We start from the raw sequence: 56,849 nt of genomic DNA, 5'->3' as shown, positions 1-56,849 counted from the left end.
TCGGCCAGGGCCTCCGTGATGGCGTCGCGGTCCGGCAGGTACTGGTACAGCGCGCCCACGGAAACGCCGGCCGCGGCGGCGACCCGGGTCGTCGTCAGGGCCTCGACGCCCTCCTCGGCGAGCAACCGGTCGGCCGCCTCCAGGACCCGGGCCAGCTTCTCCCGGGCCCGGGCCTGACGCGGGACTCGCCGCGGCATCCGCCACTCCAAACCTGAACGTGACTTTGTTTCGCATTTATCCTAGCCTCGGGGCCATGGCAGTGGGAAGTTCCGTACTCGACGACGCGCGCCGGGCGGTCGCCCGCGCGAGCAACGGCCTCGCCGGCGAGGGCCTGCTGATCGGCACCGCGGGCAACGTGAGCGTCCGGACCGGCGACCACGTGGCGGTGACCGCGACCGGGATCGTGCTGGGCGCGGCCACGCCGGACGACGTGACCGTCGTCGACCTCGACGGGACGGTCGTCGCCGGGGAGCTGGCGCCGACCTCGGAACTGGAGCTGCACCTGGGGATCTACCGGCGCTACGACGCCGGCGCGGTGGTGCACACGCACTCGCCGCAGGCCACCGCGGTATCGCTGGTGCTCGACGAGCTCCCCTGCGTCCACTACCAGCAGCTCGCGCTCGGCGGCTCGGTCCGGGTCGCGCCGTTCGCCGTGTTCGGCTCCGCGGAGCTGGCCGCCGGCACCCTCGCGGCGCTCGACGGCAAGGCGGCGGCGCTGCTGGCCAACCACGGCGCGATCGCCCACGGCCCGACGCTGGAGGCGGCGATGGACAACGCGCTGCTGCTGGAGTGGGCGTGCGGGCTGTACGTCCGGGCGGCCGCGCTCGGCGCGCCCCGGGCGCTGGACGACTTGCAGCAGGAAGCGGTCGTGACCGCGGCCGTGCGGAGTGGGTACGGCCGGCCCCGGCGGATCGAGGACTGATGACGCAGACCGTCGTGACGTTGGGCGCGCACGTGTTCGACGTGCAGGTCCGGCCGGTCGAGGCCATCCCCGAGGGCCAGGGCGCGGCGCTGGTCGAGCAGATCCGGTTCGGCCCGGCGGGCACGGCCGCGGGCACGGCGGTGACGCTCGCGAAGCTCGGCGCCTGGGTCCGGTCGGCCGGCGCGGTCGGCGACGACCCCATCGGCGACCTGCTCCTGTCGATGCTCGCCCAGTACGGCATCGACACGTCGCTGGTGCTGCGACGCGCGGGCGTGCAGACGTCGGCGTCGGTGCTCCCGATCCGCGCCGACGGCAGCCGGCCCGCGTTCCACGTGCCGGGGGCGAACCTGGGTTACGAGCCGTCGGAGGCTCCCCTGGCGGCGCTGACCCGCGCGACTCACCTGCACCTGGGCGGGCCGGAACTGATGGGCGGCGCCGCGGCCGCGTCGATTCTGGCGCCGGTGCGGGCCGCGGGCGTGGTGACGTCGGCCGATCTGCTGGCGCCGGGCGATCCCGGGGTGCTGGCCTGGATCGAGCCGGCGTTGTCCTCTTTGGACTACCTGCTGCCGAACGAGGAGCAGGTGCTGGGCTTGACCGGCGCGGCGTCACTGGAGGACGGCGCCCGGGCGTTGCTCGGGCAGGGCGTCAGGTGCGTGGCGGTCACGCGGGGTGCGCGCGGGGCGCTCGTGGTGACGGCGGAGGAGACCATCGCGGTACCGGCGTTCGCGGTCCCGGTGGTCGACACGACGGGCTGTGGCGACGCGTTCTCGGCGGGCTTCCTGCGAGGCTTGGGTCTCGACCGCTCGTTGCGGGACGCGGCCGTGCTCGGGTGCTCGGCCGCCGGGTTGGTGGCCCAGGGGCTGGGCAGCGACCACGGCGAGTTCGACCTGGCGGCGGCCGACGCCTTCGCCGCAGCCACGCCGGTGCTCCCGACGGAGTGACCCTCCGAACCTGGCCGCGGATGCATCTTTCCAGCGCGGTCACCCCTTGACTTGACGTTTTCCTGCACGCAGGATGCCCCTTGTGCAGAACGAAGGCAAAGGGACCGAGCTGGACCGCCGCATCGTCGCGGCCCTCCAGCTCAACGGCCGGGCGTCCTGGGGCGCCATCGCCCGGCACGTCGGCGCCAGTGAGTCGACCGTCCTCCGGCGGGCCGAAAAGCTCACCGAGAGCCGCCGCCTGCGGGTCATCGGTGTCGTCGACGTGCTCCGGTGCGGGCTCGGCGTCCCGGTCATCGCCCGGCTGAAGTGCCGGCCCGGCGCCGCCGCCACCGTGGCCGAAGCGCTCGCCGCCCGGCCCGATGTCCGGTACGCCACCGTGCTCGCCGGGAGCGCCGACTGCTCCGCCGAGTTCGTCCTGCCCTCCTACGCCGACATCGCGAGCCTGCAGGAAAACGGCTTCCCCGCCGCCGAGGCCATCCGGGACGCCGAGACCTTCGCCGTCATGCGGACCTTCACCTCCAACCACGACTGGGACTCCGGCGAACTCACCCCCGAGGCCGCAAAAGCGCTGCGCGGCGGCGACGTGCGGCCGTTCGAGGAGCAGCACTGGGAACGCCCGCCCGAGCAGCTTGACGAGCTCGACCTCGCGATCTGCGCCGCGCTCGGCGAAGACGGGCGGCTGCCGTTCAAGGAAGTGTCCAAACAGGTCGGCACCAGCGAGTCCACTGTGGCCCGCCGCGTCGACTCGCTCGTGCGCCGGGGCTGCTTGCGGTTCCGGACGCTCGCCGAGCCCGCCATGTTCGGCTACGCGCTCGAGTTCATGCTCTGGCTCTCGGTCGTCCCCGGCGAGCTCGACCGCGCCGGGCAGCAGCTCGCCGCCCACCCCGGCACGAAATACCTGAGCGCCACCACCGGCCGCTTCAACCTCGTCGGCCAGATCGTGCTGCGCCATTACGGGGAGCTCTACCGCCACACCACCGACGTCGTCGGCGCGCTGCCCGGGCTCCGGGAGGCCGACGTGACCCTGCAGGTTTCGACGCTCAAGCGCGCGTGGGCCCCGACGCCCGCGGCCAGCTTGGAGGACGCATGACCGAACAACCGTGGCAGTGGGACGAACAGACGTGGCGCGGGCACGTCGAGCACGTCCGCGCCGGACGCGCGCTGCGCCCGGCATCGTGGCCCGGCGGCGCGAAAGTCGCCGTCGCGCTGTCGTTCGACTCCGACCACGAGACGCCCGCCCTGCGCGACGGCGACGTCCTGCCCGGCAAGATGGCCCAAGGCGAGTACGGCGCCCGCGTCGGCGTGCCGCGCATCCTGAAACTCCTGCGACAGCACAACGCGCCCGCGTCGTTCTTCATGCCCGCCGTGTCGGCGCTGCTGCACGACGGCGAAGTCAAGTCCTATGTGGACGCCGGGCACGAAGTGGCACTGCACGGCTGGATCCACGAACGCAACACCGCGCTCACCGAGACCGAAGAGCGCGATCTCGCCTTCCGCGCCGCCGACGTCCTCGAACGCCTCGCCGGCACCCGGCCGGTCGGCATCCGGACGCCGTCCTGGGACTTCTCCGCGCACACCCTCGCCATCACGCGCGAGCTGGGCCTGAAGTACGACTCGTCGCTGATGGCCGACGACGACTGCTACGAGCTGGTCGAGCACGGCGAACCCACCGGCGTCGTCGAACTGCCGGTGGAGTGGATCCGCGACGACGCGCCGTACTTCATGATGGACCGCTTCGCCTCGCTGCGGCCCTACACCCCGCCGCGCGGGGTGCTTTCCATCTGGCGCGACGAGTTCGACGCCGCCTACGCCGACGGCGGCATCTTCCAGCTCACCATGCACCCGCACATCATCGGCCACCGCTCGCGGATCGCGATCCTGGCCGAGCTCCTCGACCACATCACCGGTCACGACGGCGTCTGGTTCGCCACGCACGCGCAGATCGTCGACCACGTCCTGGAGGACCGGCCGTGACCCCTGTGGACACCAGCGTCGTCTCGCACCGGCTGACGGCGCAGCAGCGCAAGGCGATCGTCGCCGGCGCCGTCGGCAACACCGTCGAATGGGTCGACTGGGCCGTCTACGCCACGTTCGCCCCGGTCTTCGCCGGCCATTTCTTCGCCGGCGGCAACGACACCACGGCCCTGCTGTCCACTTTGGCCGTGTTCGCCGTCGGGTTCGTCATGCGGCCGGTCGGCGGCGCCGTGCTCGGCGCGTACGCCGACCGGAAGGGCCGCAAGAAAGGCCTCACGCTCACCATCTCGCTGATGGCCGGGGCGTCGATCGTCATCGCGCTGTGCCCGACGTACGCGAGCATCGGCGTGCTGGCCCCGATCGTGCTCCTGCTCGCCCGGCTCGTGCAGGGCTTCTCCGCGGGCGGGGAGTTCGGCTCGTCGTCGGCGTTCCTCATCGAATCGGCCGCGCCCGGGCGCCGGGCGTTCGCCGGTTCGTGGCAGCAGGTCTCGGTCGGCCTCGGCTCGCTGCTGGCCGCGCTGATGGGCACGATCCTCAACTCGACGCTGTCGGACGCCGATCTGCACGGCTGGGGCTGGCGGCTCGCGTTCGGCCTCGCCGGACTGCTCGGCCTGGTCGGCCTCTGGCTGCGGGTCTCGGTGCACGAAACCGAGGCGTTCAGCAAGATCTCCGCGAAGCCCCGGCGCAACCCGGTGGTCGCGATGCTGCGCGACCACCCGAAAGCGGCGCTGCGCGTGGCCGGCGTGACCATCGCCGGGACGCTGATCTACTACGTGTGGGTCTCCTACATGCCGGCCTACGCCCACCTGGCCACCGGCATCCCGCTCAAGACGGCGCTGCTGGCGAACACCCTCGCCATGGTCGTGTTCATCGTGCTGCTGCCCTTCGGCGGCCTGCTGTCCGACCGGCTCGGGCGCAAGGCGACGATGACGATGTTCGCCGCCGGGTTCGTGGTGTTCGCCTGGCCCGCGTTCCACTTCCTGGGCAACAGCTTCTGGAGCGTGTTCGTCATCGAGCTGATCGGGCTGGTCCTGATCGTCGGCTACTCGGCGAACTGCGCGGTGATCATGGCCGAGCAGTTCCCGCCGGAGGTCCGCACCACCGGCATCGGCCTGCCGTACGCGCTCGCCGTGGCGATCTTCGGCGGGACCGCGCCGTACGTCACGACCTGGCTCAACGCGAACCACCTCGGCAACCTCGTGTGGGTCTACGTCGCGGCGGCCGCGCTCATCGGCGTCGCGGTCTACCTCACCATGCCCGAGACGAAGGGGAAGGAGCTGTAGTGCGGACCGTGCTCGTCACCGGGGCCGGCGGCGGTATCGGCGCCGCGATCGCGGCCCGGTTCGCCGCCGCGGGTGACCGCCTCGTCCTGTCCGACCTGCGCGCGGCGGAACTGTCCACAGTGGCGGCCGGACTGTCCACTGAGGTCGTCGAACTTCCCGGGAACCTCGCCGACGCGGAGTACGCCGAAGGGCTCGTCGAGCGCGCCGGGCCGGCCGACGTCCTCGTCAACGCCGCCGGGATCTACCCCGCCACTCCCCTGCTGGACATGACCGCGGCGATCTGGGACCGCGTGCAGGACGTCAACGTCCGGGCCGCGCTGCTCACCACTGTCGCTTTCGGACGCGCACACACCCAAGCCGGGACGAGGGGTGCGGTCGTCAACATCTCCTCCGGCGCGGCCACCCGGGCGCGTCCCGGCGCCGCGCACTACGCGACGTCGAAGGCCGCGCTCGAGATGGTGACCAAGGCCTGCGCGGTCGAGCTGGGCCCGCACGGCATCCGCGTGAACGCGGTGAGCCCGGGCTTCGTCACCGTCGACAGCGACGCGAACCCGGTCACCGAGGCGTACGCGGCGGCGGTGTCGGTGAACCCGCTCGGCCGGCGCGGCGAGCCGCGTGAGATCGCCGACGCGGTGTTCTGGCTCGCCGGACCGGAGGCCGGCTGGATCACGGGCGCCGTCCTGCGCGTCGACGGCGGTTCGACCGCGGGCGCGGCCGGGCTGCCGCTGCACTGGGCCGGGGAGACACCCGTGCAACAAGGAGAGGAAGCGCATGTCTGATCGGCGCTCGTACACGGTGGTCGGCGGCGGCGCGATCGGCGGGACGCTCGCGTTCCACCTCGCGCGGGCCGGGCACCCGGTGTCCATCGTGGACACCGACGCGAGCCACGTGGCCGCGATCGCCGACCGCGGCCTCACCCTGCGCCGCCCGGACGGCGACGAGACCGTCGAGCTGCCCGCGTTCCTCCCGGACGCGGCCCCGCCGACGTTCGGCCGGGTGCTGCTGGCCGTCAAGGCCCAAGCCACCGAAGCCGTGCTGCCGTGGCTGAGCCCGCGACTGGCGGAAGACGGTTTCGTCGTCTCGCTGCAGAACGGGCTCAACGAAGACCTGATCGCGTCGCACGTCGGTCCGGAAAGGACGGTCGGGGCGTTCGTGAACCTCTTCGCCGACGTCGTCGAACCCGGCGTCGTCCGGGACGGCGGGCTCGGCGCGCTGGTCGTCGGCGAGCCCGACGGCCGGATCACCGACCGGGTCGAGGAGGTCGTCGCGGACCTGCAGGCGTGGGGCCCGGCGAAGGCGACCGCCAACGTCGAGGGCTACCTGTGGGCGAAGCTCGGCTTCGGCGCGATGCTCACCACGACGGCGCTGGCCGACGCCCCGATGGCCGACCTGATCGACCGGCACCGGCCGCTGATGTACGCGCTCACCGCGGAGGTGTTCGCGGCGGCCGGTGACCGCGCCCTGGAGCCGTTCGACCAGTTCGACCCGGCGGCCTACCTGCCGGGCGCGACCGGCCGCGAGGCCGCCACCGACCGGCTGGTCGCGTGGCTGCGGACCCAGCCCAAGGACCGCAGCGGCATCTGGCGCGACATCGCCGTCCGGCACCGCCCGGTCGAGGTGCACCACCACTACGCGCCCGTGCTCGCGACGGCGGACGTCCCACTGCTGCGGGCGATGCTGACCCGGCTACGCGACGTCGAGACCGGCGCCGCCGAGATGTCCGAAGACCACCTGACCGAACTGGAGCGAGCGCTGTGATCCGCGAACTGCACGAGTGGGTGCGCACGCACCGCGACGACCTCCTGGCCGACGTCGCGACCTACGTCGGCATCGAGACACCCAGCGACGACAAGTCCGCTTTGGACCGCGGTCTGTCCTGGGTGGACGGCTGGCTGCGCGAACGCCTGGGGTCTCCCACGAACGTCCGGGACGTCGACGGCGGGAAGTACGGCGACATCAAGGTCTACGACTTCCCCGGCGCCGGTGAGCCGGTCCTTCTGCTCTGCCACTACGACACGGTCTGGCCGCTCGGGACGCTCGAAGCCTGGCCGTTCACCGTGGACGGTGACCGCGCCACCGGACCCGGGATCTTCGACATGAAGTCCGGCCTGGTGCACGCGGTGTGGGCGCTGCGCGCGCTCGACGCGGCCGGGCTGCCGCGCCCGGCCGTGCGGCTGGTCCTCAACGGCGACGAGGAGATCGGCAGCCCGGCGTCCCGCCCGGTGATCGAGGAGGCCGCCGCGGGAACGCGCGCGACCCTGGTGTTCGAGGCGAGCGCCGACGGCGCGGTGAAGACCGCACGCAAGGGTGTCGGGCTGTTCCGGGTGCACACGACGGGTGTCGAGGCACACGCCGGGCTCGACCCCACCAAGGGCGCGAGCGCGATCGACGAGCTGGCGCGGGCGATCCTGGCGCTGCACGGACTGTCCGCCCCGGACGCCGGGACGACCGTCAACGTCGGCGTGATCACCGGCGGCACCCGGCAGAACGTGATCGCGGGCGCGGCGTCCGGCGAGATCGACGTCCGCGTGTCCAGCGCGGCCGAGGCTGCGCGCATCGACGCGGGTCTCGCGGCGCTGAAGGCGCACGACCCGCGCGCGAAGGTCGACGTGACCGGCGGCTGGAACCGGCCGGTGATGGAACGCTCGGACGCGATCGCGCGGCTGTACGAGCTGGCCCGCGAGGAGGCGGCGGAACTGGGCGTCATGCTGCGGGAATGTTCGGTGGGCGGCGCCAGCGACGGCAACTTCGTGGCGGCGCTGGGTCACCCGGTCTTGGACGGCTTCGGCGCGGTCGGCGACGGCGCGCACGCCCGGCACGAGCACATCAGCGTCGAGGGGATGCTCGAACGGACGGCGCTGGCCGCCGCCGTCCTGCACCGCCTCGCCGGCTGACCGCTCTCGGTTTACCACCGGTCGCCGCGGGGTACTACTGCTCTCGTAACGCAACCAGTTGTGAGGTGGGAGCAGTGCGGGAAGCGCGGTCGAGGTGTCCGATCAACCTGTCTCTCGAGATCTTCGGCGACCGGTGGACGCTGCTCGTCCTGCGTGACGTCGTCTTCGGCGGGGCCCGGCACTTCCGGGAGCTGCTCGGCGGCGAAGAGCGGATTTCGTCGAACGTGCTGGCCGACCGGCTGGCCGTGCTCGTCGAGCACGGGCTGCTGACCCGGGCCGGCGATCCGTCGCACAAGCAGAAGGTCACCTACAGCCTGACCGAGCGGGCGATCGACCTGGTGCCGGTGCTCGTGCAGCTCAGCGCGTGGGGCGTGCGGCATCTGCCCGTCGCCGACGAGTACGCGGCCCGCGCCGAGGTGCTCACCGCCGGCGGTCCGCCGCTGTGGGAAGCCTTCATGGACGAACTCCGCGAGACCCACCTCGGAACCCGCCGCGGAAGGGCGCCGGACGGCCCGACGGTCGCCGCGCGCCTCGAGGCCGCGGCGTCCTTCCGCGACCGACGAACGGAGTGACCATGGAAACCCGGCTCGACGAACGGTTCAGCGACCCCGGTACCGAGGCCACCGGCTGGGCCGAAACCGTGAAAGCCCTGGAAGCGGCGCAGATCAGCTGGCTCACGACGGTCCGCGCCGACGGCCGGCCGCACGTGACCCCGCTGGTCGCGATCTGGCTCGACGGCGCCCTGCACTTCGGCACCGGCGAGACCGAGCAGAAGTACCTCAACCTGACCGCGAACCCGAACGTCGTGCTGACCACGGGCCGCAACGCGTGGGACGACGCCCTGGACGTGGTGGTCGAAGGCGTCGCCCGGCGCGTCACCGGCCGGGCCGAGCTGGAACGGCTCGCCGAAGCGTGGCTGGCCAAGTGGGACGGCAGCTGGGTCTACGAGGCGACCGAGGAAGGGTTCCGCCAAGGCGGGCACGACGCGGTGGTGTTCGCGGTCGAGCCGGCGAAGGTGCTGGCCTTCGGCCGCAAGCGCTCGCGGACGGACGAGTCGATGCTGTCCACTGTGGAGTTCACCCACACCAGCCACCGGCCCTGATCTCAGGCGCGGCGGAGCAGCCCACGTCGGCGGGTGCGCAGCCGGCCGGCGACCGCGTCCTCCAGCAGCGCTCCCACCGTCTCGCGGGCGCACGCCTTGTTCGCGCCGATCCCACCCGACGGCCCGCGCTTGATCCACCCGGCCACGTAGGTACCCGGCTCGACGCGGCCGGCCGTGTTCGGGACGGTCCCGATGGCTTCGTCAAACGGCAGGCCCGGCACCGGGACACCGCGGAACCCGGCCGCCCGCACGACGCGGCCGGCGGTGATCTCGACGTCGCCGGTCACGCGGACGCCCCGGACCTCGGTGTCGCCGGTGAACGCGAGCGGGGCCGAGTGGAAGCGCAGGACGACCCGGCGCCCGCCGTCCGGGGGTGGTGCCGACCAGTCGACCTCCTCGCGCGGAATCCCCCGCAGCAACGCCGCCTTGCCGGCCCCGTCGTCGATGGCCGCCGCGATCCGCGGATCGTGCGCGTCCACGACGAGATCGCCGCGGGCCGCCAGCGCCAGCAGTTCCGATCGGGTGTACGCGGCGTCCTCGGGCCCGCGACGGGCCAGCACGACGACCTCGCGCACCTTGCTCGACCGCAGCCGGGCCAAGGCCGCGGGAGCGAGGGAAGTGCCGGCCAGGGACTCCGGGTCGGCCGTCAGGATCCGGGAGATGTCGAGGGCGACGTTGCCGCTGCCCACCACGACCACTCGCTCGGCCGAGAGGTCCACGGCGGCCGGTGCGATGTCCGGGTGGCCGTTGTACCAGCCGACCACCGCAGCGGCCGGAAGGCTGCCGGGCAGGTCTTCACCGGGGACACCCAGCCGGCGAGCCTCCGTGGCCCCGACCGCGTAGATGACCGCGTCGTGCCGTTCAGCCAGCTCGGGACCGGCCTCGACGCCGAGCCTCAGTCGCAGGCGGGGGTGGTCGTGGAAGCGCGCGAACGTCTCGCTGATCTTCTTCGTCGACGGGTGGTCGGGCGCGACGCCGTAGCGGATCAGGCCGCCGGCCGTCGCCAGCCGGTCGATCAGCGTGACGCGGGAATCGGTGTGCAGCAACAGGTCCTCGACCGCGTACATGCCGGCCGGGCCCGTGCCGACGACCGCGACGTCCAAGGCCGCGAAGTCGCTGGGCAGGATGCGGCCGAACGCCGGCGGCGACCAGCGGTGGAAGTTCGGGGCGACCGTGGCTTCGGCGAGGACGTCGCGCCCCGCGTAGAACTCGGCGTTGATCTCCTCGTAGACCTTCAGCGGCCCGGTCAGCTCGCCGGCCGGGAAGATCGCGTCGACCGGGCAGGCGTCGGCGCAGGCGCCGCAGTCGATGCAGGTCGCCGGGTCGACGTAGAGCATGTCGGTCGTCCCGAAGTCCGGCTCGTCCGGCGTCGGGTGGATGCAGTTGACCGGGCACACCGACACGCAGGACGCGTCGGCGCAGCAGGTCTGGGTGATCGCGAACGCCATGTCAGATCAGGTTCGCCCGCTTGTAGAACCACAGCGACGGCTTGGTGAGCAGCCCGGCGGAGTGCAGGAACTCCATCAGCCCGGAGCAGCTCGACCGCAGCATCGACTTGTGGTGCTCGTTGGCCTTCGCCTCGCGCCGCGCGCGCTTGCCGTCGAGCCCGGCGTTCTCGTACACCTTGGCGTTCCACATGCTGCCGACGATGACGTAGGACGCGATCGCGACGACCAGCGCGTTGACCTGCCGCCGCACCCAGCCGGCACCCTCGAGCCGCTGACGGGTCTCCTCGCGCGCGAACTTCATGTGGCGCGACTCTTCGACGACGTGGATGTTGTTGATGGTGCGCACGAACGGGACGACGCGCTCGTCGCGCATCCAGTCGCGCTGCATGACGTCGAGGACCTCTTCGGCCACGAGGATCGCCGCGTAGGCCGCTTCGCCGCTCGCGGTCGCCTTGAAGATCCGGCCGGCCTCGACGACGAACCGGCGCGGCCGGTAGGCGGGCGCGCGCAGCTTGGCCGCGCCGCGGGCGAACATGATCGAGTGCCGGCACTCGTCGGCGATCTCGGTCAGCGCCCACTGGAACGCGGGGTCGGTCGGGTCCTTCGCGTAGAAGTCCCGCAGGATCATCTGCTGCAGGATCATCTCGAACCAGATGCCGGTGCTGGCCACCGACGCCGCCTCCTGGCGGGTCAGCTCGCGCTGCTGCTCCGGCGTCATGTCCGCCCAGTAGGACGTGCCGTAGAGCGTGCTCCACTCGGGGCTCGCGCCGTGGTAGTCCGTGTCCAGGGGCGTCTCCCAGTCGACCTCCTTGACGGGGTCGTAGGAGAGCTGCTCCGACGAGTCCAGCAGCCGGCGCGCGGTCGTCTCGCGGTCCGAAAGCCCCGCAGCCCCCGCTTCGCGTTCACTGATGCTGGTCATCGCCGACCTCCTCGTCAGGTGTTACCCGAGTTCACTGTTACCAACCGTAACACATACCCGTTCCAGTGCACACCCGTCGGCTCAGTCGCCGCGGAACTCGCTGGGCGGGACGCCGAGCAGGCGGTGGAACATCGTCGTGAACGCGCCGGGCCCGGCGTACCCGAGGGCGGCCGCGACCTCGGCCACCGGGGTACCCGCCGCCAGCAGCGGCAGCGCGTGCAGCACGCAGGCCCGGCGCCGCCACGGCGCGAGCGCGAGGCCGGTCTCGGCGCGGAACCGCCGGTGCAGCGTCCGCTCGGCGACGTGCAGCCGCGCGGCCCAGGCGGCCGGCCGGACGTCGATCCGCGGCTCGGCCAGGAAATCGGTGCACAGCCGGCGCAGCGCCGGGTCGGCCGGCAGCGGCAGGTCGAGCGGCAGCGGCGCGGCCCGGCGCAGCTCGTGCAGAGCCAGCTGCAGCACCGCCGCGTCCCGCCCGCGCGGCGCGTACCGCGGTTCGACGTCGACGGCTTCGCGGAGGAGCTCACGCAGCAGCGGGGTCACCTCGACCACCCGGCAGCGGGCCGGGAACCACGGCACCGCACGGGGTTCGACGTAGAGGCTGCGCGTGCTCACCCCGTCCATGCGCACCGCGTGCGGCACCCCGGCCGGGATCAGCACGGCCCGCTGCGGCGGGACGGTCCACGCGCCGTCGGCCGTGTCGACCCGCATCGACCCGGTGACGCCGTAGAGGACCTGGGCCCGCCGGTGCCGGTGTTCGGCCAGGACGTGGCCGGGCGGGTAGTCGGTGCCGATGGCCACGACGTCGCGGTCGAGGTCGTCGACGGTGTCGACGTGGACGTTGCGCACGACCCGAGCATAGGTGGCCGAAACTCGGAAGAAGGTGGCCGATCGGCGAATGCCCGCCACCAGTGCGCGCGGTAGCGTCGAACCACGTGCCCATCACCTTCATCGTCCTTTTCGGACTCGGGATCCTCTCCGGCGTGACGACCGCGCTCTTCGGTTTCGGCGGCGGATTCGTGACCGTGCCGGTGGTCTACGCCGTCGCCGCCCGCGGGCCGGACGCGATGCACGTCGCGGTCGGGACGTCCACCGCGGTGATGCTGGTCAACTCGCTCGGCGCGACGGTCACCGTGGTGCGCGCCGGCCGGCTGCGCCGCGAGTACGTCTGGCCGCTGGGCGGGTTCATCGCGCTCGGCGCGGGTCTCGGCGCGCTGGCCGCGACGAGCGTGGCGGACGGGCTGCTGCACGCGCTGTTCGCGGCGTACCTCGCGCTGACCATCGTGGACAGCGTGCTGCGGCGGGGTTTCCTCACCGGTGGACAGCCGCGTCCGCTGGGCCGCGTCACGGCGTCCGCCGGCGGGGCCGGGATCGGCGCGGTCGCGGCGTTCCTCGGGGTCGGGGGCAGCGTGCTGACCGTGCCGCTGCTGCGCCGCCGCGGCCTGCCGATGCGCGACGCGACCGCGCTGGCCAACCCGCTGAGCCTGCCGGTCGCGGCGGTGGCGACGGCCGTCTACCTGGTCGCTCCGGGCCCGGCGGCCCTCGATCCGGTAGCGGCGGGCCTGCTGCTCGCGGGGTCCCTGCCGGCGATCGCGGTCCTGCGGCGGTGGCCGCCGGCCATCCCGGACCGCGCCCACGCCGTCGCCTACCTCGGCCTGCTGGGCGCGGCGCTCGTCACCGTCCTGGCGTGAACCACTCGTCGGCGTGAACCGGCTCGCCCGATCTTGAGGCTTCGGTGTACATTCGTTCACTCAATCGCGTCGAACGGCAGGAACCGGTGCACTCACGAAGCGACACCCCCACCCGGTCCGGGCCGTTCGGCTCCGGGCTGCTCGGGCCCCTCGACCAGGACGTGACCGTACTGCGCCGCCGCGTCCAGCGCCTGTTGACCGCGACCCTGATCACCACGAACGTCATCGGCGCGCTGGTGGTCGTCGGGCTCGCGGCACTGCTCATGCCCGCGCCGGGCATGTCCGGCGGCCTCGTGCGGCTCATGGCGGTCGCCGTGCCGGGTTACGTCGTGTCGGCGGTCGTCGTCGGCACGCTCTGGGGCACCCGCGGAGCGCTGCGGACCCTGCGCTGGGCCGCCGAAGGACGACGTCCGACCGACGCCGAACGCGTCGCCAGCCTGCGCGTCCCCCTGCGGCTCACGCTCATGCAGGCCGTCCTGTGGGGCGTGGCGACGGTGGTGTTCGCCGCGCTGGCCGTGCTCGAACAACCCGCCGTCGCGCTGACCGTGTTCCTCGTCGTCGCGTTCGCGAGCGTCGTGGTGTGCGCGATCGCCTACCTCTCCGGCGAGTTCGCCCTGCGCCCGTACGCGGCGCGGGCCCTCGACGGGACCGCGCCGCCGCGTCCGCTCAGCGGCGGCGTCAACCTGCGGATGCTGCTGTTCTGGTGCCTGGGCACCGGGGTGCCGGTGGCCGGGCTGGTCGTGACGGCGGTGCTGGCCTGGGTGCGCGGCGACGTCTCGACGACGAAGCTCGCGGTGTCGGTGATCGCGCTCGGCCTGGTCGTGCTGTGCTTCGGCCTGCTGGTCACCGTGTTCACCGCCCGCGCGGTCGTCAACCCGATCACGTCGGTGCGGGACGCGCTCGGCCGCGTCCGGGCCGGCGAGTTCGACGTCGCCATCCCGGTCTACGACGGCACCGAGCTGGGCCTGCTGCAGGCCGGGTTCAACGACATGGCGGCCGGGCTGGCCGAGCGGGAGCGGATGCGCGACCTGTTCGGCAGGCACGTCGGCCACGAGGTCGCCGTCGAGGCCATGCGCACGTCCGAAAACAGCACGGAGCTCGGCGGCTCGGTGCGCACGGTGTCGGTGCTGTTCGTCGACCTGGTCGGGTCGACGGCGCTGGCCGCGAGCCGCCCGCCCGAAGAAGTCGTCGGCCTGCTCAACCGGTTCTTCACGGTGGTGGTCGACGAGGTCGACCGGCACCACGGGCTGGTCAACAAGTTCGTCGGCGACGCCGCGCTGGCGGTCTTCGGGGCCCCGGCGCCGCTCGCGGACCACGCGACGTGCGCCCTGGCCGCCGGCCGCGCGATCGCCCGCCGGCTGGCACTCGAGGTCCCGGACGGCCCGGCGGGCATCGGCGTGGCGACCGGCGACGCGGTCGCGGGCAACGTCGGCGACCCGCGCCGGTTCGAGTACACGGTGATCGGCGACCCGGTCAACGAAGCCGCGCGGCTGACCGAGCTGGCCAAGAACGCGCCGGACCGCCTGCTGGCGTCGTGGACGGCGGTCGAGGCGGCGGCCGAGGAGGAAGCGGCGCGCTGGCGGGCCACCGAGGACGTCACCCTGCGCGGGCGCAGCCGGCCGACGACCCTGGCGTCGCCACGCTAGAGCCGCGGGTCGACGTGGATCTTCGGGCCCGCCGGGTACTCCCCCGCGAGCACGGCACCGACCTCGCCGAGCCCGACGGTCGCGCCGACGAGCGGCCGCGGGTCGACGGCTCCGCCCGCGTAGGCCGCGATCGTGTCGGCCAGCCCCGGTGAGGCGGACAGGACACCGACAGCCGTGACGTCCTTCAGCACCAGCGTGCGGGTGTCGAGCGTGCTGGGGCGGCCGGACAGTCCGATGTAGACGACGCGGCCGGCCGGTTCGACGAGGTCCACGGCCAGGGCGGGCAGGTCCGCGGCGCCGGTGGCGTCCACGACCGCGTCGAAGGGCAGGTCCGGGAGCCTCGCGCGGGTCCAGACGTGCTCGAAGCCGAGGCCGCGCACGAAGGCGCCGTCGTCCATGCCCAGCAGGTGCACCTCGGCGCCGGCGGCGCGCAGGAACATCGCCGTCAGCAGCCCGATCGTGCCCGGGCCGAGCACGAGGGCCCGGTCACCGGCGCCGGCACCGGTGGCCCGCGCCGCGCGCAGAGCGTTGCCGCCCGGTTCGACGAGCGCGCCGAGCACGGCGTCGACCTCGCCGGGCAGCTCGTGCAGCGACCACGCGGGGACGGCGAGCCGTTCGGCCAGCGCACCGGGCCGGCCACCACGGATCCCGACTTCCTGCCGGTTCTCGCAGGTGTGCTGGTGACCCCGCCGGCAGCGGCGGCAGGTCCGGTCGCCGAGCATGGTGTCGCCCATGACCCGCCGCCCGAGCCAGCCGTCGTCGACGCCCTCCCCGACGGCGGAGACCGTGCCGGCCCATTCGTGCCCCAGCCGCATCGGGTAGGCGGAGTGGCCTTGGTGGAGGTAGGTCATCTCGCCGGTGAAGAACTCGACGTCGGTTCCGCAGACCCCGGCCCGTTCGACATCGACGACGACCTCGCCCGGTTCGGCCCGCGGGACGGGGACCTCGTGGACGGCTCCTTGCCGCGGCCCGGTCAGCACGAACGCCCGCATGGTCGAAGACATGCCTGCATGCTCGCATCCCCGGGGCGCGCGACGATCACCGCGCCCCGGCTCGTCGCGGGAGTTATTCGCTGACTCGGCGCGAGAGCGGGAAATAACGCGAACCGGCCTGAAAAGAATTCCTTTCCGCACCAGGGAATTCCTGTAACGAGCCCGGTTCCGGTCCGACTAACGGGTGTTTCGCCCGAAAAGCCGGGGAGGCGTCGTGGACGTGATGACGGATCGCCAGTCCGAACAGGAGCGAGCCACGGCCGTGCGCGCCGCCGAGCGGACCGGGCAGCGGCGGGCGAAGATCGCCTTGCTGCGCACGCCCGGCGGGATCGCCGAGGCCGACGAGCCCAGCCGCGTCGCCACCCGGATCGACCGGCTCGGCCGCTACTACCCCGACGTGCGGCCGGTGAACCCGGCGGCGCTCGCGGCCGGCGACCCCAAGGCCATGGCGGACGCCGGGGTGATCCTCGAACGGATCGTGCTCACCGACGACCTGCTCGGCGTGGGCTACCTCGAGGGCGGCGTCACGGCGTCGGCCGCGATCGGCCGGGTCAACATCCGTGACGGCCGCGGCCGGCTCACCGGGTACGGCACCGGGTCGATGATCTCCCCGGAACTGCTGCTCACCAACCACCACGTGCTGCCGGACGCCGCCACGGCCCGGTCGAGCGTCATCGAGTTCGACTACCAGGACGGCGTCGACGGCCTGCCCCGGCCGGTACGCGCGTTCGGGCTCGATCCGGACCGGTTCTTCGTCGCCGACGAGGCGCTCGACTTCGCGCTCGTCGCCGTCAAGGCGTCCGCCGACGAGCTGCGGCCGTTCGGGTTCAACCGGCTGATCGGCAGCGAGGGCAAGGCGATCGTCGGCGACTTCGTCACGATCATCCAGCACCCGCGCGGCGGCAAGAAACAGGTGGCGCTGCGGGAAAACCGGATCGTCGACGTCCTGGAGAAGTTCCTGCACTACGAGACCGACACCGAACCCGGGTCGTCGGGCTCGCCGGTGTTCAACGACCAGTGGGAGGTCGTGGCGCTGCACCACGCCAGCGTCCCGGCCGAGGGACACGCGGAGTACGGCGGTTTCCTCAACGAGGGAATCCGGGTCAGCCGGCTGCTGGAGTTCCTGCGCGGGCAGCGGTTCACCCCGGCGCGCCAAGCCCTGTTCGACCGGCTTTCCACCCGGCCCGAGCGGGACACCGCGGCCCGGCCCGACGGCGCTCCGCAGGTGCTGACGCTGACGATGCCCGTCGACATCCGGCTGCGCGCCGAACCGCCCGCGGCGCCGGAAAGCATCCGGATCGACCCGGACTACTCGAACCGCGAGGGCTACGACCCGGACTTCCTGCCCGGGCACACCGTGCCGCTGCCGGGCCTGTCCGACGCGCTCGCCGCGCTGGCGGCGACCAACCGGCAGGCGGCGGGCGAGCCGCGGTACGTCCTGCCGTACCACCACTTCAGCGTCGTCATGAACAAGGTGCGGCGCCTGGCGTTCTTCACGGCCGTCAACATCGACGGGCGCACCAGCCAGCCGTTGCGCCGCGAAACGGACCGCTGGTCGCTCGACCCGCGCGTCGACGCCGGCGAGCAGATCGGCGAGGAGATCTACCGGGCCAACCCGCTCGACCGCGGGCACCTGGTCCGCCGCCTCGACCCGGCGTGGGGCGCGACGGCCGCGATCGCGCAGCTCGGCAACGACGACACGTTCCACTTCACGAACTGCTCGCCGCAGCACGAGGACTTCAACCAGAACAAGACCACGTGGGCCGGGCTCGAGGACTACGTGCTGAACAACGCGGGCAACGCGGATCTGAGGGTCAGCGTGGTGACCGGTCCGGTGCTCGCCGAGGACGACGACCAGTACCGCGGTGTCCGGCTGCCGCGCCAGTTCTGGAAGGTCGTCGCGATGGTGAAGACCGACGGCACGCTCTCGGCGACGGCGTACCTACTGAGCCAGGAGGAGCTGATCCACGGCCTCGAGCTGGCGGGCGAGTTCAGCTACGGCGCGTACCGCACGTACCAGGTGCCGGTGCGCCGGATCGCCGATCTGACCGGGTTGTCGTTCGGCTCCCTCCCCGACGCCGACCCGCTGGAGCGCTTGGAGTCGACCGGCGAGGTGCGGGAGATCGGCGTCCTCGACGACCTGGTGCTATGACCACGGCGTGACCGGCCGCGGCAGCCGCTCGCCGTCCAGGACGACGTCGACGCGTTCGGTGAGGAAGGCGATGTAGCCGGCGATGTCGCGCACGTCGGACAGCGGCTCGTCGTAGGTCCAGGCGAGATCGCGGTGCGCGCCCACCGACCAGTAGGTCGCGTGTCCCTTGTAGGCGCAGGTGGTGCGCGTGTCCGACGGCGTGAGCAGGTCCATCCGGACGTCCTCGCGCGGCAGGTAGTAGCGGGCGGTGATGCCGGTTTCGAACAGCAGGCGGGGCGCGGCCGAGTCGGCCACGACGACCCCGTCCACCTCGATCCGCACGCGGCTGTCGCTGCGCCGAACGTCGATGCGCGAGAACGGGTCCCGCGGGTGGCCGACGATCGCTTCGGCCTCCTCGAGCCACTCGTCGAACGCGGCGAAGTCGAGAATTGCATGCTGTGCGAGGTCGGGGTCGGCAGGCCGGAAGCCCGCACCCGGCAGGGTGACGCCGTCGCCGTCCAGGGTCAGCGGCTCGCCGGCGCAGGTGTGCACGGCGAAGGCGGTCCGCGGGTCGAGGACCGGTGGGCCGCCTTCGGCCATCCGCACCGGGTGTTCGGGTGCCGACGCGGCGTCCGCCGGGGTGAGGGTCGCGCGGAGGTCCGCAAGGGGGAACGCGTAGGACGGCACCACCCGCTTCGGTTCCCAGACCAGCACCGCGCGCCGCGAGTCGGCGAAGGTCCGTCCACTCGCGACCGCGCGGACTCGCTTGGCCACCGGCTCGTACCGCAGTTCGGCCAAGTCCCCGGTGAACCGCGCGCCCATGCGTGTCGCCATGGGTCAACCATCCGCGCCGGTGCGGGCCGCCGTCAACACCCTGCCGGGCGCGGTGTGTGGTGGATCCTGGCGGGGTAGGGACTTTGCCGGTTGCCTGGCACCGGAAGCGATCCGTTCACCGCATCCGGCCCGGCCGAGCCTGCCTTCCCGGCCAAGCCGAGCTGGATGGGCATCGCCCTCGCAGAGATCCTTCTCGGCCAGCACTCCCTGCCCACCTACCCGGCCGGGCCGAGCCAGGCCGTCATCGCCTCGCGCAGGCCCTTCTCCTCCAGCTCGCCGACCGATGCCCACGCCAGATACCCGTCCGGGCGTACCAGCGCCGCCAACTCCTGGTCCGGGAAGGCCAACGGCCGCGCCGTCACCACGCGGACCCGGCTCCCCCACTCCGCCGCCACCCGCGCCGCTTCCGTGTCCGCGGCCAACAACACCGCACCGCCGTTGCGGAAGCGGGTTGCCAGCGTCGTTCCGTCGTCCAGGGCCAAGTCCGGGACCCGGTGGCCGATCAGCGGGAAGTCGCCCGGGATGTCGTAGTGCTGCCAGCCGCCGCCGATGCCGGTGATCACGTGGGTGGCGCCGTCCGGGGTGTCGAGCAAGTCGGCCACCACCCCGCGCAACGCCTCCGCCCGGGGCCCGCGTGGTGCGCTCAGCGCCGTCTGCGCCAGGCTCCAGCGCTGCACCCACTCACCGATCGGGTGCCGCTCCGGTGTGTAGGTGTCCACAAGGGACTCCGGGGCGAGCCTCCGCGCGACGAGCGCGAGCTTCCACCCCAGGTTGACCGCGTCGCCGAGCCCCAGGTTGAGGCCCTGTCCGCCCGCGGGCGAGTGCACGTGGGCGGCGTCGCCGCACAGCAGCACCCGGCCGCGCCGGTAGGTCGTCGCCTGCCGGGTCGTGTCCGCGTAGCGCGTGCCGACGTGCACGCGCGTCACCGCGACGTCGGTGCCGCTGACCCGCCGCAGGCTGGCCTGCATCTCCTCCGCCGTCACGGGCGCGTCCCGGTCCTCGCCCACCTCGTACTCGACGGTGTGCACGCGCGGCGGCCCGTCGCCGTCGGCCCAGCCGCCGAGCACGTACGAGCCGTTCTCCCCGTGCTGCCAGCCTCCCGCGACGAGCTTCTCCGGCGCGTCGAGGTCGACGATCGCCTGCCGGCCGGTGAAGACGGGGTCCACGCCCGGGAAGTCGAACCCGGCCAGGCGGCGCACGGTGCTGCGCCCGCCGTCCGCACCCACCAGCCGGCCGGCCCGGATCGAGCCCTGTCCGGTGTGGACGGTCACGCCGTCGTCGTCCGCATCGAACCCGGTCAGCGCGACGCCGCGCCGTACCTCGACTCCCGCCCAGGCACGGAGGATCTCCTCCAGGTCGGCCTGGCTGACGACGCCCGCGCCGAGGAACTCGTCGCCGGGACCCGGCGGCCGCAGCCGGTCGGCCCGGATCCCGATCCCCGCGAAATGCCCGACGAAGATGTCTCCCATCGGGGCTCCGGGCGGCGGCAGCGTGGCCGGGCCGACCCACATCGCGGCGGCCTGCTCGACCTCGGGCAGCAGGCCACGCAGGTGCAGCGCGTGCACCGAAGGGGTGTTGAGCGCCCGCGCCCCCATCGATCCGAAGCGCGCCCGCGGCGTCTCCGTCTCACGCTCCAGGACCAGCACCCGGGCGCCGCCCAGCCGGAGCTCGCCTGCCAGCAGCAGGCCCACTGGGCCACCGCCGGCCACCACGACGTCGAAGTCCATCTCCTCGTACCCCCAGAAAACCCGGAACAGCGTGCTCAGTAAGACCACGGTAGCGAACTGGGTACAGTGTTCGCAATAACGGAGGAGGTGCGCGGTGCCGGCGAACGACCAGCCGCCGCTCTGGCTGCGTCCCGAGCACGGCACGCGCGGCCCGAAGCCCGCCCACACCCGCCGCGACGTCGCCCTCGCCGCCGTCCGGATCGCCGACGCCGACGGCCTCGACGCCGTCTCGATGCGGCGCGTCGCGGCCGAGCTGGGCGCCGGGACGACGTCGCTCTACCGGTACGTGTCCAAAAAGGACGAAGTGCTGGAGCTGATGGGTGACGAGGTGCTGGGCGAGCTGCGCGACACGACGCTGCCCGCCGGCTGGCGTGACGGGCTGCGCGCGATCGCCCGCCTGCTGCGGGACGTCTGCCTGCGGCACCCGTGGTTCGCGTCGGTGCTGGCGGGCCGGGCGATCCACGGCCCGCACAGCCTCCGCTGGCGCGAGCGCACGCTCTCGGTGTTCGACGGCATGGACCTCGGCACCGACGACATGCTCGCCGCGCTCGGCACGGTCTCGGCGTTCGTCCTCGGCCACGTGCTGGGCGAACTCGCCGACCGCGAGGCGGCGCGACGTTCGGGGCTCAGCCACGAGCAGTGGATGGAGCGGGAAGGCGAATACGGCCCGATGATCATGAACAGCGGCGAGTACCCACGCTTCACGCGGGTGATGATCGAGGCCGAGCTGCCGCACGCCACCGACCGCCAGAACCGGGGGTTCGAAGCCGGGCTGGACCGGGTGCTGGCCGGGATCGCGACGCACCTGCCCCGCCGAGGCCGCCCCGACGCGCCAAGGCCGCGCAGCAGTCCTCTGCAGAGGCTCGATTGACCGGCGCCGGTCAGTCGTGACCACGCCCCGCGCCCCGCAGGATGTCGAACGCGTGCTGCCGGTGCGTCGCGAACAGCGCGAGCGCCGCCTCCCGGTCGCCGGCTCGCAGCGCGTCCGCGAGCTGCCGGTGTTCGGCGGGGATGCCCGCCAGGTAGCCGTCGGTGTCGACGCCGATGCGGGTCAGCAGGAACAGGTGGACCTGCGACCGGATCGCCTGCCACGCCTCGCCCAGGCGGCGGTGCCCGGCCGCGGCGTAGACCGCGTCGTGGAAGTCGAGGTCACAGCGGACCATCTCGTGCGCGTCGGCCGCCCGTTCCATGCGGGCCACGGCGGCGTCGACCGCTTCCAGGCCGGGTGCGCGGTCGATCACCAGCCCCACGGCGAGCTGCTCCAGCGCGGCCCGCAGGCTGTCCAGCTCGGCGACGTCCACTTCGGACAGTGACGTCACCGTCGTGCCCCGGTGCCATTCACCACGGACGAGCCCTTCGCGGTCCAGCTTGAGCAGCGCCTCGCGCACCGGCCCGCGGCTGACGCCCAGCGCCTCCGCCAGCTCCACCTCGCGCAGCTGACTTCCCGGCGCGTACGTCCCGTCGAAGATCGCGTCGCGGATGCGGTCGGCGACCTCGTCGGCGAGCCCGCGCCGGCGCGCGGGAGCCACTTGAGCACTCATGTCCTGATGTTAACATTCAGACATGACGATCCCCCGCTTCCACCTCGCCATGCCGGTCGACGACCTGGCCGCCGCCCGCCGCTTCTACGGCGAAGTCCTCGGCCTCGCCCAGGGCCGCAGCTCCGACACGTGGGTCGACTGGAACCTGCACGGCCACCAGTTCGTGACGCACCTGGCCCCGGAGCGGCCGCAGCGCGTCCACAACCCCGTCGACGGCCACGACGTGCCGGTGCCGCACTTCGGCCTGATCCTCGAGGTCGAGCAGTTCAAGACCCTGTCCGAGCGGCTGCGGGCGGCCGGGACGCAGTTCATGATCGAGCCCTACGTCCGCTTCGAAGGCCAGGCCGGCGAGCAGTGGACCATGTTCCTCCTCGACCCCGCCGGGAACGCCTTGGAGTTCAAGGCTTTCGCGGACGACTCACAGGTCTTCGCTGTCTGATCCTTCCGGCGCAGCTCGCAAGGAGCCCGGGTGCGCCTTCGCGGCCGGGTCGCGCCGGGTCTTGACCAGGCTGGCGACCGTCACGACGACCAGGACGCCGATGATCACCGCCAGGCTCACCGGCGTGGCGATCTCCGGGACGCGCGGGTCGAGGTCGACGTGCGCCCAGTGCAGGATCAGCTTCACGCCGATGAACGCGAGGATCACCGCGAGCCCGGCCGAGAGGTACACGAGCCGGTCGAGCAGGCCCTTCACCAGGAAGTACAGGGCCCGCAGGCCGAGCAGCGCGAACGCGTTCGCGGCGAACACGATGTACGGCTCTTCGGTGACGCCGAAGACCGCGGGGATCGAGTCGAGGGCGAACAGGAGGTCGACGCCGCCGATCGCGACCAGGACGACCACCAGCGGCGTCACCATCCGGCGCCCGCCGGCGCGGGTGAGCAGCCGGCCGCCGTCGTAGGCGTCGGAGACCGGCAGGATCCGCCGGGCCGTCCGGACGACGACGTTGTGCTCGATGTCGGGATCGGCGTCGCGGTGCCGGAACAGCTGCACGCCGGTGTAGATCAGCAGCAGCCCGAAGAGCAGGAACATGAACGAGAACAGTGCGAGGAGCGTCGCGCCGAGGACGATGAAGATCCCCCGCATCACGAGCGCGAGGATGATCCCGAACGTGAGCACCTTGTGCTGGTGCTCCTCCGGGACGGCGAACGTCGTCATGATGATCACGAACACGAACAGGTTGTCGACCGAGAGGCTCTTCTCGACGATGTAGCCGGCGAAGTACTCGGTGCCGAACTCGCCGCCGTGGGCCAGCGTCAGCCAGACGCCGAACACGACCGCGACCGCGATGTAGCCCACCGACCACGCGACGGCTTCGGCGAACCCGACCCGGTGCGGCCGGACCGCGGCCAGCACGAGGTCGACCGTGAGCAGCGCCAGCACGACGCCGATGGTGACCAGCCAGGTGCCGACGCCCATCGCTCCCCCGCTCCCCGTGGTTGCGGCGATCGTAAGGGCAGGAACGCGAACGCGCACCCGGAGTCCACAGTGGACACCTCAGGCGAGGTTGGCCGCCGCCAGCTCGATGTGCGGGTCGAGCTCGAGGCCGCCGGCGCGCAGGGTGTCGTCGACGATCCGCCAGACCCAGCGGGCCAGGAGCGCGGCCAGCTCGGCGCGGTCGACGCCGCGCGGGTTCTCCAGCCAGCGCGAGGTGCTCGACTCCACCAGGCCGACCAGCCCGAAGGCGACCGCTTCGCAGACGCGGGTGTCCACTCCGAACAGTCCGAGGTAGTGCTCGAACACCACGGTCAGCTGCCGCGCGATGGCGGTCTTGCCGTCGGCGAAGACGTCGGGGGCGCCGTCCATCGCGTGCCGGGTCAGGTAGCGGTAGAGCGAGCCGTGCTCGGCCAGCCAGCGGGTGTGCGCGCCGATCGCCGAGCGGATCAGCTCCATCGGCGTGCCGCTCGGGTTCCACAGGGGCGCGAACTCCGCGGTGATCAGCTCCGCGACCCGGGCGGCGATCGCGTGCTGCAGGTCGGCGGCGCCGTCGAAGTGCCGGTAGAGGCGCGTGCGGGCGACGCCGGCTTCGTCGGCGATCTGCTCGGTGGACACCTCGGGCCCGTGCCGGGCGATCGCACGTAGGCCCGCCTCGACGAATTCGCGGCGGCGGCGGTCGCGCTGGCCGGCCCACCGCGCGGCCCGGCCATCGGGAGGCCGCGGCCTGTCCGTCGATGTCATCGGCACGAAGTGTACCGGCGGGTGCACTATGGCGTACGATGCCGTACCTCTTACTTTGGGTGCCAGAAGGTCGCGGAGAGTGACAATGAGGAACGTCGACGAGGAGCCGCCGGACGCCGTGCTGCTCGCCGCCCTCCGCGCCGGTGACTTCGACGCCGGCGGCGCCCTGTTCCGCCGGCACGCCGAGCCGCTGCGCCGGACCGCGGCGGCGTGGGCGGTGCAGCCCGCGGAACGCGACGACCTGGTGGCCGAGACGTTCGTCCGGGTGCTGGCCGTCGTGCACGCGGGCGGCGGCCCGGACGGCGACCTGCGCCCGTACCTCGTGGTGACGCTGCGGAACCTGGTGTCGCGGTGGGGCCGGCAGCGCAGCCGGGTCGAGCTGTGCGAAACGGTGCCCGAGACGTCGTCGAGCGGCGCCGACGAGCTGGCCCTGCACCGGTCGAACGAGAAGCTCGTGTGGTCGGCGTACTGCACGCTGCCGGGCCGGTGGCGGACGGTGCTCTGGCGCACCGAGGCCGAAGGCGACACGCCGACGGAGGCGGCCCCGCTCCTGGGCCTGACGCCGAACAGCGTGTCGGCGCTGGCGATGCGGGCGCGCGAGGGGCTGCGCCAGGCGTACCTGCAGGTCCAGGTCCCCGACGCCGAGAAGCCGGTCTGCCGCGAACCCCGCCGGCGCATGGGCGCGTGGGTCCGGGGAGCGTTGTCCCCGCGCCGGGCGAGCGTGGTCGCCGACCACATCGCGGGCTGCGGCTCGTGCCGCACGGTGGCCACCGGCCTGGACGAAGCGAACCGCGAGCTCCCGGGCTTGGCAGCCCGCCTCACCGGCTAGCAGCCGCACGTACCCGAAGGGTCGGCTCGCGTACCTGGACAGTCGGCCAACGCGGTCCACGAGCCGACTGCACAGGTACGCCAGCCGGGCCGGCCCCGTCCTGAATGAGTCATTCAGGACCTCCGAAGACCTGAATGACTCATTCAAGACGTCTGGCGAGCGGACCACCGTTGCGTGGAGGTTGCCTTGACCCCGCTGCTCCGGGTTACCGTGAAGCCCGGCCCAGGAGGTGGCGGTGGACGACGAAGTCTGCGCGGTCCGGCCCGGCACCGACGTCGCCGGGCACGCCCGGCTGCTCGCCGGCATCCACGACGCCGTCCTCTCCGGGCGGGCGCCTCGGACCGCGCCGAGACGGCTGGTCGAACGCTCGTGGCGTCGCGTCGCCGCGCAGGGTGTCGATCCCGACCGGCCGCCCGCACCCGATCCCGTCGGCGCCGCCGAAGTCGAACGGCGACGCACGGTCTGCCGGCTCGGCGAAGTCCTCCCCGAACTCCGCGGCGCGCTGACGTCGGTCGCCGAAGACGCGCACCACCTGATGGTCGTCACCGACGCGGACGGCGTCGTCCTCTGGCGCGAGGGCGCCCGCGGCGTCCGGCACCGCGCCGACTCGCTCGGCTTCACCGAAGGCGCCACCTGGTCCGAACCCGCCATCGGCAGCAACGCGATCGGGACGGCGCTGGCCGAGGCCGCCCCGGTGCAGATGTTCGCCGCCGAGCACTTCGTGCGCTCCCACCACTCCTGGGCCTGCACCGCCTACCCCGTGCACGACCCGCGGACCGGCGAGCTGCTCGGGATCGTCGACGTCAGCGGGCCCGCCGAGACCGTCCACCCGATGACCGTCGCCCTGGTCGGGACGTCGGTGCGGTTGGCCGAGGCCGTCCTGCGGCAGCGGCACGAGGCCCGGCTCGAAGGTCTCCGGCAGCTGTCCGGGCACGTCCTCGCCGGTGGGCCCGGGCTCGTCGTCGACGACCACGGCTGGGTCGCCGCCCGCAGCGGCGTCTTCGGGATCGACCGCGTCGCCGCACCCCGCCACGGCATTCCCGTCGCGGTTCGCGGCATCGGGGCGTGCGAGCCCGAGCCGGTGCCGGGCGGCTGGCTGCTGCGGCCGAGTCGCCGCGAAACCCTGAGGCTCACCCTAGAACTCGACCCGCCGCGCGCGATCGTCGAAGGGTCGGCGCGGTGGACGCATCCGCTGGGCCGGCGGCAGGCGGACCTGCTGCGGCTGATCGCGACCGCGGGCCCGGCCGGAGTGTCGGCCGCGCAGCTGTCGGAGACGGTCTACGGCGACCGGACGCACCTGGTGACCGTCCGCGCGGAGCTGTCGCGGCTGCGCAAGCTGATCGGCGGCTTGCTGCTCGCCCGCCCGTACCGGGTCGCGCCCGGTGTCGAAGTCGTGCTGATGCAACCCTAGGGCAACCCTTACGCGGACCCGGCCCGCCGGGGTTGGCTGCTCGGACGCGCCGCCGACGAAGACGGTGCCCGAGACGGGGAGGTCCGCTCATGACCCAGACCCTCGAACCGGCCGCGGCCGTCGATGCCCGGCAGCGCGTCGAAGGCTGGCTCGCCGGCTTCGAGGCCGCGCTCGCGGCCCGGGACGCCGACCGGGCCGCCGCCCTGTTCGCGACGACGTCGTTCTGGCGCGACCTGATCGCGTTCACCTGGAACCTGAAGACCGTCGAGAACCGGGACGGCGTGAAGGACCTCCTCCTCGCCACGATGGACACCGCCGACGCCCACGGCTTCCACGCCACCGAGGAGCCGACCGAGTCCGACGGCGTCGTCGAGGCGTGGATCGGGTTCGAGACCGTCGCCGGCCGCGGCCGTGGGCACCTGCGGCTCACCGGCGAAGGCGCGTTCACCTTCCTCACGACGTTGCACGAGCTCAAGGGCCACGAAGAGCCGCTCGGCACGACCCGGCCGAAGGGCGCCGAGCACGGCGTCAACCGCGAGCGCGTCACGTGGTCCGAAGCGCGGCAAGCGGAAGCGGACGAACTGGGCACGACGCGGCAGCCGTACGTCGTCGTCATCGGCGGCGGGCAGGGCGGGATCGCGCTCGGCGCCCGGCTGCGCCAGCTCGGCGTGGACCACGTCGTGGTCGACCGGTACGCACGGCCGGGCGACCAGTGGCGCGGCCGCTACAAGTCCCTGTGCCTGCACGACCCCGTCTGGTACGACCACCTGCCCTACCTCGACTTCCCGCGCACCTGGCCGGTCTTCGCGCCGAAGGACAAGATCGCCGACTGGCTCGAGATGTACACGAGGGTCATGGAGGTGAACTACTGGTCGTCGACGACCTGCACGAGCGCCTCCTACGACGAAGAAACGAAAGAATGGACGGTCGTCCTCGACCGCGACGGCGAAGAAGTCGTCCTCAAGCCGAAGCACCTGGTGCTCGCGACCGGCATGTCGGGCAAGCCGAACGTCCCGGTACTCCCCGGGCAAGATCGCTTCCGCGGCGAGCAGCACCACAGCTCGAAACACCCGGGCCCGGACGCCTACCGCGGTAAGAAGGCCGTGATCGTCGGGTCCAACAACTCGGCGTTCGACATCTGCGGCGCGCTGTGGGAAGCCGGCGCCGACGTGACGATGATCCAGCGCAGCACGACGCACATCGTGAAGTCGGACTCGCTGATGGACCTCGGCCTCGGTGACCTCTACTCGGAACGCGCGCTCGCCGCGGGCATGACGACGCAGAAGGCGGACCTGACCTTCGCGTCACTCCCCTACCGGATCATGCACACGTTCCAGCAGCCCGTGTACGCGGCGATCAAGGACCGCGACCAGGAGTTCTACGACCGCCTCGAAGGCGCGGGCTTCCGGCACGACTGGGGCGACGACGACTCCGGCCTCTTCATGAAGTACCTGCGCCGCGGCTCGGGCTACTACATCGACGTCGGAGCGGCCGACCTGGTGGCCAACGGCGACGTCAAGCTCGCGCACGGCCAGGTCGTCGAGCTGACGGAGAACTCGGTGAAGCTCGAAGACGGCACCGAGCTGGAGGCCGACCTGGTCGTCTACGCGACGGGCTACGGCTCGATGAACGGCTGGGCGGCGGACCTGATCAGCCAGGAGGTCGCGGACAAGGTCGGCAAGGTGTGGGGCCTGGGCTCGGACACGACCAAGGACCCGGGCCCGTGGGAGGGCGAGCAGCGCAACATGTGGAAGCCCACCCAGCAGGAAGGGCTGTGGTTCCACGGCGGGAACCTGCACCAGTCCCGGCACTACTCGCTCTACCTGGCCCTGCAGCTGAAGGCCCGTGCGGAAGGCATCCCGACGCCGGTCTACGGGCTGCAGGAGCGGCACCACCTGTCCTAGGAACCGAGCGCGCTCGCGGGATCGCCGAACAGCAAGGCCGTCCCGTGGGCGCGCTTGAAGTACAGGTGCGCGTCGTGCTCCCAGGTGATCGCGATGCCGCCGTGCAGCTGGACCATCTCCGCCGCCGCGTGGGAAAACGCCTCGCTGCACACGACTTTCGCGGTCGTCACGGCTTCGGCGTCACCGTCCACCAGGGCCGCGTACAGCGCCGAGCGGGCCGCTTCGACGTGGACGTGCACGTCGGCCATCCGGTGCTTCAGCGCCTGGAACGACCCGATCGCCCGGCCGAACTGACGCCGTTGTTTCGTGTACTCCACCGTCAGTTCCAGCGCGCGAGCCGCCGCGCCGACCTGTTCCGCGGCGACGGCAACGACGGCCGTGTCCCGTAGTTTCCGCAGGGTGAAGCCGTCGGCGTCGAGGCGCCGGGCCGGCGTCGAGGCGAACTCCACGACCGCCAGCCGGCGGGTCGGGTCCAGCGTGGTGACGCGCTCCCGGCGGACGCCGTCGAGCGGGACTTCGAACAAGCCGATGCCCTCGGACGTCCGGGCCACGGCCAGGAGGACGTCGGCGAGGTCACCGTCGAGGACGTAGTGGGCGCGACCGTCGAGACCGGTTTCCGACGCGGTCAAGCCCGGCGCCCAGTCTTCGTCGGACCACGCCAGCGCGGCGAGGGTCGTGCCCGCGGCGATCCCCGGCAGCAGCCGTTCGCAGGCTTCGTCGTTTCCGGTGCGCAGCAACGCTTCGCCGCACAACACCGCGGAGCCGAGCATCGGCGCGGGGGTGAGCGTGCGGCCGAGCTCTTCCAGGACCACGCAGGCCTCGGCCAGGCCGGCGCCCGCGCCGCCGTAGTGCTCGGGGATCGCGAGGGCCGCGACGCCGATCTGCTCGCACAGCGTCGACCAGAGCTTGTCGTCGTACCCGAGCGGCGACTCCATCGCCGCCCGCACCGCTTCCGGCGCCGACCGGCGGGTCAGCAGCGACCGCACCGCGTCCCGCAGGGCGACGGACTCTTCCGACTCGAAAGGATCCGTCATCGCAGCCCCGCCAGGACGCGCGCCCGGTGGAACGAGCTGGTTCCCCAGGCCCCGGCCAGGGCCCGCACCTTCGTCAGCCGCAGGCCGAGGTCGTGTTCGGCGGTGTAGCCGATGGCGCCGTGCACCTGGAGGGCCGTGCGCGCGGCGAGGTACGCGGCGTCGCCCGCCATGACCTTCGCCGCCGAGACGTCCCGGGTGAACGTGTCCCCGGCGACGGCCGCGCCGTACAGGAGCGGCCGGGCGAGCTCGAGCTGGGTCACGACGTCGGCGAGCAGGTGCTTGACCGCCTGGTACTCGCCGATGGCCCGGCCGTACTGGCTGCGCTGCTTGGCGTAGGCGACCGAGGCGTCGAGGAGCCACTGGCCCGCGCCGAGCAGCTGGGCGGAGACGGCCAGGACGCCCCGGTCGAACGCGACCGGATCGGCGGCGGTGGGGCGCGTGGTCCCGGTGATCCGGAACAGCCGCCGGGCCGGGTCGACCGACCGGACGAGCTCGGTCCCGACGCCGGAGACTTCGCCCTCGTTGAGGTCGAGGACCACGCCGGCGACGTCGGCGTCCAGGGCGAGCGGGACTTCCGGCGGCGCGACGACCGTGGCCAGGAGGTCGCCCCCGGCGAGCGCGGCGAGCCGGTCGCCGGTCAGCACCGCGGGTGCCACGGCGGCCGTCTCGACCAGCGGGCCGGGCACGGCGTGGTAGCCCAGCGCTTCGAAGGCGACCACCAGGTCGACCGCGGACCCGCCGAGCCCGCCGTGGTCCTCGTCGACCAGCAGCGCGGGGACGCCGAGGTCGGCGAGCGCGCGCAGCAGCTTCAAGCCACGCTCGGGCGAACCCGCGGCCCAGGCCCGCGCGACCGCGGCGGTGTCCGCGCCACCCAGCAGGTCGTGCAGCGACGCGGAGAACTGGCGCTGTTCCGGCGACAGCTGGAACTTCATCGGCGCGCCTCCCTCGGCAGTTTCAGCAGCCGTTCGGCGATCGTGTTGCGCTGGATCTGGTCGGTGCCGCCGTAGATGGGCCCGGCGAGGGAGAACAGGTAGCCATCCACCCAGTCGCGGTCGGTCTCGGCGGCCGGGCCGAGCACGTCCAGGGCGGTCTCGTGCAGCTCGACGTCGAGGTGCGACCAGAACAGCTTGTTCACGCTGGACTCCGGGCCCAGCTCACCGCCGTCGGCGAGGCGGCTCACCGTGCCGAACGTGTAGAGCTGGTAGGCGCGGGCGCCGATCCAGGCGTCGGCGACACGGTCCTGTGTGGACGGTGGCGAGTCCTGCGCCCGCCAGAGATCCACGAGCCGGCCGGCGGCGGCGAGGAACCGGCCCGGGCTGCGCAGCGACAGGCCGCGCTCGTTGTTGGCGGTCGTCATCGCGACCCGCCAGCCCTGGCCCACCTCCCCGATCACGTCCTCGTCGGGCACGAAGACGTCGTCGAAGAAGATCTCCGCGAACCCGGGTTCGCCGTCCAGCTGCGGGATCGGCCGGACCGTGACGCCGTCGGCGCGCAGGTCGGCCATGAAGTAGGTCAGGCCGTGGTGGCGCTGCGCGTCCGGGTCCGTGCGGAACAGGCCGAACGCCCGGTCCGCGAAGGACGCCCGCGAACTCCAGGTCTTCTGCCCGGAAAGCCGCCAGCCGCCGTCGGTCCGGACCGCCGTGCTGCGCAACGCCGCGATGTCGCTGCCCGCCTCGGGTTCCGACCACGCCTGCGCCCAGACTTCGTCGCCGCGGGCCATCGCGGGCAGGATGCGGTCACGCTGCTCCTGCGTGCCGTGCGCGAACAGCGTGGGGCCCAGCATGAAGATGCCGTTCTGGCTCACCCGGCCCGGCGCGCCCGACGCGTAGTACTCCTCCTCGAACAGCAGCCACTGCAGCATCGAGGCGTCCCGGCCGTGGTACTCGCGCGGCCACGACACGACCGACCACCGCGCCTCGGCGAGTTCGGCCTCCCACTCGCGGTGCGCCGCGAAGCCTTCGGCCGTGTCCATCGACGGCAACGCCCGGACGTGCGTCGCGAGCCAGTCCCGGGCTTCGTCGCGGAAGGCCGCGGACGCCTCGTCGATGTCGAGGTCCATCAAGCCCCCTTGTTCGCGTCGCGCATGGACCGGGCGGACTGCCCGCCTAGCGAGTCCTCCGATGTCTCCGCGTTGTGGGCGTGCGCCAAGTGGTGCAGCCCGAACACGGAGTCCATTCCGGACCGCAGCCCCATCAGGTCTTCGGCCTGGTTGACGGCCTTCTTCGCCAGCGCGAGGCCGAACGGCGGCATCGCGCCGATCTTCTCCGCCAGCTCCAGGGTGTGCTGTTCCAGCTCCGCGCGCGGGACGATCCGGGTGACCATCCCCCATTCCTTGGCCTGCTGGACGGTGAAGCGCTCACCGGTGAACAGGACCTCCTTCGCCGCCCGAGGCCCGAGCACCCACGGGTGCGCGAAGTACTCGACACCAGGAATTCCCATGCGCACCACCGGATCGGCGAAGAACGCGTCGTCGGCCGCCACGATCAGGTCGCACACCCACGCGAGCATCAGCCCGCCCGCGATGCAGGCGCCCTGGACGCTCGCGATCATCGGTTTCGGGATCTCCCGCCAGCGCCGGCACATGCCCAGGTAGACCTCGGACTCGCGGGCGAACCGCTGGTCGCCGCCGACGCGGTCGGTGTGGTCCCACCACATCACCGCGCGCCGGTCGAACGACTGGTCGGCGTCCCGGCCCGGGCTGCCGATGTCGTGGCCGGCGGAGAAGTGCTTTCCTTCGCCCGCCAGCACGATCACCTTGACTTCGGCGTCGTTCACCGCGCGGGCGAAGGCGTCGTCGAGGGCGTAGGTCATCGCCGAGTTCTGGGCGTTGCGGTAGTCGGGCCGGTTCATGGTGACCACGGCGACCGGCCCGCGGCGCTCGTAGCGGACGACGTCTTCGCTCATTTCGTCTCCTCACTGAGCAGCCGCTTCAGCACTTTGCCGGAAGCGTTGCGGGGCAGCGCGTCCAGGAACGCGACCGACCGCGGGGTCTTGTAGTTGGCGAGCCGTTCGCGGCAGAACGCGATGACGTCGGCCTCGGTCAGGCCGCTGCCGACGACGAAGGCCTTGCCGACCTCGCCGAGCCGCTCGTCCGGGACGCCGATGACGGCGACGTCGCGGACGCCCGCCAGCTCGGTGAGGGCGTGCTCGACCTCGGCCGGGTAGACGTTGAAGCCACCGCAGATGTACATGTCCTTGAGCCGGCCGGTGAGCGTCAGGTTCCCGGCGTCGTCGAGTTCGCCGACGTCACCGGTGTGCAGCCAGCCAGCCTCGTCGACGGCCTTCGCGGTCGCCTCGGGGTCGTCGAGGTAACCGAGCATCACGTTCGGTCCTCTCAAGACCACTTCGCCCGGCGAGCCGTGGATCTCGACCTCGAACCCGGCGGTCGCGCGACCGGACGTCTTCGCGACCAGTTCCGCGTCGTCGCCCGGGCGGCACATCGTCACCACCACGGCTTCGGTGAGGCCGTACGCGGTGAGGACGATGTCGAAGCCCAGCTCGGAGCGCATGCGCCGGACGAGCGAGGCGGGCACGTCCGCGGCGCCGGTGACCGCTAGCCGCAGCGACGAAAGGTCGCCGCGTTCCGGCTCGTGCAACAGGGACTGGAAGATCGTCGGCGCGCCCGGCAGCACCGAGATCCGCTCCCGGTCGATCACCCCCAGCGCGGCTTTCACGTCGAACACCGCCTGCGGCACGATCGTCGCGCCGGTCAGCAGGCCGACGACGATCCCGGCCTTGTAGCCGAAGCTGTGGAAGAACGGGTTGATCACCAGGTACCGGTCTTCGGCGGTGACCCGGCCGCAGTCCGCCCAGGCCGCGGCGACGCCGACGACCTGGCGGTGGGCCGACAGCACGCCCTTCGAGCGGCCGGTGGTCCCCGAGGTGAACAGGATGTCGCTGACGTCGTCCGGCTTGACCGCGTCCGCGCGTGCCTCGGCTTCGGCGAGGGGCACGCCGTCCGCCAGCGCGAGGAACTCGTCCCAGCCGAGCGCGCCCCCGACCGGCCGGTGCGGCTGCTCCAGGGCGACCCGGACGACGGTGCCGAGGTCGGGCAGATCCGTGCCGGTCGCGACGATCGCGGCGTGGCGGTCGGTGCCGAGGAAGTCGGCCGCCACGACCAGGGCTTTCGCCCGGCTGCGGACCAGCAGGTCCACGGTCTCGGCGGCGGTGAACCGGGTGTTGACCGGCACCAGCGACGCGCCCGCGTAGAGCGCGCCGAGTGCCGTCAGGACCCAGTGGTGGGTGTTGGGGAGGGTGATCGCGACGCGGTCGCCGGGCCGGACGCCGCGGGCGAGGAAGGCCCGCGCGACCGACTGAACACGTTCCAGAAGGTCGTCGAACCCGAGCCGCAGGGAGCCGTCGACCAGTGCCTCCGCCGAGCCGAACTTCGCGGCGGCATCGCGGACGACGGCCGGGATCGTGGTCTGTCCCACCACACCCTCCTCTGGACCGGCAAACTAGAACGTGTTCTCATTACCCTAGGTCCCGGACCGGGCCGGCAGCAAGGAGGCGAGCGTGGAACCGACGCGATTCCGCCGCGAGGTCGCGGACTGGCTCGCGGACAACCTGACCGGCGAGTTCGCTCAGCTGCGCGGCCTCGGCGGCCCGGGACGCGAGCACGAGGCGTTCGACCTGCGCCTGGCCTGGGAACGGCACCTCGCCGCGGCGGGCTGGACGTGCGTCGGCTGGCCGGTCGAGCACGGTGGGCGCGGCCTGTCCCTCGGCGAGCAGGTCGCCTTCCATGAGGAGTACGCGGCGTCGGGCGCGCCCGCGCGCGTCAACCACATCGGCGAGCAGCTGCTCGGCCCGACGCTCATCGCCTTCGGCACGCCCGAGCAGCGAAAACGGTTCCTGCCCAAGATCGTCGCCGTCGAAGAGCTGTGGTGCCAGGGCTACTCCGAGCCCGGCGCCGGGTCCGATCTGGCCGCCGTCTCGACGTCGGCGGTCCGGCGCGACGGCGATTGGGTGGTCAACGGCCAGAAGATCTGGACCTCGCTGGCGCACGTGGCCGACTGGTGCTTCGTCGTCGCCCGCACCGAACCCGGGTCGCAGCGCCACCACGGCCTGTCCTACCTCCTGGTGCCCCTGCGCCAGGACGGCGTCACCGTGCGGCCGATCCAGCAGCTGACCGGGACGTCGGAGTTCAACGAAGTCTTCTTCGACGACGCCCGGACGCCGGCCGAAATGGTCGTCGGCGAGCCCGGCGACGGCTGGAAGATCGCGATGGCCACCCTCGGCTTCGAACGCGGCGTCTCCACACTCGGCCAGCAGATCGGCTTCCGCCGCGAGCTCGACGACATCGTCGCCGATGCGAAACGGACCGGCACCTACGACGACCCGCTGCTGCGCACCGACCTCGCCCGCGCCCGGATCGGCCTGCGCGTCCTGCGCGCGCACGCGCTGCGGACCCTCGGCCGACCCGCCGGGCCCGAGGTCGCCGTCGGGAAGCTGCTGTGGGCGCAGTGGCACCGCGGGCTCGGCGAGCTGGCGATGCGTGCCCGCGGGGCGCGGTCCCTGGTCGCGGCCGGCGCCGAACTGGACGACGCCCAGCTGCTCTACCTGTTCACCCGCGCGGACACGATCTACGGCGGTTCGGACGAGATCGAGCGGAACATCATCGCCGAGCGCGTGCTCGGCCTGCCGAGGGAGGCACGCCCGTGATCCCCCAGACAGCGTCTTTGAAAAACGTACCCGGCCACGACCTCCTCTCCGGCAAGATCGTCGTGGTCACGGCCGCGGCCGGCACCGGCATCGGGTCCGCCGTGGCGAAGCGCTGCCTCGAAGAGGGCGCGAGCGTCGTCATCTCCGACTGGCACGAACGGCGGCTCGGCGAGAAAGCGGCCGAGCTGGCTTCGCTCGGCAAGGTGCACGCGATTCCCTGCGACGTCACCGCCGAGGACCAGGTCCAGGCACTCATCGACGGCGCGGTCGACCACTTCGGACGCCTCGACGTCATGATCAACAACGCCGGGCTCGGCGGCACGAAGTCCGTACTGGACATGGCCGACGACGAGTGGTCCCGCGTTCTCGACATCACGCTCACCGGGACTTTCCGGTGTACCCGCGCGGCGTTGCGGCAGTTCGTCGCCCAAGGCGGCGGCGGGGCGATCGTCAACAACGCGTCGGTGATCGGCTGGCGGGCCCAAGCCGGGCAGGCGCACTACGCCGCCGCGAAGGCCGGAGTCATGGCCCTGACGCGGTGTTCGGCCCTCGACGCCGCCGAGCACGGCGTCCGGATCAACGCCGTCGCGCCGAGCCTCGCCATGCATCCCTTCCTCGCCAAGGTGACCAGCGACGAACTGCTGCGCGATTTGGAGAAGCGCGAAGCGTTCGGGCGCGCCGCCGAGCCGTGGGAGGTCGCCAACGTCATGGTCTTCCTCGCCAGCGACTACGCGAGCTACCTCACCGGCGAAGTCATCTCCGTCAGCAGCCAGCACCCCTAGGAGCTCCTGTGCCCGAAGCCTTCCTCCTCGACGCGGTCCGCACGCCCGTGGGCCGGCGCGGCGGCGCGCTGTCCGGGTGGCACTCCGCCGACCTCGGCGCGCACGTCATCCGGGCGGTCGTCGAGCGCGCGGGCGTCGACCCGGACCTCGTCGACGACGTCATCCTCGGCTGCACGGACACCCTGGGCCCGCAGTCGGGCAACATCGCGCGCACGGCGTGGCTGGCGGCCGGGTTCCCGGACCACGTGCCCGGCGTGACGATCGACCGGCAGTGCGGGTCGAGCCAGCAGGCCGTGCACTTCGCGGCGCAGGCCGTCATGTCGGGGACGCAGGACCTCGTGCTGGCCGGCGGCGTGCAGAACATGAGCCGCATCCCGATCAGCGCGGCGATGCTGGCCGGGCGCGAGTACGGCTTCGACGACCCGTTCTCGGGCTCGAAGGGCTGGCAGGAGCGCTACGGCAGTGTCGAGGTGTCGCAGTTCCGCAGCGCCGACATGATCGCCGCGCACTGGGACATCAGCCGCTCCGCGATGGAGGAATACGCGCTGCGCAGCCACCAGCGGGCTCTCGCCGCCATCGACGAGGGCCGATTCGACGCCGAGATCGCGCCGGTCGACGGCTTCAAGCACGACGAGGGCCCGCGCCGTGACACGTCGCTGGAGCGCATGCGCGGCCTGAAACCGCTTGCTCCGGAGTCCCGTCTGACGGCGGCGGTGGCCAGCCAGATCTCCGACGGCGCGAGCGCGGCTCTGGTCGCTTCCGAAGCGTTCGTGAAGGAGCACGGCCTGACGCCCCGGGCGCGCATCCACCACCTGTCGGTCCGCGCGGCCGACCCGGTGTGGATGCTGACCGGCCCGATCCCCGCGACGTCCTACGCGCTCCGTAAAACCGGGCTCGCGATCGACGACATCGACCTGTTCGAGGTCAACGAGGCCTTCGCCAGCGTGGTGCTGGCGTGGCTGGACGAAACGGGCGCGGACCCGTCGCGGGTCAACGTCAACGGCGGCGGCATCGCCCTCGGTCACCCCATCGGGGCGACCGGGACGAAGCTCCTCGCGACGCTCCTGCACGAACTGGAGCGCCGCGGCGGCCGCTACGGCCTGCAGACGATGTGCGAAGGCGGCGGCACCGCCAACGTCACCATCATCGAACGGCTGTCTTAGCCGAGAGCGCGCAGCTTCGGCAGCACGTCCTCGGAGAACTGGGTCAGGAACCGCTCCTGGTCGTGGCCCGGGCCGTGGAAGACGAGGTGGTTGAGGCCCGCGTCCAGGTACGGCTTGATCTGGGCCACGGCCTCGTCCGGGTCGGACGCCACGATCCAGCGCTTGGCGACCTGCTCGATCGGCAGCTCGTCGGCCAGCCGCTCCATCTCGTCGGCCGACGTGACGCTGTGCTTCTGCTCCGCCGACAGCGACAGCGGCGCCCAGAAGCGCGTGTTCTCCAGCGCCTTCTCGGGGTCGCGGTCGTACGACATCTTGATCTCGATGGTCCGGTCGATGTCCTCGACGGTCTTCTCGGCCGCCGCGGCGCCCTCGACCACCGCGGGCATCAGCTTCTCCGTGTAGAGGTCCATGCCCTTGCCGGACGTGCAGATGAACCCGTCGCCGGACCGGCCCGCGTACTTGGCCACCACCGGGCCGCCTGCGGCGATGTACACCGGCACCGGCTGCTCCGGGCGGTCGTAGATGCGCGCGTCGACCAGCTTGTAGTACTCGCCGTCGAAGTTCACGTTGTCGCTGGTCCACAGCTCGCGGATCAGCTTGACCGACTCGCGCAGCCGGGCGAAGCGCTCCTTGAACTCCGGCCACTCGCGCCCCGACACGGCGATCTCGTTCAGTGCCTCGCCGGACCCCACGCCGAGGATCACGCGGCCGCCGGACAGCAGCGACATCGTCGCGAACGCCTGCGCGATCACGGCCGGGTTGTACCGGAACGTCGGGGTCAGCACGCTCGTGCCGATCTGCACCCGCTTCGTGCGCTCGGCGACCGCCGGCATCCACGCCAGCGCCCACGGCGCGTGCCCGCCCTCGTGGCGCCACGGCAGGAAGTGATCCGACACCCAGACCGAGTCGAGGCCGACCTCTTCGGCACGCACCGCGTACTCGACCAGGTCCCGCGGTCCGAACTGCTCCGCCGACGCCTTGTAACCGACCTTGAGCGCCACGCTCATCCTCCCGTTTCCCGGCCGAGTCGCCGCAGGATCTCACCTGCCTCGGCCACTGTGCCCTCGACGATCCCGGCCACCGTGGGCAGGTCGTGGATCATGCCCACCACCTGTCCCGACGCTAGCACTCCCGCGTCCGTCCGGCCCTCGACCAGCCCCGCCCGCAACAGCATCGGGGTGTTGGCCGCCATGACCAGCTGACTCCAGGTCAGATCGTTGCCGTGCTTCATCGCGAAGCCTTCTTTGACCATGGCAACCGGGGACAGTCCGGTGATATTCCGGAACCGGAGAGCGTTGCGCGCGGCCTGCGCGAGGCCGCGGAGCCGGCCGGTTCGTTCGAGTTTCTCGACGAGGTCGGTGCGCAGCACGCGGTGCGGCAGGCCGTCGACGCGCCGGGTGACGACCGTCCCGGTGAGACCCTGCTCGAGGTAGACGCGCTTGACGTCGTCGGGGACCGTGCTCTCCTTGCTCAGCAGGAACCGGGTGCCCATCGCGACGCCCGCCGCGCCGTACGCGAGGGCCGCAGCCAGCCCGCGTCCGTCGAAGAACCCGCCGGCGGCGACGACCGGGATGTCGACGGCGTCCAGCACCGAGGGCAGCAGCAGCGTGGTCGCCACTCCCCCGGTGTGCCCGCCGCCTTCGCCGCCCTGGACGATGACGGCGTCCGCACCCCACGCCGCGACTTTCTCGGCGTGGCGCGCGGCACCGATGGACGGGATGACGACGATCCCGTGGTCCCGCAGCTTGGCGATCATCTCCTTGCGCGGCGCGAGCGCGAACGACGCCACCTTGACGCCCTCGCGGATCAGCAGGTCGACGCGGTCGCCGGCGTCGGCCGCGTCGGCGCGGAGGTTCACCCCGAACGGTTTCTCCGTGCGCTTCTTGACTTCCTCGATCGCGGCTTCCAGCTCGCCGTAGGTCATCGTGGCCGAGGCCAGGATGCCGAGCGCGCCGGCCTCGGCGGTCGCCGAGACGAGCCGTGGGCCGGCGACCCAGCCCATCCCGGTCTGCACGACCGGGTGCTCGATGCCGACGAGCTCCGTCAACGCCGTCTTCACGCCGGGACTTCCTTGTCGCGCAGGCTCTTCGGGTCCACGACCTCGCGGATGAGCCGCAGTTCTTCGTCGCTCGGCTCACGGCTGGTCACGACGCTGCCGAAGTCGATCTCGAACGTCGTCGCCGCCGCGACCTCGTCCTGGGTCACGCCCGGGTGCAGCGACACCGCCCGCATCGAGTGGTCGGGCGTGGCGAAGTCGAACACGCCGAGGTTGGTGACGACCCGGTGGACGTCGTGGAACTTCTCGGCCGACGGGCCCGCCTTCGCCGCGTTGTCGTAGCCCACGCCCGACACGACGTCCACTGTGTCCACGAAGACCCTGGCGCTGTGCCGGGGAACCCAGTAGCTGGTGCGGTGGTTGACGGTGTTGCCCGGCGCGCCCCGCACGCCCAGCAGCTGCTTCTTCGGCCGCGCGTGGTCGCCGATGGCGGAGATGTTCTGGTTGCCGTAGCGATCGACCTGGTTGGCGCCCATGACGACGTGGCGCCGCCCGTGCGGGACGATCGTGTCGAGCATCTTCCGGAACGGCTGCCAGCCCTCGACGACGCCGTCGGTGGTGACCAGGTACGCCTCGCCGTCGGACATCAGCAGGTCGGGTTCGAACGTCAGCCGCGCGAGCTTCGCGCCGAGCTGCGGGACCAGGCCCATCGGGCTGACGACGATCTCGCCGTCGCCGCGGAACAGCTCGGCCACCGCCACGACGGCGATCTCGGCCCGGGTCGCGCTCATGCCACCTCCGCCTCGAACTTGTCCACTTCGGACAGATACTGCTCGTCGCCGCCGGAGAGGAACCGGTCCACGAACCCCGGCCACGCGTCGGGATCCTTGGCGCAGGCGGCGTAGTGGCGCTGGAACCGTTCGTCGCGGCCGTAGTCCGGCACGGCCGTGGTGAAGTGCGCGCCGCGGGGTGCCTCGACGACGCCGTCGACCGCGCCGCGGTTGAGCAGCAGCGACTGCACCGGCCCGCCCGCCAGCAAGTCCGGGGTCTCGACGACTTTTTCGACCGATACGAACCTCTTCGAAGCGGCCAGGCAGAACAGGTCGTCGAAGTACGGGTCCGGGCCGAGGTACTGCGCGTTGCCGCGGGCATCGGCGCGGTTGAGGTGCACGAGCGCGACGTCGAGGTGCTGCGCGGGAACCGCGACGAGCTCCTCGCCGTCCGCGTAGGGCGAGCGCACGGTCCGCAGGTCCGGGTTGGCACGCATCACCTCCGAACCGAGCCCGGCGCGCATCGGCAGGAACGGAAGCCGTTGCGCCGCAGCGGAAAGCGCGGCGCCGAACATGCCTTCGTCGTATTCGGTGACGGCGATCGCGCCGGTCTCGCGGGCGCGGCCGAACCACGGGTCGAACGGGATCGAGTCGAGCGTGACGAACCCGAACACCACGCGCTTCACCTTGCCGGCCGCGCACAGCAGGCCGACGTCCGGGCCGCCGTAGGACACCACGGTCAGGTCCTTCACGGGCGTGCGGAGGATCGCGCGGACCAGCGCCATCGGCTTGCGCCGGGAGCCCCAACCGCCGATGCCGATGGTCATGCCGTCCGTCAGCTCGGCCGCGACGTCGTCGGCGGTCGTGCGCTTATCGGCCATTCAAGAACTCCTCGCGGGCTTCGTCGGACGCGCCGAGCAGGTTCAGCTCGAAGGTGAATCCCTGCTCGAACCGGTAGCTGCGGTGCACCTGCTGGGTGTCGATGCCGTTCAGGGCTTCCTTCGCCGCCCGGATGACCCGCGGGTCCTTCTTCGCGATGTCGCGGGCGACGGCCAGCGCGGCGTCGTCCAGCTCGGCGCGGGGCACGACCTGGTAGACCGAGCCGTGCGTGTGCAGCTCGGCGGCGGTGATGGTGCGCGCGGTGAAGTAGAGGGTGCGCATGAGGTGCTGCGGCACCAGCCGGGCGAGGTGCGTGGCCGCGCCGAGGGCACCGCGTTCGACCTCCGGGACGCCGAAGGTGGCGTCGTCGGAGGCGATGACGACGTCGGCGTTGCCGGCCAGGCCGATGCCGCCGCCGAGGCAGAAGCCGTGCACCGCGGCGACGACCGGCACCGCGCAGTCGTAGACCGCGCCGAAAGCGGCGTAACAGCCCCGGTTCGCGCCGACGAGCGCGTCGTACCCGGCGCTGCGCTGGATCTCCTTGATGTCGACGCCGGCGTTGAAGCCCCGGCCTTCCGCGCGGAGCACGACGACGTGGACGTCCTGGTCTTCGCCGGCCTTCTTCAGCGCGTCCGCGAGGTCGAACCAGCCCTGCACGGGCAGCGCGTTCACCGGCGGGAAGTCGACGGTGATCACCTCGACGTGACCGTCGCGCTTGGTCAGGATGCCCATCAGCTCGCTCCGTAGACGGGTTCGGGCTCGGGCGCTTGCTCGAGCAGGTCCTTCACCACCGGGCCGAGTTCGGCCGGGTCCCAGCGGGCGCCCTTGTCGGTGGCCGGGCCGTGGCGCCACGCCTGCGCGAGGGCGACCTTGCCGCCCTCGACCTCGAAGACGCGGCCGGTGACATGCGCGGACTCTTCGCTGCCGAGCCAGACGACCAGCGGCGAGACGTTTTCCGGGGCCATCGCGTCGAAGCCGTCGTCCGGGCGGGCCATCGACGCGAACACCGCCTCGGTCATCCGGGTCCGCGCGGCCGGCGCGATCGCGTTCACCGTCACCCCGTAGCGCGCCAGCTCGGCCGCGGCCACGACGGTCAGTCCGGCGATACCGGCCTTCGCCGCGGAGTAGTTGCCTTGGCCGACGCTGCCGAGGAGGCCGGCGCCGGAGCTGGTGTTGATCACGCGCGCGTGCGGCGTCCGCCCGGCTTTCGCTTCGGCGCGCCAGTGTTCGGCGGCGTGCCTGAGCGGCGCGAAGTGGCCCTTGAGGTGCACGCGCACGACCGCGTCCCACTCGTCCTCGCCGAGGTTGACCAGCATCCGGTCCCGGACGAACCCCGCGTTGTTGACCAGCACGTCGAGGCGGCCGAAGTGCTCCAGCGCAGTGTCGACGAGGTGCTTCGCCCCGGCCCAGCCGGCGACGTCGTCGGTGTTCGCGACAGCCTTGCCGCCCAGCGCCTCGATCTCGGCGACGACGCCGGCGGTCGCGTCCCCGTCCACGTCGTTCACCACCACCAGCGCACCCTCGGCGGCGAAGGCGAGCGCGTGCGCCCGCCCGATGCCGCGGCCGGCGCCAGTCACCACGACCGCCCGGTCCTGGCACAACCTGCTCACGAATCCTCCCGTTGGTTGACGTCGGCCGCGGCGAGGAACGCCGGGACCTCACCCCCGCCGTGGACGCGCAGGGTCGCGCCGGAGACGTAGGAAGCCAGGCCGGAGGCGAGGAACGCGGCGCAGGCGCCCACCTCCTCGGGCTCGGCGAGCCGGCCCAGCGGCACGGTCTTGCCGACCGCTTCGACCGCGGCTTCGCTGCCGTAGTGCAGGTGGGACTGCTCGGTCCGCACCATGCCGACGTCCAGCGCGTTGACCCGCACCTTGGGCGCCCACTCGACGGCAAGGCTGGCGGTGAGGTTGTCGAGCCCGGCTTTCGCGGCGCCGTAGGCGGCGGTCCCGGGCGACGCACGGGTGCCGCTGACGCTGGAGATCATGACGATGGAGCCGCCGCCGTCTTGACGCTGCATGACGGCGTTGGCTTTCTGGGAGACCAGCAGCGGAGCCAGCAGGTTCAGCTGGACGATCTTCTCGTGCAGGCGCGGCGAGGCGTCGGCGGCGGGGGCGTAGGGGGCACCACCGGCGTTGTTGACGACGACGTCGAGGCGGCCGTGCGTTTGGACGATCCCGTCGATCAGGGCCGCGACCTGGGCATCGTCTCGGATGTCGCACTGGACGAACTCGGCTGTCGTGGCGGTCTCGCGCCGGGCGCAGGTGACGACGTGGGCGCCGTGGGCGAGGAACACGTCGGTGATGCCCCGGCCCACACCGCGCACGCCGCCGGTGACGAGCACGACGGCACCGGACAGGCCCAGATCGGTCTTCACGTCACAAAACTAGAACACGTTCCAACTTTGGGCAAGGCGTGCACACCGTCGCCCGGCGCCGGCGGCCGGGGCGCGAGAAGTCTTGAATGAGTCATTCAGGTCTTCGGAGGTCCTGAATGACTCATTCAAGACTTTGCCAACAGACCCGGGGATGCAGACTAGAACGCGTTACGACTCGCGCTTCGCGGCGTCGTACTCCGAGTTGGCCGCCATGACCTCGGGCATCTGCCCCTCGACGTCCTGGATGAGCGCCAGCAGCAGCGCCGCCGTCCGGCGGCCGCGCGGCGTCAAGCTGTACTCGACCTTCGGCGGGATCGTCGGCTGTGCCTCGCGGTGCACGAAACCGTCGCGCTCGAGGGCCTGCAGTGTCTGGGCGAGCATCTTCTCGCTCACACCCGACACTCGGCGGCGCAGGGCGTTGAACCGGAGCGTGCCGTCGTGGAGCGCGGCCATCGCGAGGATCCCCCACCGGCCGGTGATGTGCTCGAGCGTCGCCCGGGACGTGCACGCCTGTGCGAACACGTCGAACACCACCTGCCCGTGCTCGTCCAGCCACTCCGGCGCCTCGCTCATGCCGTCAACGGTACCTCGCCGACCACGGAAGCCCAGGTGAGGATGCTCACCAAGAGTTTGCACTTTCTCAAAGTTAGTACACTCTGTTGGTAAGCAGTCCAGCAGCGAGGAGAAACAGATGATCGTGGTCACCGGTGCCACCGGCCAGCTCGGCCGCCTGGTCGTGGAAGGCCTCCTGAAGAAGGTGCCGGCCGCCGAGGTCGTCGCGGCCGTGCGCGATCCGGAGAAGGCCGCAGAGTTCGCCGCGCGTGGTGTGCAGGTGCGCCGGGCGGACTACGACGCCCCGGCGAGCCTCGCCGCGGCGTTCGCCGGCGCGGACAAGGTGCTGCTGATCTCGAGCAGCACGCCCGGCGGGCGGTTGGCTCAGCACGAAGCCGTCGTCACGGCCGCCCGCGAAGCCGGCGTCGGCCACCTCGCGTACACGAGCGTCCTGTTCGCCGACACGACGAAGCTGTCGCTCGCGCCCGACCACAAGGCCACCGAGGAGATCATCCGCGCGTCGGGCCTGCCGTTCACGTTCCTGCGCAACGGCTGGTACACCGAGAACTACGCGCAGACGATCGGTCAGGCGCTGGCGGTCGGGTCGTTCGCGGGCGCGGCCGGCGAGGGCAAGCTGGGCGCCGTCCCGCGGACCGACTTCGCGGAGGCAGCCGTCGAGGTCCTGACCGGCGAAGGCCACGAAGGCAAGGCGTACGAGCTGGCCGGCGACGAGCCGTTCAGCTACGCCGACCTCGCCGCCGCGGTGACCGCCGCGTCGGGCAAGGAGGTCACATACCAGGACCTGCCGGTCGGGCAGTACCGGAAGGTGCTCGTCGGCGCGGGCCTGCCGGAGCCGGTGGCGGCCATGCTGGCCGACGCCGACCGCGGCATCGCCGACGGCGAGCTGGCCTCGACGTCCGGTGACCTGAGCCGCCTCATCGGCCGCCCGACGACGCCCCTGGCCGAAGCCGTCACTGCCTTGGTCAAGAACTGAGGCGCAGGCCCTCCTCACCGGTCCGATGAGGAGGGCCTTCACGGTTTCGCGGACACCGTCCGCAGCGGGTCTCTAGGCTGTGCCCGGTGGAGCCGCTGACCGCGATCACGATGATCGCCGCGAAGTACGGAGTTTCCGGCGTGATCGGCGCCCTCACCGGCAACCAGGAGCTCGGCAGCCTGTCCGCCGAGCTGGTCGGTGCCCTCTCGGCCAGCGAAGACCGGCTGGCCGAGAAGCTGGCCGGGATCGAAAGCCAGCTGGATCAGGTGCTGGAGCAGCGATATTCGGCCGCGATCGGCGCCGGTCTGCGCACCCTGCTCGACGCGGGCGCGACCACCGACCCGCGCGCCCGGGCGGACGAGGTGGTCCGTGCGCGTGACCTGTTCCGGGACGCCGGCGCCTCGGCGCGGTCCCCGCTGCAGGTCGCGGTGGCCGAGCGGTATCTGGTGCTGTGCGCCATCGCCCTCGGCCGCCCCGAGGTGGCCCGCACGGCTTTGGGCCTGCTGCACAAAACCGCGTTCGAGGCGCTGATCGGCACGATGCCGCTGGTGGGCCCCGAAGTCTACGAACGCGCACGAGAGCAGCTCGCGCGGTCTGGCCGCCCGGTCTTCCGGTCCCGGCGCGAGGAGCGGATCACCGAGCTGGCGGAAGAGATCCTGGACGCGGCGTCGGAGGTGTCGGAACTCGCCCTCGGCCTGCTCGCCGAAGCCCGTGACCTCGCCGATGCCCTCGGCTCCGGCCGCGTTCCGGAGCCGGCCATGGACTTCCTGGAACCCGAAGAGGCCGGCTCCGACGATCGCCTGGTCACCACCGGCCGGCTGGCGATCCGCCCGTCCGGGCCCGGACCGGTCCGGTTCGGGCCGCTGTCGGTGTCCTGGGAAGGAGCGTCGCCCCCTCGGCCCGGCACCCACGACGTGACGGTGACGGTGCGAGCCGAACCGGTCCTGTCCGTGCCCCTCCACCTGACCCTGCTCGGACCGGGTGCACCGGAACCGGTCGCGCCGGCCAGGTGGGGCGCGCCGGACGGCCACACCCTGGGCGCCGGAGCGCCGGGAATCCGGCTCACGCGGTCACTGGCCACCGGCGGCTCGCCGACAGCGTGCACGTTGAGCGTGAACGGCCTGCTGCTCTTCCGGTCGGCTTGACGGTCACGCACCACGGGAACGCAGCACTGACGCGCGCAACGCCGCCTGCATCGCGAACCGCGCCTCGGGATCGTCCAGCCGGTCGCCGAACGCCTGCTTCAGCTGACGCACGCGGTACCGCACCGTCTGCGGGTGCACCGACAGGTCGACCGCGATCTTCTCCGAGTTGCCGCCGTTCTGCAGCCACGACAGCAAAGTCTCGCCGAGCCGCCGCCGGGTGCGGTCCGGGAACCCGTCCAGCGGGGCGAGCTCCTGCCGGGCCACCTGGTCCGTCAGGGGCGAGTCGCAGAGCAGCCACAGCGTCGTCAGGTGCTCCGCGCACCACGTCACCGGCGCGTCCGGCAGGCCGCCGTCGTCCACCAGCCGCAGCGTCGTCCGGGCCCAGCGCAGGGAATGCGCCGCGGCCGTCGGGGAAACCGGCGGGCCCACCGCGGCACGGACGCCGAGCGTGGCGAAGAACCGCGCGTCCACTGGGGCCGGCATCAGCAGGTACGGCTGCGGCGCCTCGAGGTCCGCCAAGACGTCGAGGTCCCAGCACGGCGAGACCGCGGATTCCAGCACCACCGCGGCCACCTCGTCCGGGACCGGCCAGCCGGCCGCCACCGCGAGCTCGGCGAGGACCGCGTCCGTCACCGCCACCGGGCCGGTCACCAGCCGCAGCAGGCGACGGCGCAGGCCCGCCCGCGTGCCGTCGAGCTCCGCCTGCGCCTCGCGGTGCCCGCGGATCGACATCCGCGCCAGCTCGTCCGCGTAGCCGAACAGCATCTCCGCCAGGCTCGCCATCACCGCCGACGGCAGCCGGTGCCGCCGGCCCAGGCGCATGATCCAGCGCCAGCCCGCACGCGTGCCGACGCGGTACGCCACTTGAAGGTCGTCGAGCGTCCGGCCCTCGTACGCCTCGCCCGCGCCGAGGCGGCGGCACGTCTCGTACAGCCGGTCCCTGGGCGCGAGCGGATCTTCGACCAGGTCGACGAAGAGGGCCACCGCGCACTCGACGCCGTGGCGGGTCACGCTGCCGTGCCGGGCGTACACCGGGACCTCGCGCCACACCTCGCGGACGATCCAGTCCACCAGCGCCGGCACCGCCGGACGCATGAGTGCGGCGAGTTCCGTCCGTCCGAACACTTCACGCGTCACCGGGACTTGCTGCCGAGCACCGTCGCCGGACACCAGGTTCCCTCCACGGGGGCGGGTGAGCTTTACCAGGCGGTAAAGCAGCGAGACCGTACAGTACACCGCTATGAGCCGGCCGCGTTTCCCTGATCGATCCAGCACCCGCCGGAGCCCGGCCGCCCGGCCCACCGACGACGAACTGCTCGACGCCGCCCGCGCCGTGTTCGCCGAACGCGGGTACGCCCAGGCCACCATGGGCCTGATCGCCGAGCGCGCCGACTCCACCAAACCGACGCTGTACGCGCATTTCGGCGACAAAGCGGCCCTGTTCCGCGCCACCGTGACGCGGGAGGTCGCGGCGGTGCGCACCTGGGTGCTCACCGCCTACGAAACGGCGAGCACGAGCCCCCTCCAAGAACGCGTCCGGCTCGCCGTGATGGCGATGTTCAGCTACGCGGGCGCCCACCCGGCCGGCTTCCGGATGCTGTTCGACTCCGCCGTCGACGAGATGTCGGACGAGCGCCGCGCCCTCGCCGACACCGTCACCACGCACGTCGTCGACCGGATCCGGGAGCACCTGCTCGCCCACGGCCGCACGCCGGGCCCGGGCGCGGACCTGCTCGCCGCGATGATGGTCGGCCTGGTCGGCCGGGCCGCGATGCACGTCTCCCACTCCCCCGGTGTCGACCCGATCGCGGCGGGCGAACTGGCCACCGGGTTCGTCATGGCCGCCCTGCGCAATCTCGACCCCGCGCTGCTGGACCGCGTCGACGCCGGGCAGCGCGTCACCTGAGCGTCCACATCGGACTGTTTGTCACCGGCTGAACAATTGTTCGCACCGGCGGAAAACCGCTCTTGCCTCGACTCGACAATGGCTGCGACGCTGCCGTGACTCCGCATACGATCCCCTTTCGGGAAAGCGTTTGCGGGCATTCCGGTTTCTCCGCCAGCAGAGGTGAGAACATCCATGATTCGCGTTTCCAGGTCCCGTCTGCTTTCCTCCGCCGTCACGGTCGGCCTCGCCGCGGCCGGGCTCGCCGTCGCCACCGCACCGGTCGCGTCGGCCGCGCCCTGCACCGACATCGACGTGCCGGTCGCCCGCGGCACGTTCGAGCCCGGCACGCTCGGCCTCATCGTCGGCGACCCCGTCTACCAGGCCCTGCAGAACTCGCTGCGGCCCCGCTCGCTGAGCAGCTACCCCGTGAACTACCCGGCCGACCTGGGCGAGCCCGCGTCGGTGCAGAAGGGCAACACCGACCTGGTGAACCACGTCAAGGCGCAGGCCGCGGCCTGCCCGCGGCAGCGGTTCGTGCTGGTCGGCTACTCGCAGGGCGCCAACGTCGTCGACAACTCGATCGGCGTCAGCAGCGACGGCGCGGTCGTCGGCGGCCCGATCGTCGCGACCATCCCGGCGGACCTGGCGTCGCGGATCGCGGCGATTCTGCTGTTCGGCAACCCGATCCGCGCGATCGGCCGGCAGGTGACCGGGCCGTACCAGAGCCGCACCAAGGACTACTGCGCCGACGGCGACCCGGTCTGCCAGTCCGGTGGGGCGAACATCCTGGCCCACCTGAGCTACGGCTCGGACGCCGCCGACGCGGCCGCGTTCGCCGCGACCAAGGTCTGAAGTCCTCAGCAGTTGGCCGGCGCCGACGCACCACTGAACCGCTTGACGATCCACTGGTGGGCGTCGGCGTTCCCGGCGAGAATGCCCGTGGCGTGGTCGGAAACGTACGTCTGCCACTGCTCACGGACACCCGCCGCGCAGTACGCCCGGTGCAGTGCCTCGGCCTGCGGCGTGTTGACGATCTCGTCGGTGCTCGCGTGGTACTGGAACACCGGCACCCGCGGCGGGTTCGCGCCCAGCTTGTTCTGCGCCAGCCGCGCCTGCCACTGCGGCGTGGTCAGCGGGTTCGTCGTCGTGTAGTCGCTGATCTTCTTGAACGGGTAGTTCAGCAGCAGTTCCGCGACGCAGGCGTTCTTCTTGGCGTCGCCCAATTGCTGACGGCCGGTGTCGTTGAGGAACGCGTCGAGCTTCAAATCCGGGTACGCGGCATCGAGCCCGACCGCGGCGAACGCGAGGAACCCGAAGCCGATGTAGCCGTCGAGTCCCTTGGCGACCTCGGTCAGGTCGGCCGGCACCCCGCCCGCGACGACGCCCACCACGTTCAGCTCCGGCGCGTACGTGGGCTGCTTCTCCCCCGCCCACATCGATCCGCCGCCGCCCTGCGAGTACCCCTGGAAGATCACCTTCGCGGACTTCGCCAGCCGCGCCGACGGCAGGTTTTGCGCCGCCCGCACGGAATCGATGACGGCCGGGCCCATGGACTGCCCGGTGATGTAAGTCGGCACGGTCGTCGGCGAATAGCCCTCGTAGTCGGTCACCGCGACGGCGTAACCGCTGGACAGCGAGTCGTTGATGGCGGGCTGGTCGTACAGCGTGCCCCGCTCCATCGCCTTGGACGCCGTGCACTTGAACGCCGGGCCCTGCGTGCCGACCGCGTAGCCGACGATCGGCGCCTGCGCCGGGTCCTTGCCCTTCGGCACCAGGACGGTCCCGGTGACCGCGTCCGGCCGGCCCTGCGCGTTGGTCGAGAGGTACATGACCTGCCAGGCGTCGGCGTTGGCGGCGTTCAGCAGCGGCACCGTCGGCCGCCAGCGCAGGACGTCACCGGGCTTCCCGGCCGGCAGCGGCGACGGCGCGGTGTAGAACGAGTCGTCGAACGGGCCGGGCAGGATCGGCGCCGCCACCGCGCCGGCGGGCGGGCTCGCCGCCACGACGCCCAGCGCCGCCAGGGAGACGCCGACGAGCGCGGACAGCACGCGTCGCAAGAGGACAGACTTCACCACAACCTCCATCGGGGAAAGGGAATGCGCTCAGGCGGGGAGGCCGAGCGCGCCGGCGAGCACCGGCCACGAGTTGTGCAGGGCACGCTGCCAGTACGGCCAGCTGTGCGTGCCCGGGCCGTAGTAGTCGACGGTCGCCGGGATGCCGGCCTGCCGCAGCTTGTCGGTGAAACTCTGCGACGACAGCAGCGCCGACGGTTCCAGCACGTCGGACTGCCCCGGTGGGTCGAGCGGCCCGGTCTGCCCGTTGCCGCAGGAGAGGTAGAGCGCCATGCCGCGCAGGTCCTGGACGTGGTCGTAGGGGTTGTGCGACGACCAGATCGGCTGCATCCCGAAGGAGTCGCCCCACAGGTTGAGGTAGTTGAAGATCCCGGCGCGGGCCAGGATGCCGATGATCCAGACCGGGATCCCGGGGTAGAGCGTGTTCGGCACGCCGCTGTAGGACGCCGCCGCGGCGAACATCCCCTTGTGCTGGAACGCGTAGGCGAACGCGCCGTAGCCGCCGATCGACAGCCCGGCGATCGCCCGGCGCGTGCCGCCGTGGTACCCGCGTTCGACGATCTGGCGGACCTCCGCGGTGTGGAAGGTGTCCCAGTCGGGCTTGCTCGACAACCCGAAGTTCCACCACTTCGTGTACATCCCGGCCGGGCCGTCCGTCGGCATCACGACCAGGGCGTCCTTGGTCGCCGTGAACGCCTTCACATCGGTGAACTGGTCCCACGACTTGTAGTCGACGGGCTCGCAGCAGCCGTGCAGCAGGAACAGCACCGGCCACGTCCGGCTGGGCTGCGCGGCCCACCCGGACGGCACGATCAGCCGGACCATCCCGGTGGTGCCCAGCGCCGGGGAGTCGATCTTCAGGTCGACGGTCCGGGCGTCGAGCCAGGTTTCCTGGACGACTTTCGCGCCGTCGTCGGCCACGGCGGTGCTCGCCTGGGCGGCGGTGACGCCACTGGCGACCAGGACCACGACGGCCAGCATCAGCAGGGTGGCTCTCATCGAAGTCTCCTTCACAGGGGGATGTTTCCGTGTTTCTTCGCCGGCAGGGTCTGGCGTTTGGTGCGCAGCGTCCGCAGGGCTCGCGCGACCTGCAGCCGGGTCTGCGACGGCGCCACGACCTGGTCGACGTAGCCGCGTTCGGCGGCCAGGTACGGGCCGGTGTGGCGCTTGCGGTACTCCTCGGTGAGCCGTCTTCGCGCCGCGGCTCGCCGCTCCGGCGGGAGTCCGGCCAGCTCACGGCGGTAGAGCACCTGCACCGCGCCCTCCGCGCCCATCACCGCGATCTCCGCGGTCGGCCAGGCCAGGCACACGTCGGCGCCGAGGTGCTTGGAGCCCATCACCGCGTAGCCGCCGCCGTAGGCCTTGCGGACCACCACGGTCACCTTCGGCACGGTGGCTTCGGAGTAGGCGTAGATCAGCTTGGCGCCGCGGCGGATGATGCCGCCACGTTCCTGGTCGCTGCCCGGCAGGTAGCCGGGGACGTCGGCCAACGTCAGCAGCGGGATCGAGAAGGCGTCGCAGAAGCGCACGAACCGCGCGGCCTTTTCCGACGCGTCGATGTCGAGGACGCCGGCCTGGTGGCGCGGCTGGTTGGCGACGACGCCGACCGTGCGGCCCTGGATCCGGCCGAAAGCGCAGATCATGTTGGCCGCGAAAGCGCTGTGCACCTCGGTGAAGTCGCCGTCGTCGACCAGCGCGGCGATCAGCTCGGCCATGTCGTAGGTCTGGTTCGGCGAGTCGGGCACCAGCCGGTCGAGCGCCAGGTCGGCCGGGGTGACGACGGCGCTGGTGTCGTCGGCGTAGTCCGGGGCGGGGTCGAGGTTGTTGGGGGGCAGGTAGGCGAGCAGCGTCTGCACCCACTCGATGGCGTCCTGCTCGTCGGCGGCCCGGTGGTGGGCGTTGCCGGCGACCTCGCTCTGCACGGCCGCGCCGCCGAGTTCCTGCGCGGTGACCCGCTCGCCGGTGACGGCGTGCACGACGTCCGGCCCGGTGACGAACATGTGCGAGGTCTCGTCGACCATCACGGTGAAGTCGGTGATGGCCGGCGCGTAGACGGCACCGCCGGCGCACGGGCCCATGATCATCGAGATCTGCGGGACGACCCCGGAGGCATGGGCGTTGCGCCGGCCGAGCTCGGCGTAGTAGGCCAGCGAGACGACACCTTCCTGGATGCGCGCGCCGCCGGAGTCGTTGATCCCGACGACCGGGCAGCCGAGGGACATGGCCAGGTCCATCACCTTGAGGACCTTCTCGCCGGAGACCTCGCCCATGCTGCCGCCGAAGACGGTGAAGTCCTGCGAGAAGACGCAGATCTGCCGGCCGTCGACCGTCCCGTGCCCGGTGACGACACCGTCGCCGTAGGGCCGGTTGGCGTCCATCCCGAACTCGCCGCACCGGTGCCGCGCGAACTGGTCGAGCTCGACGAAGGAACCGGGGTCGAGCAACAGCCCGATCCGCTCGCGGGCGGTGAGCTTGCCCTTGGTGTGCTGCCGGTCGACCGCACGCTTCTCGGCGATCCGGACGGCTTCGTCCTGTCTGGCCGCGAGGTCGGCGATCCGGAACGCCGTCGTCGGCGTGAGATCGTCCATCACCGCACCCCCACTCCGAGCCGGGCCGCCAGTTCCGCCGCCAGCGCCGTCACGTGCGGCGGGTCGATCATCGACACGTGGTCGCCCGGGACGCGGGCCACTTCGAGGGCGGGGCAGTACTCGTCCCAGCCCAGGGTGTCGTCGGTGCGCAGGTAGCGCGGGTCCAAAGTGGTCGTCAGCGGATGCGGATCCTGCGCTCGCAGCAACAGGACGCGCCCGTCGTACCGCTCCGGCGTGTACCGTTCGGCCACCCGTGCGTCCACATAGGACTCGTACTGGTGGCGCAGGACGCCGGCGCCGAGGTCGGGCACCTGCTCGGTCAGCCGGTCGAGGACCCGGCGGATCTGGGCGTCTTCGTCCAGCCCGGCCAGCTCGTCACGCGGGATCGCGAACGGGACGCCGTAGGTCTTCGACACGTGCTCGGCGAACCGGTCGAAGCGGTCCAGCAGCAGGTCGGCCGGCTTCCCGGGCGCCGGCAGCGGCAGGATCGTGTCGATCAGGACCACGAGGTCGACCGGGCCGTCCAGCCGCCGCGCCGTCTCGTACGCCAGGCAGCCGCCGAACGACCAGCCGCCCAGGCGGTACGGGCCCTGCGGCTGGATCTCCCGGATCAGCTCGACGTAGCACGCGGCCTTGGCCTCGACCGTGTCCTCGTCGTCGATCCGCTCGAACCCGTACACCGGGTGCCCCTCCGGCAGCAGCCGGACCAGCTCGCGGTACACGCTCGTCGGGCCGCCGGCCGGGTGGAAGAGGAACACCGGCTCGCCGACGCCGTCGCGCAGCAGCCGCACCGGGCCGCCGCCGTGGCCTTCCAGTTCCGCGCGCAGCAGGTCGGCCATCGCCGCGACCGTCGGCGTCGCGAACAGCCGTTCCACCGCGGGCACCGCGCCCAGCTGCTCCGCGAACACCGCCCGCAGCCGCCGAGCGCGTTCGGGATCGCCGCCCACGGCGAAGAAGTCGTCGTGCACGCCGGGTTGCGGGCCGCCCAGCTCGGCCCGCCAGTGGCGGGCGACCCACCGCTCGGCGGGGTCGCGTGGCCCCGCGGTGACCGGCCCGGCTTTCGCCGGTCCGAAGCCGGCCTGCTCGGCGAGGTGACCGGCGAGCTCGGCCAGGCTGGCACCGCGCAGGAGCAGCGGGATCGGCAGTGGCAGGCCGAAGTCGCGTTCCACCGCACCCCGCGCGCGCATCGCCGACAGCGAGTCGAGCCCGAGCCGGGTGAGCGGCACGTCCCAATCGACCTCGGCGTAGCCCAGCAGGCCCGCGACGAGCCCGGCCAGGTGATCGGCGATCGCCTTGCGCGCGGCTTCCGGCGGCGCTTTGCGAAGCGCGTCCATGCCGTCCCAAGTGGACGGTCCGGTGCGCGGCGCGAACAACCCGAAGAACGGCCGGTCGGCCAGTCGCGGGAACAGCTCCAGCACGGTTTCGGCGTTGACGCGGGCCACGCCGGTCGCTGCGCGGTCGCGCGCGAGGACGACATCCAGTGCCGACAGCGCTTCCTCGGTGCCGAGCGGTTCGAGCACCGGGTTGCGCGACCCGGCCGCGGCGCCGACCTCGCCCCACGCGCCCCACCCGATCGTCGCCGCCGGGAGGCCCTGGGCCCGGCGCCACGCGACCAGGGCGTCGGCCCACGCGTTCGCCGTCGCGTAGGCGGCTTGACCGGGCGAGCCGAACAGCGCGGCCGCCGACGAATACACGAGCCACCAGTCGAGGTCGTGCCCGGCGGTCGCCTGGTGCAGCCGCCAGGCACCCAGCGCCTTCGGCCGCCAGACGGCGTCGAGCGCGTGCGCGTCCAGGCCGATCGCGCCGCCGTCGGCCAGGACCCCGGCGGCGTGCAGCACCCCGCGCAGCGGCACGCCTCCTTCGACCGCCGTCGCGACCAGCTCCTCGGCCGTGCCGGGCTCGGCGATGTCGCCGGCGACGACGCGGACGTCGATCCCCAGGTCCGGTGCCGGGGCCGCGTGACGGCCGTTCAGCACCACTCGCGTCGCGCCGCGTCCGGCCAGCCACTTCGCCGCGACCAGGCCGAGGCCGCCGAGCCCGCCGGTGATGACGTAGGCGCCGTCGCGGACCGGCTCGCGCACCGCGTCCCCCGGCTCGGGCCGGACCAGCCGCCGCACGTGCCGGACGCCTTCGCGCCAGGCGACCTCGTCGTCCGGCCGGTCGGCGTGGACCTCGTCGCGCAGCTGGCCGACCCACAGCCGGGCCGGGTCCGGGCCGGCGTCGAAGTCGACCGCGCTCACGCGCAGTTCCGGGTGTTCGAAGGCGAGCACGCGGACGAACCCGCGCAGGGCGGCCAGGTCGGGTGCGCCGTACTCACCGGGCTCGACACTCTGCGCTCCGGTCGTGACCAGCCACAACCGCGGCGGCGCCGCCAATTCGGCCAGCTCGGCGACGACCCCGGACAGCGTGGCGACCAGCCGGGCGGCCCGCCCGGGATCCGGCGTGGTCCCGCCGCCGAGCAGGACCAGAACGCCGCTCGTTTCGCCGTCGCGCAGCAGCTTCGCGAGCGCGGCCCGATCACCGAGCAGGGCGCTGACGAGGTCGCCGTCCTCTTCGGACAGCACGATCCAGCGGCCGGTCCGCTCCGGCGCGGCGGGCAGGTCGGCGGGCTGCCAGGCCGCCTCGAACAGGAGCCGGTCCAGCGCGGCGTCACGGAAGCGGCGGCAGTAGACGTCACGGAACTCAGCCAGGACGACGTCGTCGGCGTCGACGAGCTGGACGCTGCCGAGCAGGCCGTCACCGGACGGGTCTTTCGAGGTCAGGACGGCGTCCACGCGCACGCCGCGGCGTGGTTCGCCGGCGAGCACCACCTCGCCGATCGTGAGCGGCAGATAGAGGGCGTCCGCGTCCCCGACGGCCGCGGCGAGCGCGTGCAGGCAGGCGTCGGCGAGGGCGGGGTGCAGCAGGTAGGCGGGGTGGTCGGCGTCGGGCGGGGCGATCGCCGCCGACGCTTTTCCGTCGGCGGCGCGGACGTGACGCAGGCCGCGGAAGGCCGGGCCGTAGTCCTGGCCCAAGTCGGTCAGGAGGCGGTACAGGTCCAGGGGCTCGCCATCGACCTCGCCGAACGGCGCCGACGGCGTTCCGCCGGTCTCGATCCGGGCCGTGGCGTGGCGGACCCACTCGCCCTTCGCAGACTTCGCGTGGACGCCGAACTCGGTGCCGGTGAGGCTGGTCGTCACCTCGGTGTGTGCGTCGAGCGGGAGGACTTCCCGCAGTTCGAGGTCGCGGATCCGGCCGGTGCGCGCGGCGGCGAGGGCCAGTTCGAGGAAGCCGGTGGCGGGGAACACGGGCGTCCCCCGCACGGTGTGGTCGGCGAGCCAGGGAAGGGTTTCGGTGCCGACGTCACCCCGCCAGAGGTGGCCGTCCGGGTGTTCGATGTGGACACCCAGGAGGGGGTGGCTGCCCTGAGCCTGGGCGCGGCGCTTCGGCCAGAACTGCTCGTGCCGCCAGACCGGGCCCGGCAGGTCGACCAGGGCCGTCCGGGGCCGGGCGGCCAGCACGCCGGGACGGCCGCCGACGTGCAGCCGGGCGAGGCTGGTGAGGAAGGCGGTCCGTTCGTCGATCCGTCGGCTCGCCGACGGCAGGGCCTGAGCACCGGTGGTCTGTTCGACGGCGGCGAGGGCGACCGGGTGCGGCGACACTTCGACGAACACGGTGTGCCCGTTCTTCGCGGCGGCGGCGAGAGCTTGGCTGAACCGCACCGGACGGCGCAGGTTCGCCGCCCAGTACTCGACGTCGAAGGACGGTGTCTCTTCGGGATCGTCGAGAACTGTTGTGTAGCAGGGGACTTCCGGCTCTCTGGGCTGAAGTTCGAGGTCGGCGCGGAACCGGTCGAGCACTGAGTCGACGGCGGCGGAGTGCCCGGCACCGCCGACGGGGAGCCGCCGGGCGAGCCTGCCCAGGCTTTCGGCGTGCGCGACGAGGGCGTCGACCTGGTCCGCGGCGCCGCTGACGGTGCACTGGGTGGGCGAGGCGTACACGGCAACGGTGACTTCGGGGAACTCGGCCAGTTCCTGTGGCGAAAGTTCGACGACGGCCATGGCGCCGTCCCCGCTTTGGTCGAGTTCGGCGAGCAGCCGGGCCCGGGTGGTCATGACCCGCAGGCCGTCGGCGAGGTCAAGAGCCCCGGCGACGACGGCCGCGGCGACCTCGCCCATGGAGTGGCCGAGGACCGCGGCGGGGGTGACGCCGTGGGCCCGCCAGAGCCCGGCCAGCGCGAGTTGCATGCCGAAAAGGGCGAGCTGAGTGGTGGCGAGGTCCTCGGGTTCGCGGTCGAGGAGGTCGCGCAGGGAGGACCCGGTTTCGGCACGGAAGACTGGATCGAGCGCTTCGACCTCGGCGCGGAAGGCGGGTTCGGACCGGAGGAAGAGGCGGCCCATGCCGGACCATTGGGAGCCGTAGCCGGAGAACACGAAGACCACCCGCGGGTCCGCACCCGAGGGTCGGGGGGGGGGTTAAACGGGTTTAGAGGGGGGTTTGAAGAACCCACAGCCCCGGGCGGCCCCCCCCCCCCCCCCGGCGGGGGGGGGCGGGCGCCCGCCGCGCGCGGGGGCCGGCCCCCCCCCCCCCCCCCCGGGCGCCCCCGCCCC

52 protein-coding genes and 1 pseudogene (1 of these 53 running past the window's edge) are annotated in these 56,849 nt (G+C 72.3%); 25 read left to right on the top strand and 28 right to left on the bottom strand.

The window, feature by feature from the left end:
* A protein-coding gene (locus tag QQ657_RS29890; protein WP_284745594.1) for a TetR family transcriptional regulator crosses the window boundary here: on the bottom strand, window positions 1-197 show its beginning. The gene continues 400 nt to the left of window position 1, outside the view; only the first 197 of its 597 coding nucleotides appear in the window; its start codon is at window positions 195-197; its stop codon lies beyond the left edge, outside the window.
* 56 nt (window positions 198-253) lie between these two features.
* On the opposite strand from QQ657_RS29890, the gene QQ657_RS29885 reads away from it, so the two are divergent.
* From QQ657_RS29885 to QQ657_RS29840, 10 genes are all read left to right on the top strand, one after another.
* Window positions 254-922, top strand: a complete 669-nt coding sequence (locus QQ657_RS29885; RefSeq protein ID WP_284745593.1) for a class II aldolase/adducin family protein — start codon at window positions 254-256, stop codon at window positions 920-922.
* Complete coding sequence (locus QQ657_RS29880; RefSeq protein ID WP_284745592.1) at window positions 922-1,863, top strand: carbohydrate kinase family protein; 942 nt, start codon at window positions 922-924, stop codon at window positions 1,861-1,863. The genes QQ657_RS29885 and QQ657_RS29880 overlap by 1 nt, the downstream gene beginning before the upstream one ends.
* 82 nt (window positions 1,864-1,945) lie before the next feature.
* Complete coding sequence (locus QQ657_RS29875) at window positions 1,946-2,953, top strand: Lrp/AsnC family transcriptional regulator (protein ID WP_284745591.1); 1,008 nt, start codon at window positions 1,946-1,948, stop codon at window positions 2,951-2,953.
* Window positions 2,950-3,837, top strand: coding sequence for a polysaccharide deacetylase family protein (locus QQ657_RS29870; RefSeq protein WP_284745590.1), 888 nt, complete (start codon window positions 2,950-2,952; stop codon window positions 3,835-3,837). Before QQ657_RS29875 ends, QQ657_RS29870 begins: the two co-directional genes overlap by 4 nt.
* On the top strand, window positions 3,834-5,120 hold the full coding sequence (locus tag QQ657_RS29865; RefSeq protein ID WP_284745589.1) for an MFS transporter: 1,287 nt from the start codon (window positions 3,834-3,836) through the stop codon (window positions 5,118-5,120). The genes QQ657_RS29870 and QQ657_RS29865 overlap by 4 nt, the downstream gene beginning before the upstream one ends.
* Window positions 5,120-5,899, top strand: coding sequence for an SDR family NAD(P)-dependent oxidoreductase (locus QQ657_RS29860; protein ID WP_284745588.1), 780 nt, complete (start codon window positions 5,120-5,122; stop codon window positions 5,897-5,899). Before QQ657_RS29865 ends, QQ657_RS29860 begins: the two co-directional genes overlap by 1 nt.
* Window positions 5,892-6,878 (top strand): ketopantoate reductase family protein, encoded by a 987-nt coding sequence (locus QQ657_RS29855; protein WP_284745587.1) that lies wholly within the window; start codon window positions 5,892-5,894, stop codon window positions 6,876-6,878. Before QQ657_RS29860 ends, QQ657_RS29855 begins: the two co-directional genes overlap by 8 nt.
* A complete protein-coding gene (locus tag QQ657_RS29850) occupies window positions 6,875-8,014 on the top strand; it encodes a M20 family metallopeptidase (protein ID WP_284745586.1) in 1,140 nt (379 codons plus the stop codon). Before QQ657_RS29855 ends, QQ657_RS29850 begins: the two co-directional genes overlap by 4 nt.
* Window positions 8,015-8,088: 74 nt before the next feature.
* The gene (locus QQ657_RS29845) at window positions 8,089-8,586 is read left to right on the top strand and encodes a winged helix-turn-helix transcriptional regulator (RefSeq protein WP_284745585.1); all 498 of its coding nucleotides are present in this window, start codon (window positions 8,089-8,091) and stop codon (window positions 8,584-8,586) included.
* A gap of 2 nt (window positions 8,587-8,588) precedes the next feature.
* A complete protein-coding gene (locus QQ657_RS29840; protein ID WP_284745584.1) occupies window positions 8,589-9,116 on the top strand; it encodes a pyridoxamine 5'-phosphate oxidase family protein in 528 nt (175 codons plus the stop codon).
* A gap of 2 nt (window positions 9,117-9,118) precedes the next feature.
* Here the strand turns inward: QQ657_RS29840 and QQ657_RS29835 are convergent, their stop codons facing one another.
* The 3 genes from QQ657_RS29835 to QQ657_RS29825 form a co-directional block, all read right to left on the bottom strand.
* The gene (locus QQ657_RS29835; protein WP_284745583.1) at window positions 9,119-10,564 is read right to left on the bottom strand and encodes an FAD-dependent oxidoreductase; all 1,446 of its coding nucleotides are present in this window, start codon (window positions 10,562-10,564) and stop codon (window positions 9,119-9,121) included.
* A gap of 1 nt (window position 10,565) precedes the next feature.
* A complete protein-coding gene (locus QQ657_RS29830) occupies window positions 10,566-11,483 on the bottom strand; it encodes an AurF N-oxygenase family protein (protein ID WP_284745582.1) in 918 nt (305 codons plus the stop codon).
* Window positions 11,484-11,564: 81 nt separating this feature from the next.
* Window positions 11,565-12,329 carry an AraC family transcriptional regulator gene (locus QQ657_RS29825; RefSeq protein ID WP_284745581.1) on the bottom strand — a complete coding sequence of 255 codons (765 nt, stop codon included), beginning with the start codon at window positions 12,327-12,329 and terminating at the stop codon, window positions 11,565-11,567.
* An 86-nt stretch (window positions 12,330-12,415) separates the two neighbouring features.
* Between QQ657_RS29825 and QQ657_RS29820 the strand changes: the two genes are divergently transcribed.
* Window positions 12,416-13,171: a sulfite exporter TauE/SafE family protein gene (locus QQ657_RS29820; protein ID WP_284745580.1), complete on the top strand. Its 756-nt coding sequence runs from the start codon at window positions 12,416-12,418 to the stop codon at window positions 13,169-13,171.
* Window positions 13,172-13,257: 86 nt separating this feature from the next.
* A complete protein-coding gene (locus tag QQ657_RS29815; protein ID WP_284745579.1) occupies window positions 13,258-14,817 on the top strand; it encodes an adenylate/guanylate cyclase domain-containing protein in 1,560 nt (519 codons plus the stop codon).
* On the opposite strand, the gene QQ657_RS29810 is transcribed toward QQ657_RS29815, so the two are convergent.
* Window positions 14,814-15,821: a zinc-dependent alcohol dehydrogenase gene (locus QQ657_RS29810; protein ID WP_284745578.1), complete on the bottom strand. Its 1,008-nt coding sequence runs from the start codon at window positions 15,819-15,821 to the stop codon at window positions 14,814-14,816. The two genes, QQ657_RS29815 and QQ657_RS29810, sit on opposite strands and share 4 nt — an antisense overlap.
* Before the next feature lie 211 nt (window positions 15,822-16,032).
* Here QQ657_RS29810 and QQ657_RS29805 point away from each other — a divergent pair, with 211 nt between their 5' ends.
* Window positions 16,033-17,961, top strand: a complete 1,929-nt coding sequence (locus QQ657_RS29805) for a DNA/RNA non-specific endonuclease (protein WP_284745703.1) — start codon at window positions 16,033-16,035, stop codon at window positions 17,959-17,961.
* On the opposite strand, the gene QQ657_RS29800 is transcribed toward QQ657_RS29805, so the two are convergent.
* The gene (locus QQ657_RS29800; protein WP_284745577.1) at window positions 17,956-18,774 is read right to left on the bottom strand and encodes a DUF427 domain-containing protein; all 819 of its coding nucleotides are present in this window, start codon (window positions 18,772-18,774) and stop codon (window positions 17,956-17,958) included. The two genes, QQ657_RS29805 and QQ657_RS29800, sit on opposite strands and share 6 nt — an antisense overlap.
* A 215-nt stretch (window positions 18,775-18,989) precedes the next feature.
* Window positions 18,990-20,549 carry an FAD-dependent monooxygenase gene (locus tag QQ657_RS29795; protein WP_284745576.1) on the bottom strand — a complete coding sequence of 520 codons (1,560 nt, stop codon included), beginning with the start codon at window positions 20,547-20,549 and terminating at the stop codon, window positions 18,990-18,992.
* Window positions 20,550-20,595: 46 nt separating this feature from the next.
* Between QQ657_RS29795 and QQ657_RS29790 the strand changes: the two genes are divergently transcribed.
* Entirely contained in the window at window positions 20,596-21,372 is a 777-nt protein-coding gene (locus QQ657_RS29790) for a TetR/AcrR family transcriptional regulator (protein WP_284745575.1), read from the top strand.
* 10 nt (window positions 21,373-21,382) lie between these two features.
* On the opposite strand, the gene QQ657_RS29785 is transcribed toward QQ657_RS29790, so the two are convergent.
* Complete coding sequence (locus tag QQ657_RS29785) at window positions 21,383-22,042, bottom strand: GntR family transcriptional regulator (RefSeq protein WP_284745574.1); 660 nt, start codon at window positions 22,040-22,042, stop codon at window positions 21,383-21,385.
* Window positions 22,043-22,064: 22 nt separating this feature from the next.
* On the opposite strand from QQ657_RS29785, the gene QQ657_RS29780 reads away from it, so the two are divergent.
* Window positions 22,065-22,481, top strand: coding sequence for a VOC family protein (locus tag QQ657_RS29780; RefSeq protein ID WP_284745573.1), 417 nt, complete (start codon window positions 22,065-22,067; stop codon window positions 22,479-22,481).
* Here QQ657_RS29780 and QQ657_RS29775 read toward each other — a convergent pair.
* Window positions 22,461-23,459, bottom strand: coding sequence for a TerC family protein (locus QQ657_RS29775; protein WP_284745572.1), 999 nt, complete (start codon window positions 23,457-23,459; stop codon window positions 22,461-22,463). The genes QQ657_RS29780 and QQ657_RS29775 overlap by 21 nt on opposite strands.
* Window positions 23,460-23,537: 78 nt before the next feature.
* Complete coding sequence (locus QQ657_RS29770; RefSeq protein WP_284745571.1) at window positions 23,538-24,218, bottom strand: TetR/AcrR family transcriptional regulator; 681 nt, start codon at window positions 24,216-24,218, stop codon at window positions 23,538-23,540.
* Between the two features lie 85 nt (window positions 24,219-24,303).
* Here QQ657_RS29770 and QQ657_RS29765 point away from each other — a divergent pair, with 85 nt between their 5' ends.
* From QQ657_RS29765 to QQ657_RS29755, 3 genes are all read left to right on the top strand, one after another.
* Window positions 24,304-25,047, top strand: a complete 744-nt coding sequence (locus tag QQ657_RS29765) for a sigma-70 family RNA polymerase sigma factor (RefSeq protein WP_284745570.1) — start codon at window positions 24,304-24,306, stop codon at window positions 25,045-25,047.
* 235 nt (window positions 25,048-25,282) lie between these two features.
* Window positions 25,283-26,458: a helix-turn-helix domain-containing protein gene (locus QQ657_RS29760; protein ID WP_284745569.1), complete on the top strand. Its 1,176-nt coding sequence runs from the start codon at window positions 25,283-25,285 to the stop codon at window positions 26,456-26,458.
* Window positions 26,459-26,547: 89 nt separating this feature from the next.
* Window positions 26,548-28,362: a flavin-containing monooxygenase gene (locus QQ657_RS29755; protein ID WP_284745568.1), complete on the top strand. Its 1,815-nt coding sequence runs from the start codon at window positions 26,548-26,550 to the stop codon at window positions 28,360-28,362.
* On the opposite strand, the gene QQ657_RS29750 is transcribed toward QQ657_RS29755, so the two are convergent.
* Genes QQ657_RS29750 through QQ657_RS29730 form a run of 5 tightly spaced genes read right to left on the bottom strand, consistent with a single transcriptional unit; the run spans window position 28,359 to window position 33,829 of the window.
* Window positions 28,359-29,396: an acyl-CoA dehydrogenase family protein gene (locus QQ657_RS29750; RefSeq protein ID WP_284745567.1), complete on the bottom strand. Its 1,038-nt coding sequence runs from the start codon at window positions 29,394-29,396 to the stop codon at window positions 28,359-28,361. The two genes, QQ657_RS29755 and QQ657_RS29750, sit on opposite strands and share 4 nt — an antisense overlap.
* Window positions 29,393-30,328 (bottom strand): acyl-CoA dehydrogenase family protein, encoded by a 936-nt coding sequence (locus QQ657_RS29745; protein ID WP_284745566.1) that lies wholly within the window; start codon window positions 30,326-30,328, stop codon window positions 29,393-29,395. Before QQ657_RS29745 ends, QQ657_RS29750 begins: the two co-directional genes overlap by 4 nt.
* Complete coding sequence (locus QQ657_RS29740; RefSeq protein ID WP_284745565.1) at window positions 30,325-31,455, bottom strand: acyl-CoA dehydrogenase family protein; 1,131 nt, start codon at window positions 31,453-31,455, stop codon at window positions 30,325-30,327. Before QQ657_RS29740 ends, QQ657_RS29745 begins: the two co-directional genes overlap by 4 nt.
* Window positions 31,455-32,300: an enoyl-CoA hydratase gene (locus QQ657_RS29735; RefSeq protein ID WP_284745564.1), complete on the bottom strand. Its 846-nt coding sequence runs from the start codon at window positions 32,298-32,300 to the stop codon at window positions 31,455-31,457. The genes QQ657_RS29740 and QQ657_RS29735 overlap by 1 nt, the downstream gene beginning before the upstream one ends.
* Complete coding sequence (locus QQ657_RS29730) at window positions 32,297-33,829, bottom strand: FadD3 family acyl-CoA ligase (RefSeq protein ID WP_284745563.1); 1,533 nt, start codon at window positions 33,827-33,829, stop codon at window positions 32,297-32,299. The genes QQ657_RS29735 and QQ657_RS29730 overlap by 4 nt, the downstream gene beginning before the upstream one ends.
* 82 nt (window positions 33,830-33,911) lie before the next feature.
* Between QQ657_RS29730 and QQ657_RS29725 the strand changes: the two genes are divergently transcribed.
* From QQ657_RS29725 to QQ657_RS29715, 3 genes are read left to right on the top strand one after another with little or no spacing between them, the layout of a single operon-like run.
* Complete coding sequence (locus QQ657_RS29725; protein ID WP_284745562.1) at window positions 33,912-35,057, top strand: acyl-CoA dehydrogenase family protein; 1,146 nt, start codon at window positions 33,912-33,914, stop codon at window positions 35,055-35,057.
* Between the two features lie 17 nt (window positions 35,058-35,074).
* The gene (locus QQ657_RS29720; RefSeq protein WP_284745561.1) at window positions 35,075-35,839 is read left to right on the top strand and encodes an SDR family oxidoreductase; all 765 of its coding nucleotides are present in this window, start codon (window positions 35,075-35,077) and stop codon (window positions 35,837-35,839) included.
* 8 nt (window positions 35,840-35,847) lie between these two features.
* A complete protein-coding gene (locus QQ657_RS29715) occupies window positions 35,848-37,002 on the top strand; it encodes an acetyl-CoA C-acetyltransferase (protein ID WP_284745560.1) in 1,155 nt (384 codons plus the stop codon).
* On the opposite strand, the gene fgd is transcribed toward QQ657_RS29715, so the two are convergent.
* The 8 genes from fgd to QQ657_RS29675 form a co-directional block, all read right to left on the bottom strand.
* On the bottom strand, window positions 36,999-38,003 hold the full coding sequence (gene fgd / locus QQ657_RS29710; protein ID WP_284745559.1) for a glucose-6-phosphate dehydrogenase (coenzyme-F420): 1,005 nt from the start codon (window positions 38,001-38,003) through the stop codon (window positions 36,999-37,001). The genes QQ657_RS29715 and fgd overlap by 4 nt on opposite strands.
* 2 nt (window positions 38,004-38,005) lie before the next feature.
* The gene (locus QQ657_RS29705) at window positions 38,006-39,061 is read right to left on the bottom strand and encodes an NAD(P)H-dependent flavin oxidoreductase (protein ID WP_284745558.1); all 1,056 of its coding nucleotides are present in this window, start codon (window positions 39,059-39,061) and stop codon (window positions 38,006-38,008) included.
* The gene (locus QQ657_RS29700) at window positions 39,058-39,789 is read right to left on the bottom strand and encodes a CoA-transferase subunit beta (protein ID WP_284745557.1); all 732 of its coding nucleotides are present in this window, start codon (window positions 39,787-39,789) and stop codon (window positions 39,058-39,060) included. The genes QQ657_RS29705 and QQ657_RS29700 overlap by 4 nt, the downstream gene beginning before the upstream one ends.
* Window positions 39,786-40,649 carry a CoA transferase subunit A gene (locus tag QQ657_RS29695; protein ID WP_284745556.1) on the bottom strand — a complete coding sequence of 288 codons (864 nt, stop codon included), beginning with the start codon at window positions 40,647-40,649 and terminating at the stop codon, window positions 39,786-39,788. The genes QQ657_RS29700 and QQ657_RS29695 overlap by 4 nt, the downstream gene beginning before the upstream one ends.
* A complete protein-coding gene (locus QQ657_RS29690) occupies window positions 40,639-41,379 on the bottom strand; it encodes an enoyl-CoA hydratase family protein (RefSeq protein ID WP_284745555.1) in 741 nt (246 codons plus the stop codon). The genes QQ657_RS29695 and QQ657_RS29690 overlap by 11 nt, the downstream gene beginning before the upstream one ends.
* Window positions 41,379-42,257: an SDR family oxidoreductase gene (locus QQ657_RS29685; RefSeq protein ID WP_284745554.1), complete on the bottom strand. Its 879-nt coding sequence runs from the start codon at window positions 42,255-42,257 to the stop codon at window positions 41,379-41,381. Before QQ657_RS29685 ends, QQ657_RS29690 begins: the two co-directional genes overlap by 1 nt.
* The gene (locus QQ657_RS29680) at window positions 42,254-43,021 is read right to left on the bottom strand and encodes an SDR family oxidoreductase (RefSeq protein WP_284745553.1); all 768 of its coding nucleotides are present in this window, start codon (window positions 43,019-43,021) and stop codon (window positions 42,254-42,256) included. Before QQ657_RS29680 ends, QQ657_RS29685 begins: the two co-directional genes overlap by 4 nt.
* Window positions 43,022-43,189: 168 nt before the next feature.
* A complete protein-coding gene (locus tag QQ657_RS29675; RefSeq protein ID WP_284745552.1) occupies window positions 43,190-43,594 on the bottom strand; it encodes a winged helix-turn-helix transcriptional regulator in 405 nt (134 codons plus the stop codon).
* Between the two features lie 118 nt (window positions 43,595-43,712).
* Here QQ657_RS29675 and QQ657_RS29670 point away from each other — a divergent pair, with 118 nt between their 5' ends.
* The gene (locus tag QQ657_RS29670) at window positions 43,713-44,567 is read left to right on the top strand and encodes an SDR family oxidoreductase (RefSeq protein ID WP_284745551.1); all 855 of its coding nucleotides are present in this window, start codon (window positions 43,713-43,715) and stop codon (window positions 44,565-44,567) included.
* Window positions 44,568-44,653: 86 nt separating this feature from the next.
* Window positions 44,654-45,712 (top strand): coiled-coil domain-containing protein, encoded by a 1,059-nt coding sequence (locus tag QQ657_RS29665; protein WP_284745550.1) that lies wholly within the window; start codon window positions 44,654-44,656, stop codon window positions 45,710-45,712.
* A 3-nt stretch (window positions 45,713-45,715) separates the two neighbouring features.
* Here the strand turns inward: QQ657_RS29665 and QQ657_RS29660 are convergent, their stop codons facing one another.
* Window positions 45,716-46,849, bottom strand: a complete 1,134-nt coding sequence (locus tag QQ657_RS29660) for a PucR-like N-terminal domain-containing protein (RefSeq protein WP_284745549.1) — start codon at window positions 46,847-46,849, stop codon at window positions 45,716-45,718.
* Between the two features lie 103 nt (window positions 46,850-46,952).
* Between QQ657_RS29660 and QQ657_RS29655 the strand changes: the two genes are divergently transcribed.
* The gene (locus tag QQ657_RS29655) at window positions 46,953-47,618 is read left to right on the top strand and encodes a TetR/AcrR family transcriptional regulator (protein ID WP_284745548.1); all 666 of its coding nucleotides are present in this window, start codon (window positions 46,953-46,955) and stop codon (window positions 47,616-47,618) included.
* Window positions 47,619-47,792: 174 nt separating this feature from the next.
* Entirely contained in the window at window positions 47,793-48,452 is a 660-nt protein-coding gene (locus tag QQ657_RS29650) for a cutinase family protein (protein ID WP_284745547.1), read from the top strand.
* 5 nt (window positions 48,453-48,457) lie between these two features.
* Here the strand turns inward: QQ657_RS29650 and QQ657_RS29645 are convergent, their stop codons facing one another.
* The 4 genes and pseudogenes from QQ657_RS29645 to QQ657_RS29630 form a co-directional block, all read right to left on the bottom strand.
* Window positions 48,458-49,672, bottom strand: a complete 1,215-nt coding sequence (locus tag QQ657_RS29645) for a lipase family protein (RefSeq protein ID WP_284745546.1) — start codon at window positions 49,670-49,672, stop codon at window positions 48,458-48,460.
* A gap of 30 nt (window positions 49,673-49,702) precedes the next feature.
* Window positions 49,703-50,671: an alpha/beta hydrolase gene (locus tag QQ657_RS29640; RefSeq protein WP_284745545.1), complete on the bottom strand. Its 969-nt coding sequence runs from the start codon at window positions 50,669-50,671 to the stop codon at window positions 49,703-49,705.
* Between the two features lie 11 nt (window positions 50,672-50,682).
* On the bottom strand, window positions 50,683-52,260 hold the full coding sequence (locus QQ657_RS29635) for an acyl-CoA carboxylase subunit beta (RefSeq protein ID WP_284745544.1): 1,578 nt from the start codon (window positions 52,258-52,260) through the stop codon (window positions 50,683-50,685).
* A pseudogene (locus tag QQ657_RS29630) lies at window positions 52,260-56,681 on the bottom strand (acyltransferase domain-containing protein); the annotation flags it as partial. The pseudogene QQ657_RS29630 and the gene QQ657_RS29635, both read right to left, overlap by 1 nt.
* Window positions 56,682-56,849: the final 168 nt, after the last annotated feature.

This window comes from Amycolatopsis ponsaeliensis, assembly GCF_030182635.1.
Lineage (GTDB): Bacteria > Actinomycetota > Actinomycetes > Mycobacteriales > Pseudonocardiaceae > Amycolatopsis > Amycolatopsis ponsaeliensis.
Note: the sequence above shows the minus strand (reverse complement) of the source record. Positions and strands in the feature narration are given on the sequence as shown.

Coding starts and splice junctions, on each gene's coding strand:
- QQ657_RS29885 (WP_284745593.1), top strand. CDS start 254: ATGGCAGTGGGAAGTTCCGTACTCGACGACGCGCGCCGGGCGGTCGCC.
- QQ657_RS29635 (WP_284745544.1), bottom strand. CDS start 52,260: ATGGACGATCTCACGCCGACGACGGCGTTCCGGATCGCCGACCTCGCG.
- QQ657_RS29830 (WP_284745582.1), bottom strand. CDS start 11,483: ATGACCAGCATCAGTGAACGCGAAGCGGGGGCTGCGGGGCTTTCGGAC.
- QQ657_RS29740 (WP_284745565.1), bottom strand. CDS start 31,455: ATGGACCTCGACATCGACGAGGCGTCCGCGGCCTTCCGCGACGAAGCC.
- QQ657_RS29775 (WP_284745572.1), bottom strand. CDS start 23,459: ATGGGCGTCGGCACCTGGCTGGTCACCATCGGCGTCGTGCTGGCGCTG.
- QQ657_RS29835 (WP_284745583.1), bottom strand. CDS start 10,564: ATGGCGTTCGCGATCACCCAGACCTGCTGCGCCGACGCGTCCTGCGTG.
- QQ657_RS29735 (WP_284745564.1), bottom strand. CDS start 32,300: ATGAGCGAAGACGTCGTCCGCTACGAGCGCCGCGGGCCGGTCGCCGTG.
- QQ657_RS29655 (WP_284745548.1), top strand. CDS start 46,953: ATGAGCCGGCCGCGTTTCCCTGATCGATCCAGCACCCGCCGGAGCCCG.
- QQ657_RS29695 (WP_284745556.1), bottom strand. CDS start 40,649: ATGGCCGATAAGCGCACGACCGCCGACGACGTCGCGGCCGAGCTGACG.
- QQ657_RS29650 (WP_284745547.1), top strand. CDS start 47,793: ATGATTCGCGTTTCCAGGTCCCGTCTGCTTTCCTCCGCCGTCACGGTC.
- QQ657_RS29670 (WP_284745551.1), top strand. CDS start 43,713: ATGATCGTGGTCACCGGTGCCACCGGCCAGCTCGGCCGCCTGGTCGTG.
- QQ657_RS29675 (WP_284745552.1), bottom strand. CDS start 43,594: ATGAGCGAGGCGCCGGAGTGGCTGGACGAGCACGGGCAGGTGGTGTTC.
- QQ657_RS29805 (WP_284745703.1), top strand. CDS start 16,033: ATGACGGATCGCCAGTCCGAACAGGAGCGAGCCACGGCCGTGCGCGCC.
- QQ657_RS29640 (WP_284745545.1), bottom strand. CDS start 50,671: ATGAGAGCCACCCTGCTGATGCTGGCCGTCGTGGTCCTGGTCGCCAGT.
- QQ657_RS29785 (WP_284745574.1), bottom strand. CDS start 22,042: ATGAGTGCTCAAGTGGCTCCCGCGCGCCGGCGCGGGCTCGCCGACGAG.
- QQ657_RS29810 (WP_284745578.1), bottom strand. CDS start 15,821: ATGTCTTCGACCATGCGGGCGTTCGTGCTGACCGGGCCGCGGCAAGGA.
- QQ657_RS29755 (WP_284745568.1), top strand. CDS start 26,548: ATGACCCAGACCCTCGAACCGGCCGCGGCCGTCGATGCCCGGCAGCGC.
- QQ657_RS29780 (WP_284745573.1), top strand. CDS start 22,065: ATGACGATCCCCCGCTTCCACCTCGCCATGCCGGTCGACGACCTGGCC.
- QQ657_RS29840 (WP_284745584.1), top strand. CDS start 8,589: ATGGAAACCCGGCTCGACGAACGGTTCAGCGACCCCGGTACCGAGGCC.
- QQ657_RS29870 (WP_284745590.1), top strand. CDS start 2,950: ATGACCGAACAACCGTGGCAGTGGGACGAACAGACGTGGCGCGGGCAC.
- QQ657_RS29690 (WP_284745555.1), bottom strand. CDS start 41,379: ATGGGCATCCTGACCAAGCGCGACGGTCACGTCGAGGTGATCACCGTC.
- QQ657_RS29750 (WP_284745567.1), bottom strand. CDS start 29,396: ATGACGGATCCTTTCGAGTCGGAAGAGTCCGTCGCCCTGCGGGACGCG.
- QQ657_RS29765 (WP_284745570.1), top strand. CDS start 24,304: ATGAGGAACGTCGACGAGGAGCCGCCGGACGCCGTGCTGCTCGCCGCC.
- QQ657_RS29880 (WP_284745592.1), top strand. CDS start 922: ATGACGCAGACCGTCGTGACGTTGGGCGCGCACGTGTTCGACGTGCAG.
- QQ657_RS29700 (WP_284745557.1), bottom strand. CDS start 39,789: ATGAGCGCGACCCGGGCCGAGATCGCCGTCGTGGCGGTGGCCGAGCTG.
- QQ657_RS29770 (WP_284745571.1), bottom strand. CDS start 24,218: ATGACATCGACGGACAGGCCGCGGCCTCCCGATGGCCGGGCCGCGCGG.
- QQ657_RS29745 (WP_284745566.1), bottom strand. CDS start 30,328: ATGAAGTTCCAGCTGTCGCCGGAACAGCGCCAGTTCTCCGCGTCGCTG.
- QQ657_RS29800 (WP_284745577.1), bottom strand. CDS start 18,774: ATGGCGACACGCATGGGCGCGCGGTTCACCGGGGACTTGGCCGAACTG.
- QQ657_RS29855 (WP_284745587.1), top strand. CDS start 5,892: ATGTCTGATCGGCGCTCGTACACGGTGGTCGGCGGCGGCGCGATCGGC.